This is a genomic window from Kiloniella antarctica (assembly GCF_042682825.1).
Classification (GTDB): Bacteria; Pseudomonadota; Alphaproteobacteria; order Kiloniellales; family Kiloniellaceae; genus Kiloniella; species Kiloniella antarctica.
The window spans coordinates 173,015-226,920 of the sequence record NZ_JBHUII010000007.1 but is presented as its reverse complement, the minus strand read 5'-3'; the positions used below and the strand labels follow the sequence as shown (position 1 = coordinate 226,920).

Annotated in this window: 48 protein-coding genes, 1 tRNA gene and 3 pseudogenes; 30 read left to right on the top strand and 22 right to left on the bottom strand. The window is 42.0% G+C overall.

The genetic code is table 11. The annotated features are described in order from the left end of the window. The first annotated feature begins 245 nt into the window (after positions 1-245). Positions 246-322: transfer RNA gene (locus ACFSKO_RS14680), tRNA-Met, on the top strand. Positions 323-463: 141 nt separating this feature from the next. On the opposite strand, the gene ACFSKO_RS14675 is transcribed toward ACFSKO_RS14680, so the two are convergent. Then, positions 464-1,180 (bottom strand): glycosyltransferase domain-containing protein, encoded by a 717-nt coding sequence (locus tag ACFSKO_RS14675; protein WP_380252931.1) that lies wholly within the window; start codon positions 1,178-1,180, stop codon positions 464-466. A 124-nt stretch (positions 1,181-1,304) separates the two neighbouring features. Between ACFSKO_RS14675 and asnB (ACFSKO_RS14670) the strand changes: the two genes are divergently transcribed. The 23 genes and pseudogenes from asnB (ACFSKO_RS14670) to ACFSKO_RS14560 all read left to right on the top strand — a co-directional run bounded on the left by asnB (ACFSKO_RS14670) (position 1,305) and on the right by ACFSKO_RS14560 (position 25,734). Next, entirely contained in the window at positions 1,305-3,245 is a 1,941-nt protein-coding gene (asnB, locus tag ACFSKO_RS14670) for an asparagine synthase (glutamine-hydrolyzing) (RefSeq protein WP_380252929.1), read from the top strand. Between the two features lie 102 nt (positions 3,246-3,347). Next, a pseudogene (locus ACFSKO_RS14665) lies at positions 3,348-3,440 on the top strand (transposase); the annotation flags it as partial. Continuing rightward, the gene (tnpA, locus tag ACFSKO_RS14660) at positions 3,403-3,621 is read left to right on the top strand and encodes an IS200/IS605 family transposase (RefSeq protein ID WP_465262318.1); all 219 of its coding nucleotides are present in this window, start codon (positions 3,403-3,405) and stop codon (positions 3,619-3,621) included. The pseudogene ACFSKO_RS14665 and the gene tnpA, both read left to right, overlap by 38 nt. Positions 3,622-4,173: 552 nt before the next feature. After that, positions 4,174-4,784: pseudogene (locus tag ACFSKO_RS14655) on the top strand (transposase). 733 nt (positions 4,785-5,517) lie between these two features. Then, positions 5,518-7,317 carry an ABC transporter ATP-binding protein gene (locus ACFSKO_RS14650; RefSeq protein ID WP_380252925.1) on the top strand — a complete coding sequence of 600 codons (1,800 nt, stop codon included), beginning with the start codon at positions 5,518-5,520 and terminating at the stop codon, positions 7,315-7,317. A gap of 25 nt (positions 7,318-7,342) precedes the next feature. Next, a complete protein-coding gene (locus ACFSKO_RS14645) occupies positions 7,343-8,224 on the top strand; it encodes an SDR family oxidoreductase (RefSeq protein ID WP_380252923.1) in 882 nt (293 codons plus the stop codon). A 41-nt stretch (positions 8,225-8,265) separates the two neighbouring features. Beyond that, positions 8,266-9,249 carry a UDP-N-acetylglucosamine 4,6-dehydratase (inverting) gene (gene pseB / locus ACFSKO_RS14640; protein WP_380252921.1) on the top strand — a complete coding sequence of 328 codons (984 nt, stop codon included), beginning with the start codon at positions 8,266-8,268 and terminating at the stop codon, positions 9,247-9,249. Between the two features lie 5 nt (positions 9,250-9,254). Then, positions 9,255-10,436: a UDP-4-amino-4,6-dideoxy-N-acetyl-beta-L-altrosamine transaminase gene (pseC, locus tag ACFSKO_RS14635; RefSeq protein ID WP_380252919.1), complete on the top strand. Its 1,182-nt coding sequence runs from the start codon at positions 9,255-9,257 to the stop codon at positions 10,434-10,436. A 155-nt stretch (positions 10,437-10,591) separates the two neighbouring features. Continuing rightward, complete coding sequence (locus ACFSKO_RS14630; RefSeq protein ID WP_380252917.1) at positions 10,592-11,548, top strand: class I SAM-dependent methyltransferase; 957 nt, start codon at positions 10,592-10,594, stop codon at positions 11,546-11,548. 162 nt (positions 11,549-11,710) lie between these two features. Further along, a complete protein-coding gene (locus ACFSKO_RS14625) occupies positions 11,711-11,926 on the top strand; it encodes a DegT/DnrJ/EryC1/StrS family aminotransferase (RefSeq protein ID WP_380252915.1) in 216 nt (71 codons plus the stop codon). 292 nt (positions 11,927-12,218) lie between these two features. Continuing rightward, positions 12,219-13,109 (top strand): class I SAM-dependent methyltransferase, encoded by an 891-nt coding sequence (locus ACFSKO_RS14620; RefSeq protein ID WP_380252913.1) that lies wholly within the window; start codon positions 12,219-12,221, stop codon positions 13,107-13,109. A gap of 23 nt (positions 13,110-13,132) precedes the next feature. Next, complete coding sequence (locus ACFSKO_RS14615) at positions 13,133-13,834, top strand: metallophosphoesterase family protein (protein ID WP_380252911.1); 702 nt, start codon at positions 13,133-13,135, stop codon at positions 13,832-13,834. Between the two features lie 3 nt (positions 13,835-13,837). Then, a complete protein-coding gene (locus ACFSKO_RS14610; RefSeq protein ID WP_380252909.1) occupies positions 13,838-14,773 on the top strand; it encodes an ATP-grasp domain-containing protein in 936 nt (311 codons plus the stop codon). Between the two features lie 22 nt (positions 14,774-14,795). Then, positions 14,796-15,488: a formyl transferase gene (locus ACFSKO_RS14605; RefSeq protein ID WP_380252907.1), complete on the top strand. Its 693-nt coding sequence runs from the start codon at positions 14,796-14,798 to the stop codon at positions 15,486-15,488. 18 nt (positions 15,489-15,506) lie between these two features. Next, positions 15,507-16,199, top strand: a complete 693-nt coding sequence (locus tag ACFSKO_RS14600; RefSeq protein ID WP_380252905.1) for a PIG-L deacetylase family protein — start codon at positions 15,507-15,509, stop codon at positions 16,197-16,199. After that, the gene (locus ACFSKO_RS14595; protein ID WP_380252903.1) at positions 16,183-17,160 is read left to right on the top strand and encodes a hypothetical protein; all 978 of its coding nucleotides are present in this window, start codon (positions 16,183-16,185) and stop codon (positions 17,158-17,160) included. Before ACFSKO_RS14600 ends, ACFSKO_RS14595 begins: the two co-directional genes overlap by 17 nt. Positions 17,161-17,193: 33 nt before the next feature. Then, the gene (gene pseI / locus ACFSKO_RS14590; protein WP_380252901.1) at positions 17,194-18,255 is read left to right on the top strand and encodes a pseudaminic acid synthase; all 1,062 of its coding nucleotides are present in this window, start codon (positions 17,194-17,196) and stop codon (positions 18,253-18,255) included. Continuing rightward, a complete protein-coding gene (locus tag ACFSKO_RS14585; protein WP_380252899.1) occupies positions 18,255-18,962 on the top strand; it encodes an acylneuraminate cytidylyltransferase family protein in 708 nt (235 codons plus the stop codon). Before pseI ends, ACFSKO_RS14585 begins: the two co-directional genes overlap by 1 nt. 29 nt (positions 18,963-18,991) lie before the next feature. Beyond that, the gene (locus ACFSKO_RS14580; protein ID WP_380252897.1) at positions 18,992-20,644 is read left to right on the top strand and encodes a polysaccharide biosynthesis PFTS motif protein; all 1,653 of its coding nucleotides are present in this window, start codon (positions 18,992-18,994) and stop codon (positions 20,642-20,644) included. A 7-nt stretch (positions 20,645-20,651) separates the two neighbouring features. Next, positions 20,652-21,662, top strand: a complete 1,011-nt coding sequence (locus tag ACFSKO_RS14575; protein WP_380252895.1) for a hypothetical protein — start codon at positions 20,652-20,654, stop codon at positions 21,660-21,662. Beyond that, a complete protein-coding gene (locus ACFSKO_RS14570; RefSeq protein WP_380252893.1) occupies positions 21,659-21,853 on the top strand; it encodes a hypothetical protein in 195 nt (64 codons plus the stop codon). Before ACFSKO_RS14575 ends, ACFSKO_RS14570 begins: the two co-directional genes overlap by 4 nt. A 43-nt stretch (positions 21,854-21,896) precedes the next feature. Further along, entirely contained in the window at positions 21,897-23,849 is a 1,953-nt protein-coding gene (locus ACFSKO_RS14565) for a hypothetical protein (RefSeq protein ID WP_380252891.1), read from the top strand. A 49-nt stretch (positions 23,850-23,898) separates the two neighbouring features. Continuing rightward, the gene (locus ACFSKO_RS14560; protein WP_380252889.1) at positions 23,899-25,734 is read left to right on the top strand and encodes a carbamoyltransferase family protein; all 1,836 of its coding nucleotides are present in this window, start codon (positions 23,899-23,901) and stop codon (positions 25,732-25,734) included. A gap of 453 nt (positions 25,735-26,187) precedes the next feature. Here the strand turns inward: ACFSKO_RS14560 and ACFSKO_RS14555 are convergent, their stop codons facing one another. The 6 genes from ACFSKO_RS14555 to ACFSKO_RS14530 form a co-directional block, all read right to left on the bottom strand. Further along, on the bottom strand, positions 26,188-27,327 hold the full coding sequence (locus ACFSKO_RS14555) for a glycosyltransferase family 4 protein (RefSeq protein WP_380252887.1): 1,140 nt from the start codon (positions 27,325-27,327) through the stop codon (positions 26,188-26,190). Beyond that, positions 27,320-29,272, bottom strand: coding sequence for an asparagine synthase (glutamine-hydrolyzing) (gene asnB, locus ACFSKO_RS14550; protein ID WP_380252885.1), 1,953 nt, complete (start codon positions 29,270-29,272; stop codon positions 27,320-27,322). The genes ACFSKO_RS14555 and asnB (ACFSKO_RS14550) overlap by 8 nt, the downstream gene beginning before the upstream one ends. Then, a complete protein-coding gene (locus ACFSKO_RS14545; protein WP_380252883.1) occupies positions 29,260-30,159 on the bottom strand; it encodes an NAD-dependent epimerase/dehydratase family protein in 900 nt (299 codons plus the stop codon). Before ACFSKO_RS14545 ends, asnB (ACFSKO_RS14550) begins: the two co-directional genes overlap by 13 nt. Next, positions 30,156-31,289, bottom strand: coding sequence for a glycosyltransferase family 4 protein (locus tag ACFSKO_RS14540; protein ID WP_380252881.1), 1,134 nt, complete (start codon positions 31,287-31,289; stop codon positions 30,156-30,158). Before ACFSKO_RS14540 ends, ACFSKO_RS14545 begins: the two co-directional genes overlap by 4 nt. A 102-nt stretch (positions 31,290-31,391) precedes the next feature. After that, complete coding sequence (locus ACFSKO_RS14535) at positions 31,392-32,318, bottom strand: glycosyltransferase family 2 protein (protein WP_380252879.1); 927 nt, start codon at positions 32,316-32,318, stop codon at positions 31,392-31,394. Beyond that, on the bottom strand, positions 32,315-33,283 hold the full coding sequence (locus ACFSKO_RS14530) for a phosphoglycerate dehydrogenase (protein ID WP_380252877.1): 969 nt from the start codon (positions 33,281-33,283) through the stop codon (positions 32,315-32,317). The genes ACFSKO_RS14535 and ACFSKO_RS14530 overlap by 4 nt, the downstream gene beginning before the upstream one ends. Before the next feature lie 77 nt (positions 33,284-33,360). Between ACFSKO_RS14530 and ACFSKO_RS14525 the strand changes: the two genes are divergently transcribed. Beyond that, positions 33,361-34,128 carry an inositol monophosphatase family protein gene (locus tag ACFSKO_RS14525; RefSeq protein ID WP_380252875.1) on the top strand — a complete coding sequence of 256 codons (768 nt, stop codon included), beginning with the start codon at positions 33,361-33,363 and terminating at the stop codon, positions 34,126-34,128. On the opposite strand, the gene ACFSKO_RS14520 is transcribed toward ACFSKO_RS14525, so the two are convergent. From ACFSKO_RS14520 to ACFSKO_RS14505, 4 genes are read right to left on the bottom strand one after another with little or no spacing between them, the layout of a single operon-like run. Continuing rightward, positions 34,118-34,723: an SIS domain-containing protein gene (locus ACFSKO_RS14520; protein ID WP_380252873.1), complete on the bottom strand. Its 606-nt coding sequence runs from the start codon at positions 34,721-34,723 to the stop codon at positions 34,118-34,120. The two genes, ACFSKO_RS14525 and ACFSKO_RS14520, sit on opposite strands and share 11 nt — an antisense overlap. Positions 34,724-34,744: 21 nt before the next feature. After that, a complete protein-coding gene (locus tag ACFSKO_RS14515; protein ID WP_380252871.1) occupies positions 34,745-35,806 on the bottom strand; it encodes a Gfo/Idh/MocA family protein in 1,062 nt (353 codons plus the stop codon). Positions 35,807-35,817: 11 nt separating this feature from the next. Further along, positions 35,818-36,588 (bottom strand): 3-deoxy-manno-octulosonate cytidylyltransferase, encoded by a 771-nt coding sequence (locus ACFSKO_RS14510; protein ID WP_380252869.1) that lies wholly within the window; start codon positions 36,586-36,588, stop codon positions 35,818-35,820. Between the two features lie 24 nt (positions 36,589-36,612). Then, the gene (locus ACFSKO_RS14505; protein ID WP_380252867.1) at positions 36,613-37,386 is read right to left on the bottom strand and encodes an HpcH/HpaI aldolase family protein; all 774 of its coding nucleotides are present in this window, start codon (positions 37,384-37,386) and stop codon (positions 36,613-36,615) included. Between the two features lie 118 nt (positions 37,387-37,504). Here ACFSKO_RS14505 and pgl point away from each other — a divergent pair, with 118 nt between their 5' ends. Then, positions 37,505-38,170, top strand: a complete 666-nt coding sequence (pgl, locus tag ACFSKO_RS14500) for a 6-phosphogluconolactonase (RefSeq protein WP_380252865.1) — start codon at positions 37,505-37,507, stop codon at positions 38,168-38,170. An 18-nt stretch (positions 38,171-38,188) separates the two neighbouring features. Here the strand turns inward: pgl and ACFSKO_RS14495 are convergent, their stop codons facing one another. Further along, positions 38,189-40,009: a glycosyltransferase family protein gene (locus tag ACFSKO_RS14495; RefSeq protein WP_380252863.1), complete on the bottom strand. Its 1,821-nt coding sequence runs from the start codon at positions 40,007-40,009 to the stop codon at positions 38,189-38,191. A 27-nt stretch (positions 40,010-40,036) separates the two neighbouring features. After that, positions 40,037-40,861 carry an FkbM family methyltransferase gene (locus tag ACFSKO_RS14490; protein ID WP_380252861.1) on the bottom strand — a complete coding sequence of 275 codons (825 nt, stop codon included), beginning with the start codon at positions 40,859-40,861 and terminating at the stop codon, positions 40,037-40,039. Positions 40,862-41,012: 151 nt separating this feature from the next. Here ACFSKO_RS14490 and ACFSKO_RS14485 point away from each other — a divergent pair. Then, positions 41,013-41,569 (top strand): annotated as a pseudogene (locus ACFSKO_RS14485) (transposase); the annotation flags it as partial. A gap of 254 nt (positions 41,570-41,823) precedes the next feature. Here ACFSKO_RS14485 and ACFSKO_RS14480 read toward each other — a convergent pair. The 5 genes from ACFSKO_RS14480 to ACFSKO_RS14460 form a co-directional block, all read right to left on the bottom strand. Then, positions 41,824-42,960 (bottom strand): DegT/DnrJ/EryC1/StrS family aminotransferase, encoded by a 1,137-nt coding sequence (locus ACFSKO_RS14480; protein ID WP_380252859.1) that lies wholly within the window; start codon positions 42,958-42,960, stop codon positions 41,824-41,826. Beyond that, complete coding sequence (locus ACFSKO_RS14475; RefSeq protein ID WP_380252857.1) at positions 42,957-43,547, bottom strand: acyltransferase; 591 nt, start codon at positions 43,545-43,547, stop codon at positions 42,957-42,959. The genes ACFSKO_RS14480 and ACFSKO_RS14475 overlap by 4 nt, the downstream gene beginning before the upstream one ends. Positions 43,548-43,553: 6 nt before the next feature. Next, the gene (locus tag ACFSKO_RS14470) at positions 43,554-44,495 is read right to left on the bottom strand and encodes a Gfo/Idh/MocA family oxidoreductase (RefSeq protein WP_380252855.1); all 942 of its coding nucleotides are present in this window, start codon (positions 44,493-44,495) and stop codon (positions 43,554-43,556) included. A gap of 118 nt (positions 44,496-44,613) precedes the next feature. After that, positions 44,614-45,105 carry a transcription termination/antitermination protein NusG gene (gene nusG / locus ACFSKO_RS14465; RefSeq protein WP_380252853.1) on the bottom strand — a complete coding sequence of 164 codons (492 nt, stop codon included), beginning with the start codon at positions 45,103-45,105 and terminating at the stop codon, positions 44,614-44,616. Then, the gene (locus ACFSKO_RS14460; protein WP_380252851.1) at positions 45,102-45,737 is read right to left on the bottom strand and encodes a hypothetical protein; all 636 of its coding nucleotides are present in this window, start codon (positions 45,735-45,737) and stop codon (positions 45,102-45,104) included. The genes nusG and ACFSKO_RS14460 overlap by 4 nt, the downstream gene beginning before the upstream one ends. Before the next feature lie 231 nt (positions 45,738-45,968). Here ACFSKO_RS14460 and ACFSKO_RS14455 point away from each other — a divergent pair, with 231 nt between their 5' ends. Continuing rightward, a complete protein-coding gene (locus tag ACFSKO_RS14455) occupies positions 45,969-46,994 on the top strand; it encodes an NAD-dependent epimerase (RefSeq protein ID WP_380252849.1) in 1,026 nt (341 codons plus the stop codon). 9 nt (positions 46,995-47,003) lie between these two features. On the opposite strand, the gene asnB (ACFSKO_RS14450) is transcribed toward ACFSKO_RS14455, so the two are convergent. Next, entirely contained in the window at positions 47,004-48,938 is a 1,935-nt protein-coding gene (gene asnB, locus ACFSKO_RS14450; RefSeq protein WP_380252847.1) for an asparagine synthase (glutamine-hydrolyzing), read from the bottom strand. 216 nt (positions 48,939-49,154) lie between these two features. Next, positions 49,155-49,946 (bottom strand): NAD(P)-binding domain-containing protein, encoded by a 792-nt coding sequence (locus tag ACFSKO_RS14445; RefSeq protein ID WP_380252845.1) that lies wholly within the window; start codon positions 49,944-49,946, stop codon positions 49,155-49,157. 308 nt (positions 49,947-50,254) lie between these two features. Here ACFSKO_RS14445 and ACFSKO_RS14440 point away from each other — a divergent pair, with 308 nt between their 5' ends. Next, complete coding sequence (locus ACFSKO_RS14440) at positions 50,255-51,643, top strand: dipeptidase (RefSeq protein WP_380252843.1); 1,389 nt, start codon at positions 50,255-50,257, stop codon at positions 51,641-51,643. A gap of 82 nt (positions 51,644-51,725) precedes the next feature. On the opposite strand, the gene ACFSKO_RS14435 is transcribed toward ACFSKO_RS14440, so the two are convergent. Both ACFSKO_RS14435 and ACFSKO_RS14430 read right to left on the bottom strand, forming a co-directional pair. Continuing rightward, the gene (locus ACFSKO_RS14435) at positions 51,726-52,733 is read right to left on the bottom strand and encodes a YeiH family protein (protein ID WP_380252841.1); all 1,008 of its coding nucleotides are present in this window, start codon (positions 52,731-52,733) and stop codon (positions 51,726-51,728) included. 167 nt (positions 52,734-52,900) lie between these two features. Next, positions 52,901-53,173: a DUF6356 family protein gene (locus tag ACFSKO_RS14430; RefSeq protein WP_380252839.1), complete on the bottom strand. Its 273-nt coding sequence runs from the start codon at positions 53,171-53,173 to the stop codon at positions 52,901-52,903. A gap of 131 nt (positions 53,174-53,304) precedes the next feature. Here ACFSKO_RS14430 and ACFSKO_RS14425 point away from each other — a divergent pair, with 131 nt between their 5' ends. Continuing rightward, entirely contained in the window at positions 53,305-53,769 is a 465-nt protein-coding gene (locus tag ACFSKO_RS14425; RefSeq protein WP_380252837.1) for an Lrp/AsnC family transcriptional regulator, read from the top strand. The last annotated feature ends 137 nt before the right edge of the window (positions 53,770-53,906 follow it).

The following is a 53,906-nucleotide window of genomic DNA, read 5'->3' as shown; positions in this document are numbered from 1 at the left end:
CCAATGGTACTGCATCTTAAGGTGTGGGAGAGTAGGTCGTTGCCAGGTCTTTTAAACACAGAGGCAACTCTGTCATTCATACATATACTTCGAACTTCGTTCTCGTTTCCTCACTACGTTCCGGACGCCTCAATGGCTTGCCTCTCATACGTTCGGTAGGCATCCTTAAAGCATTTCCAATTCGTACTGATAAACAAACCTAGATTAGCGCGTTCGTAAGGAATAATACCCTTACACCACCTTGACGCGGGGTGGAGCAGCCCGGTAGCTCGTCAGGCTCATAACCTGAAGGTCGTAGGTTCAAATCCTACCCCCGCAACCAATAAAATCAACGCCTCTCAGCTTGTGTAAGTTGAGGGGCGTTTTTTGTGCTCGGAAGTATAGTGGATAAGACAGGCGAAAAGATCTGGCCGTTAAAAAATGCTGAAGCCGTTACAACCTGTTTCCTTTAGCTTAAAGAACATTATTTAAAACGCTTTTTTATAGATCTTAAAAGTCTATGTATAAATGAACGATAGTGGGCTTTAGTCTGGAAGTATTTACGTTTTAATTCTTGGCTCATTAATAAAGGGGAAGTCTGATTTTTCCAACAGATGTAAGGTAAACAAAGTTGGTCGCGTTTACTTTGTATGCCGAGTTCTGCCCACCATTCTTCATGTATTTTTTGAACATTTTCAACGCGATGTCGGCGGAGAAGGAAGTTGTTTTCTATGAGCTGTGTTGGGTTTGGTAAGCCTTGATTAAGATAAAAGTTCTTCTGCTTTTCGAAGGTTTGGTGATCGTCCATACCGAGTAATGAGCACTCATCAAATTCGTCATAAACATTGTCACGAAATGGGTGGAATGCCGCAGAAAAATCGGGCCATTCAAGTGTTTCCAACAGATTATCGGGATTGGAAATCAAGCGCGCATTACCATCAATATAAATTGAGTAGTCATAGTCACCTAAGTATCGGTGTGGAAGTAATTTGGGCATTCTAGAGTAACGTGTGTTATCTAACCCGGGGTTTTCAAAAGAAACGACTTTCCAATTTGATAAGCCAATTTTCGTGCGCCAGCCCAAGTATTTGCGATCAGCAAAACAGACATAATCCCATCCAGGATAACGGGGCTGTTCTAACAGGGTGTCATAACCACCAACGATAGTGGTGTATATTACTTTTTTGTTAGACCGGCTCACAGGTTGTTTCCTTGTAAAATAGGTTATTCTCAAGTTGGTAGACTATATATCTACATTGCTCTGGACAAGTTTGGTTTGTTCTTTAAAGAATTAACTCGTTACTAATTCACAAGGCTAGAAAAACATGTGCGGATACGTCGGTATCATTCAACAAAAAATACGCCAGGGTCATGAAGAACTGTCGAAACGGCTAAACGTGAGTGCTGAAATGATTGGCCATCGAGGCCCTGATGATGCACATGAATGGGTTTCAAGAGATGCGAGCGTAGGCTTTGGTTTTCGCAGGCTGGCAATTCAAGACTTATCTGAGGCGGGTCGACAACCGATGGCTTCCAGATGTGGTCGTTTCACAATGGTATTTAATGGGGAAATCTATAACCACTTAGAAATTAGAAAGAAACTTGAAATAGTTTCTGCCCAATCGTGGTTGGGCCATTCTGACAGTGAAACTTTACTTTGTGCAATTTCATTATGGGGATTGGACACAACACTCGGGTTGTTAGACGGCATGTTTAGCATTGCTCTGTGGGACAATGTGGAAAAAAAGTTATTTTTGGTACGTGATCGTTTTGGAGAGAAGCCTTTATATTATTTGCGTGAAGACGGAACTCTATATTTCGCTTCGGAACTGAAAGCTCTTCCGGCTCTTGGGGCTACATTTGGTGATATTGATCAACAAGCATTGATCACATATTTTCGTCTGCGTTACATACCTGCGCCTGATACAATTTACAGTAATGTAAAGAAGGTCCTTCCTGGCGAAATTCTGATTTTTCCTATTGATCCTCATACACAAATTTCATCAAGGAAGTACTGGGATAGCCTTGTCGAAGCAGAGAAAGCTTCCGAAAAAGGCTATAATGGAAACCGGAAAGAGGCACTTGATGACATAGATGGTGTTTTAGGCAAGCTTGTAAAAACACGGTTGGCATCCGATACCCCGCTGGGGACTTTTCTTTCTGGCGGGATTGATTCTTCTTTGGTAACTGCTTTAGCACAAAATCAATCAAGTGACCGGATTAGTACCTATACCATTCGGTTTGAAGACAAACGTTTCAACGAGGCCGATGAAGCTTTAGCGGTTGCAAATCACATTAGTACAAATCATACGGAGATGGCGGTAACCGAGAGAGATGCCCTTGATCTGGTTACTAAGATACCAGAAGTATATGATGAACCTTTTGCTGATCCGTCGCAATTACCAACGATGTTGCTCTGTCAACTTGCCCGTCAACATGTAACGGTCTCCTTGTCAGGGGATGGTGGAGATGAGTTCTTCGGAGGATATTCACGTTATTTACAGGTTATGAATGATTGGAAAAAAAGGGGGCAATCAAAATTTTCCTCTTCTATAGCAAGATCTTTAGCGGATTTACCATGGCCGTTGCTCGACAAGGGAGCTAGTTTATTTCGTAAGCGCCCGAGCCGTAATGGAGTGAAGATAACGAAGGCCTTGAGAAAGTCTTGCGCAAACTCATTAGGAGAAATATCTCAACATTATACAAGCTTTTGGCGTGATGGTATTCCGGTTCTAGGCGTATCAAAAAAAGAAGATTGGCGATTTGATAGAGCTTGGCCGATCAACTCTGATCAAGGTAATAACCTCGGTGTTCTCAAGTCATTAATGGTTGCTGATAGTATGGTATATCTACCGGATGATTTAATGGTAAAGGTCGACAGGGCCAGTATGGCAGCTTCTCTAGAAGTTCGAACGCCATTTTTGAATCAGGATCTTGCTCGACTTTGCTGGTCTCTTCCGCAGGAATGGCATGCAGGCCAAGAGCAGGGTTTGAAGTGCCTATTGCGCGAGACTCTATATAAATACGTGCCACAGAATTTAGTGGATCGGCCTAAAAAGGGCTTTAATGTACCTTTACGCGATTGGTTAAGGCGAGATCTTAAAGCTTGGGGAGATGATCTTATTAACACCAAAGATGCCGAAGTTCATGAGATGCTAGATATGGGGATTATTAGTAAAAGCTGGGAGGAGCATCAAAAGGGCGCGAACCGTGAAGGTGATCTCTGGCCTGCTTTGATGTTTCTTGCATGGAAGGCGTCAAATTAATAGGCTTTGTTTAATTTCCAAAATTTGGGTTTAAATCCACCGGCTTTGAGCCGGTTAGCTTCAGCTTGACATACAGGTAGTCATACCACTTTTTACCACCGTTTTCACGTTGTTTGGGTTACCAAGTATCGCTTCAAGGTTTTACGTAGAGAAATGCGTGAGCGCCTACGCGAATATTATACGGCAAAGCTGTGAGGAAATGGGAGTGAGCATAGTCAAAGGCGTTCTCTCTACGGATCATGTCCATATGTTTTTGTCGACCCCGCCACATCTATCTCTTTCAAATGTTATGCAGCGGATTAAGGGGCGCTCTTCACGCAAAATCCAGATGGAGTACCCCGAACTTGGAAAACGATATTGGGGACGACGGTTTTGAGCTCGGGGGTACTTCTCAACTACAAGCGGCAATGTACCCGATGATGTGATCCTGCAATACCTGAAGTTACACTCCTCACGTAAACTTACCGACATCCGTCGGTAAGTGGTTTAGTTCCAATGCCAAAACTCTTCGACGTATCTTCGATGAAGCTGGAATTAGATATCCTGAACTGCAGATTGACTCAGCTGAAGCGCTTTATCACAGACTAGGTATTAAGGAATATATAAATGCATTGATTAGATAGATTTACATGGCGCATTAGATTGTGACCGCAATTTTGATTTGAAAAGTACCTATGGGTTTGAAGATTAATTTGCTCTTATTCTCAATTTTGGTACTACAGAGCATTTTTTACCAATATGCTTGCTTTAAATCGATTCATGAAATGTGTCGTGAAGATGGGCTGACGTTACAATCCGTCCCATCTAGCGGTTTCGCGAACCGTGATTCTTTCCTATATCATCCACGCTTCTTTGTTGATTTGTCTGCCGCTAATGTTTCTGAATTTGGGTCATGACTAGCTGAGGACTTATGATATGGTCTAATGCTATGAAACGACAGAAGAATTGTTATATAAAAAGTTCACAACTTTCAGAAGCTAAATTTCGTGAGCTTATAAAATATTTCACAGCCGATTTAACGGCGACTCAAATTGCCCAGTTGAGTAACATTCATCGTAATACTATCAATCGGCATTTACGGTTATTACGAGAAAGAATTGTTGAGCAAAATGAAGATCAACGTTCATCTTTTGGTGTTGTTGAAGTTGATGAAAGCTGGTTTGGAGCAAGGCGTGTTAAGGGAAAACGAGGCCGTGGAGCTTTCGGCAAAACAACTGTTTTTGGTATCTACGAACGACAGGGCCAAGTTTGCACCAAGATTGTTCCAAACTGTTCAAAGTCAACACTCAAGAGATGTATTTGCTCTTAGTCCTGTTCATATTAATGGAATTGAAGGCTTTTGGGGGATATGCAAAAGTACGCTTGGCAAAATTCAGGGGAGTGCATCAACAAACATTCCTCCTTCATTTGAAAGAAACTGAGTTCAGGTATAATATGAGGAACAAAAATATAGGCAGATATTTGCTGAAAATTTGCAGAGAACCCATAAGTCATTTCGTAAATATGGTAGTCGGGATCTACATATATACCGTACTGTAAAAGAAAAATTTTGGCGAATTTGTAACGCCTTTTGATGGTGCTTATCAGGAAAAAACGAACTTGGTGATTATAGTTTAAACAATACGGATCATACGGGCACTTTATTTGAGCAGTACTTATATACAGGTGATTGGCGGAACATTCTTGTTGACGATACTCTTGCTAGGCGGGGCAGAAGAATTATCCGACGCATCAAAAGTCATACAGCTCATATCATCCGTCAATTCTAACTGATTTGGCATGGCGACTTCTATCGAGGGGGGATTTATATGATAAATGATCTCCCGTTTTTTCCAACTTGAGGTTCACATTAACACCATTCAATGATGACAAATGAACAAGTGTGGGTTGCTTATGAAGGAGTAAACCTTAATTCTTGTTGACTGTCGAAAGGTTGAATTGTTATAGTTAAGTCACTGTTAATAAAAGTGATTCATGGAGATATTTTCGAGTGTGGTGTTGTTGCTGTTAATAGCGATCTTCTTGCCGAGTTGACTGGAATTAATAAGAGTATTGACGTTCACAGTATGAACGTCATATATTTTATTTCGAATTTTTCTGTCATAGTTCTAAGTTGTGAAAAAAACTAATACACTAATACTTTAGTGCTCTGTAAAAAGTTCGTGTGCCTAGGAGCGATTCACCTAGAATGCGGTAGCTTGACCTCGGACTTAAAATTTGAACTTTGTCATTTGTGCTTATCATCGTGTGCACAGTACTTTACAGATATTGAATGTATATGATTTCTGAATTTCGTAATTTATACAATCTACTGGATTTGTCTACGCGCAGGCGATTACCTGTCTCGGCATTTTTTGGTGTTTTGATTTCCATTTTTGAGATGCTTGGTCTTTCTATGGTTATGCCTTTTTTGGTTATTGTTGCGGAGCCTGATAATTCGGAACGCTTTGGCTGGCTTATCGCAATAGTATCTCCTTTCGGGGCGGAGACGAAAGAAGAAGTATTGCTGTATATCGGCGTTGGAATGGCTGGTATGTTTATGTTGAAAAATGTACTCGTGATTTTCGTTAGCTGGTGGCAAACTAGGTTCTTGGCCGAAGGTGAGAGTAAGCTATCCATAAATCTAGTTCGACGTTATACCGAACTTCCCTATTTAGATGTTACGGCGCGAAATTCATCGGAATTAATTCGAAATGCGGTCAACAATGTTCAAATGGCAATATCTTCTTTTTTATTGGCTACTTTGTCATTGGTAACAGAGTTACTGATTGTTTGTGGGGTTGCTTTAGTTATCTTTTTAGCCAACGCCAAACTGGCACTGGGTCTTGTTGTCTTTTTTAGTATAGTCGTTGTGGTTTTTTATGCGCCACTAAGAAATAGATTCAGTATATTGGGCGAAGGATTGATGAGGAATAATTTCCTCATATTAAAAGCCCTTAAAGAAGGCATTGGTGCTATCAAGGAGGTGCGAATTCTCAATAGAGAAAAATATTTTCTTGATACTTTTTCTGCCCACCGTACAACACTGGGCCAACTCAGGGCTCAACATAGTTTTTTGACGAGCATAGGACGTCCGTATCTTGAAATTATGATGCTTTTGGGAATTGGTATTGCTGCCACCACAATATTGTCAGGGCTGGAAATTGGAGAAATTATTGGGGTTATCGGTCTAGTCGGGGCAGCTGGTTTGAGAGTGATGCCATCGGTTAATCGCATACTTACTTTGTTGCAGCAAATTCGGGTGGCTTTACCTTCGGTTCGCATAACCATAAAAGAATTTAAAATGACCGAGGGCGAAAAAAGGTCCGGGTACGAGTCAGATATTATCAATACAAAGTTACAAAAAGGTATTGAGGTTTGCGATTTGCATTTCTCTTACCCTGAGCGAGACGTACCTGCATTGAAAGGACTAAGTTTGATAATACCTACGGGACGTTCTGTTGGTATTGTGGGGGCGTCAGGTTCTGGTAAATCTACGTTGGTTAATGTCATGCTTGGGTTGATAGATCCTGGAAAGGGGAATGTCTTAATCGATGGCGTTGACATCCGTAAGGACCTTAGCGAATGGCGTCAACGTGTTGGATATGTTCCTCAAAGTGTTTATTTAACTGATGCTACGGTCAGGGGGAATGTGGCGTTTGGCGTGCCGGATGGGGAAATTAAGGAAGAGTTGCTTAGTAGGGCGCTACGACTGGCTCATTTTGATGAGGTCCTTGCCGATTTACCCATGGGGCTTGACACCGTAATTGGTGAGGAGGGCGTAAGACTTTCAGGTGGTCAGCGTCAACGGATTGGAATTGCTAGGGCTCTTTATAATAATCCGGATGTCCTGATATTCGATGAAGCAACTTCTGCCCTTGATAACATGACGGAGTCAAAAATTTCCCGGATGATTCATGACTTGAGCGGTACTAAGACAATAATAATTATTGCGCATCGCCTAAGTACGATTCAAAATTGTAATAATGTCGTTATGTTAAGGGATGGGAAGAAAATATCAGAGGGCAGTTTTGATAATTTGGCCGAGGAGTGTGATGACTTCAAAGTTCTTCTGGAATCTGGCGGTTTGTAATGTTTAGAATGATGGGTGTCTCTTGGTGAAGACTTGGTTAATAAGTGGTGCAAGCGGTCTTTTGGGGCATGCCTTATGTCGTCATTTGCGAGATAATGGCAGTCGAGTGATCGGCCTAAAGAATAGTCATGCTATCGACCTGAAGGGGATTGAAACCATTGAGGTTGACTTGGTCCAGTCACTTGAGAATCTTGAGGCTATAATTTGTAATGTTTCTCCCGATGTGGTGGTGCATGCTGCGGGGCTAACAAGCGTTGACGGTTGTGAAAGTCATGAAAATATTGCTTCAATATTACATGCTGATGTTTCAGCAAGTATGGCACGCGCCGCCTTAAAGTGTTCTGCAAAGATGGTGTATATATCAACGGATCATTTGTGGCGTGGGCAAGACGCTTTCGTAACCGAGCAGCAGAAGCCTGAACCCGTGAACGCTTATGCGCGCACAAAATTAGCCGGAGAACTCCAGACACTCGCGGTCAATCCAAATAACCTTGTTGTGCGAACAAACTTTTTTGGGAAAGGTCTTGCTTGGCGGCAGTCCTTTTCTGATTGGGTCCTAACGGCATTGTCTTCTGGCCAGGAAATTACGGCTTTTACAGATGCTTATTTTACGCCAATTAGTTTGTACTATTTGAGTTCCTACCTAGAAAAAATGGTAGAAGGGGATGCTTGTGATGTATACAATGTTGCTGGGAGCGAACGTGTTTCAAAGTTTGATTTTGCAGTTCGAATTGCGAAAGTCTCTAGCTTAGATGAGAGTCTGATTAAGGCTGGGCAATTGAGTGATGCCAATTTAAAAGCATTAAGGCCTTTAGATATGTCACTTTCTGTCGAGAAGGTTGAGCAGTTCTTGGGGCAGAAAATGCCCGATCTTGCTTTATGCTTTGACAGTCTAAATGCAAAATAATGCGAATATTTATAATTTTATGAAAACGTGGTAGTAGATAAATGGTTGAGATTAACGGTAGCTCCATTCTTGTGACTGGAGGAACAGGTTCTTTTGGGCAGAAATTTGTAAAGCTCCTTCTCGAAAAGTATTCACCAAGACGTGTTGTCGTCTTCTCGAGAGACGAGCTTAAACAATATGAAATGGCGCAAAAAATAAATCATCCTAATTTGCGTTATTTTATTGGAGACGTTCGTGATGAAGCTCGATTGCGTCGCGCACTGAATGGAATTGATATAGTTATTCATGCTGCCGCCCTGAAACAGGTGCCTGCTGCAGAATACAATCCAATGGAGTGCATCAAGACGAATGTGCTCGGGGCGGAAAATATCATTAATGCTTGTATTGATACAGGTGTTAAAAAAGTCCTGGCCCTTTCAACGGATAAAGCCGTTAATCCAATGAACCTATACGGGGCAACAAAGTTGTGTTCTGACAAATTATTCGTCGCTGGAAACAATCTATCTCCTCAGGGCGGGACAATTTTCTCTGTTGTCCGCTATGGAAACGTAGTTGGATCCAGAGGGAGTGTTATTCCTTTTTATAAAGAAGTAATGAAAACCGGGAAACTACCTATTACCGATGTCAGAATGACTCGTTTCTGGCTCACTCTTGAAGAAGGCGCTGCCTTCGTTGAGAAATCTATTGAACTTATGCGTGGTGGAGAAGTTTTTATCCCTAAGATTCCATCCATGAAAATTACGGATCTGGCCACCGCAATTGCACCGGAATGCGAACATGAAATCATAGGTATTCGCCCGGGTGAAAAGCTGCATGAAATCATGGTACCAAGTGATGAAGCACGAAATACTCGAGAGTACGACAACTTTTATATTATTCAGCCTGCCAATCACAATTGGGGAGCGGAAAATGCAAACAGCTATGCCGGCGAAGATGGAAAACCGGTAGCTGAAGATTTTGCTTATACCAGTGATAACAACACAGAATGGTACGACGCAGAGCAATTAAGAAGAGTAATAGATTAATTCCGATGAGAAGTTTGAACTACGGACGCCATTTGATTGAAGAGGACGACATTGATTTTGTCGTTTCAGTTCTGCGTGGTGACTTGATTACCCAGGGACCCGTTGTTGAAAAATTCGAAGCGACCTTGGCGGAAAAAGTTGGGGCGAAGTTTGCCATTGCGGTAACCAGTGGAACTGCCGCCTTACATGTTGCCTGTCTTGCTGCGGGGATGAAGCCTGGTGATATCGGTATTACCTCGGCACTAACCTTTGTGGCTTCTGCGAACGCGATGCTTTATTGTGGAGCTCGTGCCGAAGTCTGCGATATTAGTGCAGATACCTTGTGCATGAACCCGACGGCTTTAAAAGAAGCTCTTAGGGAGAATTCAAAAGCTTCAGTTATAATCCCTGTTCATTTCGGAGGGCTTGCGGCCCATTCTAGAGAAATCCGGGAAATAGCTGGTGATCGTATTATCATTGAAGATGCCTCTCACTCTTTAGGGGCGTCATATGAATGTGGCCAACCTGTTGGGTGTGGTTCTTATGCCGATATGACGGTATTCTCTTTTCATCCTGTTAAACCCATAACGACGGGTGAAGGTGGTGCTGTTGTTACCAATGACCCCGAACTTGCTCGTCTTCTGCGATTGTATCGTTCGCATGGGATCGAACGAGATGATGATCGGATGGAAAATCCGGATGGTCTGTTGGAAGAAGGGGAGCGACGTCCTTGGTATTATGAACAACAGCTCCTTGGCTATAACTACAGATTGACTGATATACAGGCCGCCCTCGGCCTGAGTCAGTTAGGAAAGCTAGGGCATTTTATCAATTTGAGGCGAGAGATCGTTCAACAGTATGATGCGGCCTTTGGTGATCTACCAAATATAACCATCCCTCAGGAATCAAAATCTTATAGATTTAGATCTGGCCAACATTTATATATTGTTGAGTTTGATTTCGACAAAATCGGTTGTTCACGGCTTGATGTGATGAAGAAATTACGGGAGTATAATGTTGGCACTCAAGTCCATTATATACCGGTTTATCGGCAACCATTCCATTCTGGGAGAATGAAATCGGGTCATGAAAATTATCCAAATACGGAAATATACTATCGGGGATGTTTATCTTTACCTCTTTTCCCGGGTATTACGGAATTGGAAGTTGAGCGAGTTATTACGGCTATTCGAAATATTGTATTATAAATAGCCCTCCACGTCTTTTGTGAATCGGCGATGTCGAAGTATAGTCGTGTAAATAACTCCCCCAGATATAAATCAGATGTGAAGAATATAATTAAGTAGCTATATTGCTATTCTTTTGGTGTGCAATTTAATTTAGAGAATGGATATGACTTTTTATGTCTAATAAAAAATTACCTACTAATATATCTTCTAAGTATTTTGATATTTTGAGTGCAAAAAATAAATACGCAGAAGGTCATAATGTATCTGAGTTATTACGCGCTCAAAAAAATATTGATTTTAATACTGCAGAGATTATTGAGATTACATACGACTTACAAGCTGGTACATACGTTGAAATTGCGGAGAAAAATATAGAATCGGTAAGTTTGTACACAGGAGAACTAGCCAATATCATAACCAACTATATTAAGTCATCGGATACTCTGCTAGATATTGGCACAGGTGAGATCACAACGTTAAGTCTGTTGGTAAGGGATCTCGTTATTAAGCCAAACCATATTTTCGCATTTGATGTTAGTTGGTCTCGTCTATATAAAGGCATGCAATTTGCGTGTAAAAATATGGGTAAGTGTTTTGATCGATTTTCACCATTTGTTGCTGATATTAACGAAATTCCATTCCTTGATAAATCTATAAATATAACGACGTCAAGTCATGCATTAGAACCTAATGGGGCTAAGTTGCCTGAGTTAATGGCGGAGCTTTTTCGAGTAACAAAAGACAAAGTTATCCTTTTCGAACCTTGTTATGAAATAAATACAGAAGAAGGTAAGAAGAGGATGGATCAATTAGGCTATATCAAAGGGATTGATACTATTGTTCAAAACCTTGGCGGTAACGTCATAGAAAAAATAAAAATTAAAAATATTTCAAACCCTCTAAATCCTACGGTTTGTTTTGTGATTGATCCTCCCCAGCTAGATTCATCCTTGAAATTAAATAATTGTCTAATTAAGACCTTTACTGTGCCTGGGTCTAATCACCCACTCCAGAGAGTCGATGATTTTTATTTCTCGGAAGTAACGGGATTGTGTTTCCCGATTTTAAAAACTATACCGATCTTGAGATCGGGTGCAGCAATACTTGCTTCAGCCTTACAAATTAATTAATTGTATCAAAAGAGGGTGTAGGGATAGATAGAGGTTGGTGAAGGATTTTAAATTTATCGATCCTTAAAGTCTAAGTGCGATAGGATGGAATAAAGGCTTTCAGGCTTGTCAGTGCTGTGGTTATTAGCAAATAATGTTTAGTCATGACTAGCTGATAGGGCTTTGTCTGCAACTTTTGCCGACCTACCAAAGATATCCATTCCTAAGGAAGCAAGATCTTATAGATTTCGATCTGGCCAACACTTGTATATTATTGAGTTTGATCTGGAGGGGCTTGGTTACACCCGGCTTGATGTGATTGAAAAGTTACGTGAGCATAATGTTAGTACTCAGTTCCATTATATACCTGTTTATCGACAACCATTTCATTCCGGGTGAATGAAATCGGATCATACGAACTTTCCAAATACGGGATACTATTATCGGGGTTGCTTATCATTACTGCTCTTTCCTGGTGTTCCGGATTCGGAAATTGACGCGTTATTGAAGCTGTTCGGAGTCTGGTCCAATAGTGTATACGTACTCAAAGCTTGGTATTGGTACTGTTCCGTTCGGTGGAGGGTATGATGTAATTAATGCCCGCCTCAACTCATAAGAACAAAAGGTTAGAGAGATATAAAGTAGAGTGGCTGTAGGATCTAGCGGTCAAAATAACAAATAGGAGCTATAAATGAAGACCGATGAGTATAAGCAGATTACAAATAGTACGGGATATGTTTCTGCATGCCCATTGCCGAGTCCAGAAATGTTGGCGCGATTTTATTCTGAAATTTATTATCAGGAGTCAGCGACTAAGACATATCAAGCCACTTATTCGAATGAAGAGTTGGATCAAAAGCGCTTGCGGGCTAAATTATTACTACATGCAGTCAAAGCAGCGCAGACTGAAAAAAAATGTAATGACTTTTTAGAAGTGGGGTGCGGTGAAGGCTTTGTATTGCAAGCCGCTAAAGAGATTGGTTTCAATGTAGCTGGAATTGATTTTTCCAGTTTTGGCATACAAAGCTTTCATCCTCATTTAGAGGAATATCTCAGTACGGGTGATGCTTTTGAGTTATTAGATAATCGCTATGATAGTGGTACTAAAGTTGATGTGTGTATTTTACAAAACATCTTGGAACACGTGATCGACCCTGAAGGGTTGATGCAAAGAATCAAAGCAGTATTGACCCCTGGCGGGGTGGCGGCCATTAATGTACCTAATGATTTCAGCAGAATGCAGGAAAAGTTGAAGGATCTTGACTATGTAAATCAGGACTATTGGTTTCTTCCTCCTCAACACCTACACTATTTTAATGTAGATAATATTAGGCCATTTATGGCAAAGTTAGGCTTTGAAATTGTCGATATGTTCGGTGATTTCCCAATTGAGATGTTCTTATTCCACCCAGGAAGCAACTACGCTTCTAAACCCGAGAATGGACCAGCAGCACATGATGCACGTCTTATTGTCGACTTATTATTAGCAGAACGTGGAATTGAGAACTATTATCGGTTTTGCCAAGCTATGTCTGCCTGTGGTATCGGGCGCAATGTATGTGTTATTGTCCGGCCTAAATAAACTTCTAAACGGTTAGGCAAAATATGAAAATCGCTTTACTTGCTGATATTCATGGGAATGCGTATGCCCTCAGCGCAGTATTAGAGGCTGCTGAGCGAGCTGGGGCTGTACGGTTATTAATTGCAGGCGATTTGACTGGTTACTATCCAGATGTCGTGAGCGTTTTAGCGATGCTTGATGCTTGGGACTGGGTAAGTGTTGGTGGAAATCACGAAGCGATGTTAAAGGATTGGCGTAATGGTTTAAACCGTGATGTAATTCTTAACAAATACGGTTCAGCATTAAAGACTGCCTTTGAAGAGCTTAGCGATCAACAAATCGAAATGTTAGTGAGTTTACCTTCGATATTTGATGTTGAAATCAAGGGGCGGCGTGTCCGTATTTGTCATGGGACACCTTGGAATCGCGATGAATATGCTTACCCTGATGCTAAGCATGAGGTAAAAGAACATTTTGCTGAAGATCTATCCGATTTAGTCATTTTTGGACACACTCACTATCCTACCCAATGGCAAGTTGGTGAAACACTTATTGTTAACCCAGGATCTACTGGGCAGCCTCGTGATCGTAAGCCGGGTGCATGCTGGGCTCTGTGGAATGTTGAAACTAATGTCGTAGAGTTTCACCGTGAAGCCTATGATATGGAGAAGCTGATAGCACGGTGTAAGGTATCTGATCCGAATACGCCGTTTTTATGGAATGTGTTGACGAGGGATTGTGTGTAGAAAATGAGTGTAAAGCGTTTTCTGGTTACGGGTGCTAATGGAGATATAGGCGATGCTGTGGGGAGAATCCTTCAGGATGTTTACCCTGATGCATTAACCTTAGGTGCAGATTGCGAGGGGGATTGGCCGGGGAAAGATGTTTTCCATGATGTTTATCAACTTCCTCGATCATCACATCCTGATTATATATTGGCTTTAGGAAAGTTAATTAAGGAAAAAGAAGTCAACCTTGTTATTCCAACAAGTGAGCCTGAAATTTTGCGCTTATCTTTAGACAGGGAGAAAGCCTCAAAACTTCCTTTACTAATTAATAACCCTTCGATTATCGAAATTTTCTCGGATAAATTAAATACTGCAGATTGGCTAAGGGAAAATGACATTTTTGGACCGAATACCATGCCATTGGAGGATGTTGATTCAACGAGCATCCCCTTCCTTATCAAGCCTAAACGAGGAGCTGGTGGATACGGTATTCGTCTTGTAGATAGTCCTGAAGAATTCGCTGCAGTCACCAGTAAGAAGCTTGTTGACTACGTAGCACAGGAGTTCCTACCAGATACTGACGCAGAGTATACGTGCGCAGTAATTCGATCTAAGGGTGAAATCAGAACATTTACTATGAAACGAAAGTTGGATGGAAGTAAAACAATTAGTTTTGTTGTCCAGAAACATGCTGGCATAACGAAGCTTTTAGAACGTATAGCAACAAAATTATCACACGATGGAGTAATAAATGTTCAATTACGTTTGGTTGATGATATCCCTATGGTTTTTGAAATAAACCCAAGGTTTTCAAGTACAGTGATGATGCGCCATATTGTGGGTTTCTCTGACCTTAAGTGGGCTATTGAGGCACTAGATGGCCTAATGTTGCCTGATTTTAAGTGCCCTGTTGGATCGAAAGTATATCGTATGTCCAGAGAAGTCCTGGCCTGCTGAGGGAAGAGGAGAAATACCCCAAGTGGTTTCGGAAAAAACTTATATTCTAGCAACTATTAAAGACTGGAATCTTGATGCTTTTTTTAAAATACAGCATCAATTGCCAGGAAAATGGCTTGTAATAACGGAGCAACAAGCACTTAGGTTTAATGAAGTTAAAAAGCACAATCCGCGATATATATTTTTCCCTCACTGGTCATGGAAAATTCCAAAAGAAATAATTGATGCTTATGACTGTGTGTGTTTTCACATGACAGATTTACCTTACGGCCGGGGCGGAAGTCCGTTACAGAATTTGATCGAAAATGGACATTCTAAAACAAAAATTTCTGCACTCAAAATGACGTCCGAGTTCGATGCTGGTAACATATTTTTGAAGAGATCCCTTTCCTTACATGGCAGCGCGCAAGAGATTTTCGTTAGGTGTGCACATGAAGTAGTTGAAATGATTATAGAAATTGTGAAATCGGAGCCTATACCACTCCCGCAAATAGGGGAGCCAACTTATTTCAAAAGACGAACACCGGAGCAAAGTGCATTGATTGGTGATATGGACACTGAAGTACTCTACAATCATATAAGAATGTTAGATGCTGATACATATCCTCATGCGTTTATAGAGTTTGGAAATTATCGGATGCTGTTTTCAAATGCGAATATCGGTGATGGTGAAGTTACAGCTCATGTGAGATTTGTTCTTTTAGATGATAAATGACCAAACGGAATTCAAAAGATGATAAACAGGATTTTAGTTGTAGCAGCACACCCTGATGATGAAATTCTAGGATGTGGAGGGACCTTAGCTCGTCATGTTAAAGGTGGTGATACCGTTGATATTGTATTTCTTTCTGATGGAGTTACTTCAAGAGACCGAGAAAACTCTGTAGACGAAATTGAGCGACGGAAATGTTCTGCCTTTAAAGCTGCCGAAATTATTGGCGCCCGAAAACCTGTCTTTGGTGATTTTAAAGATCAGATGCTTGATAGTTATTCCTTGATAGAAATTGTAAAATTTATCGAGACTATTCTTAAACAGGTCGGTCCAAATATCATTTATACTCATGATTTTAGCGATTTAAATGTTGATCACTTGATCACGCATAGAGCCGTTATGACAGCGTGTCGACCTTTGCCTGAAAACCAGATTAAATCTATTTACGCGTTTGAGTGTGTTTCAAGTACTGAGTGGAGCGTTGAAGTTGGTGGAGGAACTTTTGTTCCAAATTATTTTGTTGATATTTCGTCTACAATTAATATGAAAATGGCGGCATTAAGAGCTTATGAATTTGAAATGCGCCCTTCGCCTCATTCTCGTTCCTTTGAAAATGTACAGAGCTTGGCAACATTCAGAGGGCATAGTGTTGGTGTTCTTTATGCTGAAGCTTTTCGGTTGATACGGGGACTTCGTTTTGACACCTTGTTGTAAGTTACATCCCGTCGCACTATTCTTGGTTGAGTGTGGCCAGAAAAATGGCCTTGGACATTTACGTCGGTGCCAGGTTCTCGCACATGCAATGCAGGCCGAGGGTTGGGAGTGTTCCTTTGGAATTTCTGATGTAGCGATGATAGATATTGTCTGTTCAGAGGGGTTTAAGGCAGCACTGTGGGTTGGTGATGGTCTCGATCTGGGGCCAGCCGATGTCCTACTTGTTGATGGATATCATTATAACACTCGTATATTTTCCCGTTGGAAAAAATATACGAGAGTAAGTTTGGCGGTCGATGATTTGGCTGAAAGACCAGTTTCGGCACATGTGATCTTAAACCATAATCTTTATGGAACCGAGTTGGATTATTCCAATTATGGGGCCGAAATAGTTATTGGAGGAGGGGATTATTCTCTGGTTGATAAGAAATTCTTTGCGGTGGCCAATAGCAAGCGACCTTCCCCTCTACATGTTCTCGTGAGCTTTGGCGGAATGGATGATGGTTGTTATTCTGTGCCTGTTGCGAAACGTATTTTAATGGAAAGTCCATCTGCAGTTCTGGAAATTGTGATTCCTAAAATACAAACACCATCTGAAGGTATTCAGGATTTACAGCGACAATACGGTTCGCGCGTGATCTTGCATCATGGTGTGGATATGGCTGAGGCCATGGGACGTTGCTCTGTGTTAGCAGGAGCAGCTGGTGTTACCGTTTTGGAGGCTTTAGCTTCAGGGCTAAAACTGTCGGTATGTGCCAGTGCGGATAATCAGCGAATTAACACAGTTGCATTACGTAAGTTAGGTTATACGTCGTTCGATGGATTTGACCCTGAAGCAGTTGCAAAATCTGCGCTTACCTTTTTGAAAGATGGGGATCTCAGTGTTTGTTCCGTTTTAGACGGCAAGGGGCCAGAGAGAGTTATCTCCACTCTAGTGAAACTTCTTAATAAGTACCGGTAAAATACAAATATAATAAAAGGTAAGGTATAGTTAATGTCAGATTTTATGTATATTGATGGCCAAGCCATAGGGCCCGGATATGCGCCATATGTAATTGCCGAATTATCTGGTAACCACAATGGAGAAATTGAACGTGCTTTCAAAATTATGGAAGCTGCGAAAAAATCAGGTGCAAATGCCATCAAGTTGCAAACTTATACATCTGATACAATGACGATTGACCATGATGGTCCGGGTTTTGTTGTTGACCTACCATTGTGGAAAGGTCGTACTCTTTATGATCTATATCAGGAAGCTCACACTCCTTGGGATTGGCATGAGGCCCTATTTTCACATGCGAAGAAAATAGGGATTACCATTTTCTCCAGCCCCTTCGACGCTACTGCAGTTGACTTACTTGAAAAACTAGGTGCGCCTGCGTATAAGGTCGCGTCATTTGAAAATATTGATATCCCACTCATCAAAAAAATTTCTAATACGAAAAAACCACTAATTATCTCAACTGGAATGGCTTCTCTAGAAGAAATTGAAGACGCGGTTCAAGCCGCACGCGATGGGGGGTGTGAGGAATTATGCTTATTACACTGCGTGAGTTCGTATCCAGCATCAATTGAAGAAACTAACTTGGCTAATATTAGCAGGTTACGTGAGAAATTTGGGGTGATCGTAGGACTTTCTGATCACTCTTTAGGAACAGTTGTCCCGATTGCAGCTAGTGCTGTTGGAGCGAGTGTTATCGAAAAGCATTTTACACTATCCCGGGATGATGGTGGTGTAGATAGTACTTTCTCTCTGGAACCTGATGAGATGAGAGAATTGGTAGATCGAAGTCGTGAAGCGGCGGTAGCGGTTGGGCAAGTCAAGTTTGGGCCGAAGCCAGGGGAGTTAGAAAGTTTGAATTATCGGCGCTCTTTATATGTCGTTGAGGATGTTAAAGCAGGGGAAATATTTACACCGAAGAATATTCGCTCAATTCGTCCTGCGCATGGATTAGAGCCGAAATATTACGAAGCAATCCTCTGTAAGAAAGCCAGTTGTGATATTAAGCGAGGAGAGCCGATGACATGGAACTTTGTTGATAGGAGTGAATTGTAATGCGGCGGTTAGCTATTATTCCTGCTCGTGGTGGCTCTAAGCGAATACCTAAAAAAAATATACGTGATTTTTGTGGCAAGCCAATGATTGGACACATCTTAGAAACAGCCCAAGATTCAGGGTTGTTTAATGTAATTCATGTATCGACCGACTGTGAAGAGGTTAACGCGGTGGCCAGTGAACTTGGGTTTAAGCCCGATTTTTCTCGCCCATCTGAGTTAGCTGACGATTATACACCTTTAATACCTGTCTTGAGATTTGTGGTAAATGCTTATCAAAAGCGAGGGCAAGAATTTGATCAAGTATGGATGTTTTTTCCATGTGCGCCTTTGATTTCGATTCAAGATCTACGTGGCATTCAAAGGTTGTTTGATGCTCATGGAGGACGCTGTTCAGTAATAACCGTTGGAGCTTATGCCGCACCTATAGAAAGAGGTTACAAACGTAGCGACGATGGAGCGTTAACTCCCTTAAATCCCGAAAAATTTACTGTTCGCACTCAGGATTTATCTGAAACGTATTTTGAAGCAGGGGCATGTGCAGTTTTTTCAGCTACACGAATTCTTGGTAGCGAAGGGTATGGTTCGAACTTAGATTATGTTGGTTATATTTTACCAAAAAGCAAGGCTATAGATATTGATGACGATGATGATTGGAAAGTTGCTGAAGCTATTTTCTTAGGTATGCACAAAGCAGGTAAGAGTTGATAATTTAACACATTTACGGTTTTTATACATTGTATTTTCCCTCCATTTACCAATTAAAAAATAAAATTGCCCGGCGCGTGTTTATTCGCCGCTTAAAACAGGCACGTGCCCACAGGCGTCTCGATACAGATAGTGTAGTCAGGAAGCGTTATTACGATTTTATTCGATTTCTTTCTGCCGTAAGTATACGTCCACTAGGTATTCCTGTTTCAGCTGCTGCAGGGATAGTACCTAGGTCGTATCGGGCTAATTTGGACTTGTTGATACGTCAGCGGTTACTTCACCGAAATTTATACGTACATTTTTTTCCACAGATTATGGCAAGCGCTGCTGATCAAAATCATCCCGCGATTATTCCTTTTCCTCATGAGTGGCGGAGCTGTCTGCAGCAAAAAGGAATGAACGTTCAAGCTTTACAATCTACACTATATTTTATTTGGGGACAGGTTTTAGAGTGGATTTCAGGTGTTCGCTGTACCTTGCGATTACTTCTCGATAGCTGGAGACAACCTGAAGTTCCGGAAGGCAATTACTCTTTGTTGGTTGATTTTCCTTCTGCAGCAGTTTGCAATGAGAAGTCTGCAGCAGCGGGGATGAAATGCTTTAGCACATGGTATAGAAATAATAGCGTTCGTGGAGAAAGTACTAATACTGTCTGGATCCAAGTCACGGATTCTCACCCAACCTCTCTGGGCGATGATCAGCTAGTTGTCCATAACTATTTTCCGCGCCTTAAAAATTGGGGCGATCGCATGATTTTTCTTGGAAAAGCCCTCGGTATAATAATATTGACGACAGGACGTTGGTTAAAAGGAAGCTGGTGGGCACCATATATTTTAACCGATGCTGTAAGGTTAGCGTATTGCCGAACTTTGGGTAGGCAAGGTATGGCTTCAAAGTATGTGTTTAATAATTCTGGTTGGTTTATTCGACCGTTATGGACGCATTTTTCAGAAGATCTTGGCGCAGATATTGTTATATTTTTCTACTCTGCAAATGTGCATCCACTTGAATATATAGATGAAGAATCTGCTCCTGTGATGCCTGGTTATCAACTTATGAATTGGCCCCAATATTTAGTATGGGGCCAACCTCAAGCCCAATTTATTTCAAACAATTGTTATAACCAAAATTCGATCGTGAAAATTGTTGGCCCGGTTCCATTTACAGATATTGATACGGTGATTCCAGTACTTCCTGACAACGCTATAGCAGTATTTGATGTAACGGCACAACGTACTGTTTCTTTGTCAGATCGCGGTATAATTGCTGATTATTATGGCGAAGATTTAGTAATAGCCTTTGTTGAACAGGCATATGAGGCTATCAAAGCGAGTGGAGGCACAATGGTATTTAAGCAAAAAAGGGATTTACCATCAATATCGAGTAAAAAGTATCTTATTTTTCTCGAATGGCTATCAGGTTTGCCTGATGTGATAATGATTAATCCTAATGTGTCAGCATTTCGAATAATTGAACATGTGACTTCTGTTATTTCGATACCTTTTACTAGCACAGGTTTGATCGCGAGAAGTAATATGAAATTCAGTGCATACTTTGATCCAACCATGAATTTGAAAAAGGATAATCCTGGAGCAGATAATGTTCCTGTTTTGTCGGGGCAAGAAGAGCTTATTTCATGGCTAGATAGCATTTCATCTAAAGATAAAAAGGCAACATAAAAGTATTATGATTAGTCAGTTAATATCACTGTATACCGAAAAATTCATTAGGGCCGGGAAAGTTAGTAAAACTTTATACCGTTTTGATGCTGTTATTGGTTTCTGGGGTGCTCCGAATATTGAAAGGAATCTGTTGCTACCTGAATACAGTCCTGATGAAAAAGTGGTCAAGCACAATGATGATGGAAACAGAGATATCCCCTTTCAATTAAAAGGAGGGGAGCAAAGTGTTGTCTGTATAGGTGGTTCGCACACTTGGGGAGGTGGAGTTAACGCCGAGCAACGATATTCTGATATACTGCGAGAAAAAACGGGTCGAAATGTTGTCAATCTGGGTCATGCCAGCTTGGGAATTGATCAAGTATGTCTGGCAATTTTGGAGAAATCTAAAAAATTTAATCCGAGGGTTATTGTTATTGAACAGTACCCCTGGGCTGTCATTCGTATTTTGAACAACTATGTGAATGGATACCTCAAGCCGGTTTTTTCTTTGGATCAATCGGGGAGCCTTAAGCTCAAAAAGGTCCCTAATTACGCACGCTTTAAATTATTTCGTCAAATGCTTGGTTCTTTCTATTCCTATAAGAAAGAACTAAATGAATTCCGGGGCGGTATTGAAATTGTCAATAATTATGATCCTATGACAGATCCAATTTTTCTCTATTGGAAGTGCGGACATTATGACTATCTGTACGCACTATTAGAGAAAATACTTATTGTGATACGGGATCACTGCCTGCAAAATAACATTCAATTAATTTTTGCTCTTGGGGCTATTTACCAGCAGTTTCAGAAAGCAAGCCCTTCAGATCTTGTCGATTACGACTTGCCGCGAAAACGCTTGATGGCCATCTTGGATGAAATTGGTGTGGCTTATGTGGACATGACAGATCCAATGTTAAACGAACACAGTGACGAGAGCCCAGTCATTTTCAAAGACGGTCATATTAATGAAAAAGGCAACAAGGTTTTTGCCGAGATCCTTCAAGGCAAGATGAAGGAAAGAGGGTGGTTATGAGCTCTAGTCTCAAAGAAAATATGATGAAGATGGCCATGTCGAAAAATACATGGCGCTTGAGGCTTGTGTATCTTTTAAAGGCAATGGTGTATTACCCATTTCTCATTATTGAAGAAAAAAAGAAGAAAGCCATGAGTGGTATGTCTTCTTCAGTTAGTACAGAGGGTGATGACGTTTATCCGTTGTTTTAATTTCATGACAAAATCAATAATTATACTTGGTGATTCAACCAGCATGAGCATTGGTGCTGAAAGCATGATGTATCCTTTCAAATTGGCGTCCAAACAAGTTTGGGCGAAAGGGGCTAAAATAATAAACTGCTCCCTTCCTGGATTTACCTCTACTGATGCTTGTCGGTTTTTTTTCGAGCAAAAAAACACGTTTGGCACTATTGGAGCCGTTGTAATTTATCTAGGTAATTGTGATACAATGGCGTCTGAATTACCTAAGTTAAAGCATTCACTCTTCCGTTCGTTAGTGCTTCGTATTAAGAAATGCATGGGAAGCGGCATAAAAAAAATTAAACTTAAAAATAGATTTCTATATTTCGAATGGAATTCTGACTTTGATCAGGATATTGAAAGCCCGGTTTCGTTGGATATTTTCGAAGAAAACATTGCTCGAATATTGAATTACTGCCATAAAAAGAGAATTCGTACCGTGTTGGTCAGGCCTGAAGCACACATTATGTTTCCGTCAGGCTCAGGTAAGGGCAATTATGTATTTTATAATTACTTGGGTTTGAACCCCGTTTTATCCAAATTAATGGTCGCCGATGATCCGCGCTTAATTGATGCAGCCAGAATGTATGAAGATTGTGATTTTAATAAAGCAGCTGAAATTTATGAAAATATGCTTTTGAAACCTCATCCTGAGAAAAAAAGCTTGGAATATCAGAGCCTATTGGTAAATAATTATGCTACTTGTCAAGCTAACTTAGGTAATTTGGGAGAGGCGGATTTTCTTCTTTCTCTCTTGCTGAAAGAGAGAGATGTTCGGCAGGAAATAATACGCTTTAATTTATCGATGGTATACAAAATGCAGGGTGATGAAAGCGAGTTTTCATTGCTTTTAAATAAAGCTTATGAGTCTGATAGTTCTATGTATCGAGTTCGAGAGCCGTATAAAATTGTGATAGATCGCCTTGCTGAGCGATATAAAGACACAAAAATTTTTGATCTACGGAATGTCGTTAATGATGATGATTTTATCGATCATTGCCATCCTTTACCTGACGCACAAATCAAGATTTCTGATGGAATTTATAAACTGTTGGATATTCCTGAATTGCGTGGGAAGGAGTCGATGGAAATTGATAATCGCTTATATAACCCTGAGTATTCTCTCGGTAATGACAGTGAGTTTTATCAATATTTTAAAACATATTCGAAGATGACAAAGAGGGATATCCAGTCAGAATTAAGTGAATTAAGGAATAAACTGAGTACAAGTAGCGAAAAAGAAGCGTGGCCAGCAGAGTTAATTGACGAACTTTCAAGTGACCTTTCAAAGGCTCTGACTTATTATCAACGGCATCCAATGTATCCTTACTTAATTGATGCAATAGAGGCCGAACCTCATCAATCAATTGACATTGGTCGTTTTCCAGAGTTTTTCTTATGTCGCAAAATGGTGCCTTTTTTGAAATATATGGAAGCGCAACCTGAAATTTGTAACTTATTTTCGGAAAAATTAAACATTTTACGACGGTCAAATCAGTTGCTTTCTATACTCCCGCCTGGGATTGAAAAAACAAATGGCACAGATTTATCTGAACTGAGTGTTACAAAAATTGTTGCATGGAGAGAGCGTATATTAATAGCTGTGCGCGAGGGCCTTTTTGTGCACCTTAGCAAAGGTAATCAAATTGAATTTCGACTTAAAACAACCATTTTTTGGTATTTTCGAGAAAGTTTACGTTTTGGCTCTCACTCACGAATTTCAATGCGTTATGATAGGGTAACCCTTGAATTTATAGCAGAAGCCCTTGCTGTTGTTCTTGTGTTGGGTCATCTTGCAGCAGTAACCAAAGGTGAAGTTGAGGAAGTTAAAGAGTTAATTAAGCTACTAGAAAATACTGTAATTACCCATGAAAAATTTTGCGATGAATACAAGCCTGAAGATTGTTCGAAAGATTTATTTGTTAGGTACGATACTGCGTTATCAGAACTTACAAATAAATTTTAAACGCATTAATTTTTCCCATGGGAATAGAGCATAGGATTTTTTACTTTTGTTGATTTTGGGTATATCCGCTTTTTATCACGATAGCGCAGCTTGTTTAATCCGTGACGGCAAGGTTGTTGCGGCCATGCAAGAAGAACGATTTTCGCGTGTTAAGCATGATGCTAGATTTCCGAAACAAGCCGTAGAGGCTTGCCTTAAAATTGCAGGGGTTACTATCTCGGAAGTAGATTTTGTTAGTTATTATGAAAAATCGTCGCTTAAATTTGACAGGTTGTTTAAAACATATTTAATGCACGCCCCGCAAGGTCTGGGGACATTTATCAAGGCTATGCCGATTTGGTTAAAAGAGAAGTTATGGCTTGATAAGGCTATTCGTAAAGAACTTGGATTTAAAGGAAAAATAATTTCTCCAGAACACCATGAATCCCATGCAGCCAGTTCATTCTACCCTTCTCCGTTCGAGAGCGCAGCTTTTTTGACTATGGATGGTGTTGGGGAGTGGAAAACTTTAAGTTTTGGGGTTGGCAGCGCCAATCGTATTGAAATTCAAAGTTCCTTAAATTTCCCGCACTCATTAGGGTTATTATATTCTGCATTTACATATTATTGCGGATTTAAAGTGAACTCTGGTGAATACAAATTAATGGGTTTAGCTCCTTATGGGAAGCCTAAGTATGTAAATACGATTCTTGATCATTTGATTGATTTAAAAGAAGATGGATCGTTTCGTCTTAGTATGGATTGTTTTAATTTTGCCGTGGGTAACACCATGACTAGTGATAGCTTTCATAGTCTGTTTGGTCGTGTCCCACGCAAGCCAGAAACACCTATTACTGAGTTGGACATGGACCTTGCAGCTTCAATTCAGGCCGTAACCGAAGAAATTATCTTACGAATTGCGAGGCACATTCATACCTCGACTGGTGAAAAAAATCTCTGCCTTTCTGGTGGCGTTGCTCTCAATTGTGTGGCAAATGGTCGACTGTATCGAGAAGGGCCTTTTGATAAAATTTGGGTTCAGCCTGCCTCAGGTGATGCCGGGAGTGCTCTTGGAGCCGCAATGTGGCTTTGGTATCAGTATCTTGATAAACCTCGAAAATTGACTGAAACATTAGACGACCAAAATAGTTCATATTTAGGAACTGAGTATTCATCCGTAGATATAAATCACTATCTTAAAAGCCGAAATTTTCCGTTTGAAAAATTGGAAATTGAAGAGCTCGTAGAACGGGTTGCAGGATATATTGCAAACGGTAAAGTTATTGGCTGGTTTGATGGCCGGATGGAGTTTGGGCCACGGGCTCTAGGGGCGCGAAGCATTCTAGGGGACCCCCGTTCGGAAAATATGCAATCAATAATGAATTTAAAAATTAAATACAGGGAAAGTTTTCGACCATTTGCACCCATTGTACTTTCAGAGGACGTCCGAGACTGGTTTCAAGTTGATGGAGATAAAACTCCTGACCCTAGTTTTTCTTCACCTTATATGCTGATGGTTGGCCATATCGTAAAGGCACGTAGAAAAAAAGAAACAGGGGGTCTTCCTGGTAATCGCTTAGAAAAAGTGAATGAAGTCCGATCAGATATTCCTGCGGTCACTCACGTTGATTTTTCAGCCCGTATGCAGACCGTTCATAAGGAACGAAGCCCGAAATTACACCGGTTAATTAGTGCATTCAAAAAAATAACGGGTTGCTCAGTGTTAATTAATACCTCCTTTAATGTCCGAGGTGAGCCGATAGTTGAGAGTCCTGAAGACGCTTATCGGTGTTTCATGAGGACTGAAATGGACTATCTTATTCTTGGATCACACATACTAAAGAAAACCGAACAACCAGTGTATGTCGAAGATCAAAATTGGCGAAATATATTTGAGTTGGATTGACTTGTAATGGATATTATTTTTAAAGCGATTCTTATTATTGTATTTTATGTTGTTCTAACTCCTATCGGACTTGTCATGAGAGCTCTGAGAATCGACTATATGAACCGCAAATTGGATGATAAGAGCGTTAGCTATTGGCGTGATGAGCCTAGATCGGTGTCCAAAGATTCATAATTACGTGGAAGTTGTTATAGTATTCTACTAAAATACTATCTCTATATTTTTATGAGATATTGCTTAGCATGGGTAAGTGCAGGATAGCCTAAGCTACCAGATATTTCGTCTCACTGGTCCACGGGTACTTTTTTTAACAGCTTTGTTTCTTGGAATCGAAACAGCAAATAGTTCTCTTAATTCAAGTATGATTGATATCAGGGTCAAATTGGTTTATAATAAGTTCGCTGTCTGAGGAAAAGGACAGACCAAGTACAGTGTTAAAATTTATTGATAGAATCAAAACAATCTTTCCAATATCCCGCCAGTACGCTCAGCCAATTGTTTCCAACTATAGAGCTTTTCTGCAATTTTCCGACCGTTTTGGCCATATGTTGTTGATAGATTTTTATCATCATAGATATTTTTAACGGCTTTACAAAGTACTTCGGGGGACGCATCTGTGAGCACAATGCCACACGTATTATCTGCTACGACGTCGGCTTGTCCGGGGAGTTGGGTTGTTATAACAGGCACACCTGCTGCCATGGCTTCGAAAAGTTTCAAGGGGTAGAGACCAAATTGTCCGCGTCCGTCGGTATCTTGGGTAATAACGAAGGACAATTGAGAGGCCGCAACAAAATAAGGCATGTCTTGGTAATCAAGGCGTTCCAGATAAATAATATGTTCGTGTTGTCGCGCAGCTTCTTCTACGAGAGATCTCATGGCTCCGTCACCGGCTAGGCGAAGCTCAAGACTCTTGGGCCAGAAGGGGGATGTCGCGGCAGCGAGAAGTTTATCTAGGCCTTGCCACGGTGCAAAGGTGCCATAGAAAGCAGCATAAGGTTGCCCTTTCGTTTCTAGGATGGGGATGTTTCGAGAGGGAAGCTGGTCAATAGGCTTAAATATACTCGTGTTTGCTCCATTTGTGACGACTTCATACAGTGGTTGAGTTTTGTATTTAGAAAGCTTTTCTTGTGAGTATTTCTTAAGTCCGGGCGTTACCGAAATAATGATGGAGGCCATGTGCATTTGGCCACACATAAGCGCATCGAATAGAAATCGTAATTTCCGTACGGAAGGCCAGGCTATGTATAGGTCGTCAAAGGGGCCGTTAACTTCAACCACACTTGGGATGCGCTTTAGTTTTCCAATTAGGGAGACAATAAATCCTGCAAAATGCATTCTTGCATAAAGAACATCTGTTCTTACTGAGAACAGGACGCGAAACCAAATCCTTGTGAAGGTCATAAGTCTGGCTATAACACCTGGAAGATTTTTGGAATTATACTCAGGAGCAATAAGGTTAACCGCCCATCCTTGATCCTTAAGTCCATCAATGATTTCGATGACATGAGTGTAGGAAGCATGCCCTTGCCTAAGTGGTTCAAAAGATACGTAGGTTATTGAAAGCGGACTGCCAGTTGAGACTTTACTCATCGAATTTAAGTTCGTTCATTTCGGCCCATTTGGCAAGGTTTACCCATCGCCAAATTGCTCTTGGAAACTCAATTTTACCTTGTTCAAACAAGCTCCAGTTCATAATCGCTTTCTCTGTTGTAATAAAAGGCATCCGCTGGAAACTATCACTTGTTAATACTTGATTTATCCAAGGAGAGAGCTCTTTAAACCAATTAGTTTCAGGTGTTTGAAACCCAATTTTATCTTTGCGATCAAGTATTTCATCAGGAACTAGGGCGCGTAAGGCTGCTCGCAATACTGCCTTGTCACAACCATTTCTATCAATGAGGTACTCAGGTGGAAGGGAGGATGAAAAGTCGACAATTGTTGGTGTTAAGAAAGGTACCCTACTTTCCAGTGAATGGGCCATGCTGTTGCGATCTTCGTAGCGAAGAAGGCCCGGTAGATTAAAGTTGGACAAGTCACCTTCAAGTGCCTCCTCCAGGCTTTTTGAGGTTCCAGGCAGGTTGGCGTATCCCCCTGCAACGCCATGGTCTGTGAACCATTGCCAGTTTACAGCAGAATTTATTCCGTTTTCAGCATAGCGCCGGTGGATTTCTCTACCGACTGCAGCAGGGCATAGCCGGGCAATAACTCGGAAGAGAAAATTGGCCAGTGATATCTTTCCCTGATTTGAAAGTGCTCGGACGAGGTGGATGGCGTGAATTAATCGACCAGATTTTACCATGCCAGCTACGGCTGCAGTGTAATATGATCTGTAGCCAGCAAGAATCTCATCGGCACCCTGCCCACCCAAGATGACCTTTATGCCGGATTTCCGGGCTACTTGGAAAACTTTGTACTGTGCGTAAATACTGGTGCTGCCAAAAGGTTCATCTTGAGTTTGTAGTACTGAGTTTATGTCTGAGAGAAGATCTTTGTGATGTAAAACAATTTTGTGTGAGATTGTACTCGCGCTTTGTATCATTATATCGGCGTATGACTCTTCGTCGAAGGTAGTGTTTTTTGTACTGTAGGTAAATGTTTGTAGATCTTGATCTTTACCACTTATGGACCGCATTGCCGCAATGATTGCGCTTGAATCTACGCCGCCAGATAGAGCAGCACCATAGGGTACATCGCTTCGCATATGTAGTTTAACGCTCTCGATAAAGAGCTCCCTCAAATGGTCGGCAGCCTCTTGGAAGGAAATGTCTTTTGTTGTTAACCGTGTTGTGGACCGTTTGTAGTACTGATGTATTTGAAAATCGTGGGGATTGTTGAACTTCAATTTCAGATAGTGGCCTGGCTCAATCGAGTTTATCGAAGCATAAAAACTTTCCTGATTATGATTTACAAGTCCAAGGGAGAGATAATCCCTGACTGTTGACAGGTTTGGTTTATTGTCGATCCCAGGAAAAGTCAGTAGCGCCTTAATTTCTGAGCCAAAAACCAAAGCATCACTCGTTCTTGCATAGAAGAGTGGCTTAATGCCAAAAAAATCTCGTGCAAGTATGATTTCGTTCTTCAGGGTATCAAGAATTGCGATGGCAAACATACCAACGAAACGGTTAAAGGCTCCACAATTCCATTGCATGAAACTTTTTAATAGGACTTCTGTGTCCGACTCTGTTTGGAAATTGTGTCCGAGCTTTTTGAGTTCTTCTCTAAGCTCAATATAGTTATAAATTTCGCCATTTTGGATAAGAAGGTACCGGCCATCCGCACTCTTTATGGGTTGGTTGCCGTTTTCGCTTGTGTCGATAATGGATAGGCGCCTGTGAACGAAAGCAAGATCCGGGGATGTTGTTGAGAAATTAGCCGGTGTTTGGTGGTTAATTTCTACTTCTTTCCCCTTACCCCATACGCCAAAACCGGCAGCATCGGGCCCTCTATGTTGAATGCTCTGGGATAGGTTATGCAGAATCTGCACTGTATCTAACCGGGCAGATGAGGTTTTTATAAAGCCCGCTATTCCACACATGCACGATGCTCCGACACTAACCGCTTTAGTCCTTTTGAAAGACTTGTTTCAGGTTCCCAATTAGTCAATCTTGTGATTTTGCCAATATCGGCAACACGGTAATAGACCTCAAGATTCTGGCGCTCAGCTGGAATGGGGAGATGGATGATCTTAGAAGAGGATTGGCTCTGAGCGATAATTTCACTCGCCAGGTCCTTGATGGTTTCTCCCTGTCCAGATCCTATGTTAAAGATCTGATACTTACCCTCCCCTTCGGCGGCCGCAATAGTAGCTTTGGCTAGGTCTTCGATGTAAATGAAATCTCGAATTTGCTCACCATCACCATAGATCTCGATATCTTGTCCAGTTATTGCTTTTTCGATCATATTTGGGACGGCCATCTTTGCAAATTGATGGGGGCCATAGGGGTTGAAATACCGCAAGATGGTCACATTCATTTCAGAAGTGTCGCTGAGTGTTTTTAGGCTTTGCTCCCCGAGCAATTTTCCTCTGGCATAAGGTGAGGCTGGTGCACCATCTACGCTCTCATCAACAGTCTGATCCATTGCATTCTGGCCATAAACCGCACAGGTTGAAGCATAAACAATACGTTTAGCGTTACACTGTTTAGCTAAAGCAATGACATTATCCAACATTTTAGCTTCGTGAGTTTCATCGCCCCAGATTTGCCCCGCTAGATGGTAAATAGTCTCAATCGTTGTTGGTAGATCGGGAAGATCAGTTATATCAAGCAATTCCATAGTAATGCTTGGAAGGGCTGTGTGAGCTTGGCCCGAGTGGATAATTTGCAGAAGAGGGGGTGTTTGAGTAGCGAGTTCCTGGACCACATGGCGACCGATAAAACCGTTTGCACCGGTTACCAATATTTTAGGGTCAGGGAAATTCATAGAAGATCACTATTTATGTCAATTAAACGATAGGAACTTTCTTCTAATAAACGTGACTGAGAATGTAAATCAGCTTTTTCTTTTATCAAGGTCATGCCTTTGATTTTCAAGGTTTCATAACGTGGTTGATCATTGAGTAGCTCCAAAATGGCCGAAACCACATGTGAAGCTTCAATTTTTGTAAACCACCCTGTTTCCTTGTGCACAAAAAATTCCTTATAACGTTCGAGGTCAGCCATAATTACGGGCGTACCGCAAGCCATAGCCTCCATCACAGACACAGGAGTTCCATCTGAGGGCGACAGGCTAATAACAAGGTCAGCACCATTATAAGCGAGCATCATTTCCTGCTGGTTCATAGGTGGGGCGTAGCGTACATGGTCTTCTAGCTCTAGTTCTTTGGTTCTGGCTTCCAATTCTTTCCGATAGTCAGCATCTTGATTATAGGTTGCAAAGACTAGTACGGATTTTGGAGATTGCAGCACAACCTCTTTCAAGGCATCCAGCATCATTATTTGGTTATAGAAAGGCTTTAACATACGTGGGCTGAAGATTACTTGGGCATCTTCTGTGACCCCCCAAAGAGAGCGGGCAGTTTTATTTTGGGACAGGGGTCGAAAAATCTCATGATTTACGCCCCAAATCACGCGTTGGATTTTTGACTGGTGGACCCCAAACTTTTCGACGGCTTTCCCAAGGTGATTAGAGACAACTGTGACGTGGTCGCATTTTTTTAAAGCGCGCTTGGTAATCCAACGTCCAATGGGGCCAAGGGTACCCTGTTCATCAAAAAGGACATCGCCACCGAGACAGCTGATCATAAAAGGTTTTTTACCAACAAACCAAGCCATCCAAGTGGTAAGCTCGGCTGCATAGTGTGCGTGATAAACATCGGCCTCTACAGATTTGACGCCATTATAAATGGTCTTTAACCAACGTAGTTTTCCAATGATACCCTGATGAGATGTTACAGAGCAGGGGACATGCCTTACACCATCCGGGCACTTGCCGTCGTCAGGCGACACCAAGGTCACATGGTGTCCAAAATCACGTAATATTCCGCATTGTAAATATGTATGGCTACTACTGGCCGCTGCTAAAACGCATATCTTTAAAGGTTTCTGGTTCATTTTCCTCTAACGTCTCTTGAGCAATACAGAAACATAAAAATGTTTAGCGGCTGCATTTTTGATTTTGTACCTTTGTACATTTCCCCGGGTTATTTCTCCAGTTTATTTCCAGTGACCTGCGAAAGATTTTTTGCCATCTATAAGGGCTTCCCATATCCCTCTCAGGTTCCCTTTTAAACGATCCCGGGTCGGCCGCCCTGGATTTTTTACGAGGGCTAGAAAGTTCATAAACACAAGGCCGGAGATGCTCCATGCAAACAAAAGTGAGGAAAAGTCGCCCATCTTTCGGAACATATAGAAACGGTTGTAGGTCTGTTGCCGGCCAAGGATATACATTTTTTCATCTGCCATAGGCCGCTCATGATGATATGTTCGTGAGCCTGCTAAGACAAATAATTTGTAATCACGTCCAACTCGATAACTATACTCAAAATCTTCGCCAAAACCGTGACCTACAAACCATTCGTCATACTCAAACTTGGCAATCACATTCCGGTGCCATAATGTAGCTCCGCCGTATAGCCATTTTGTTTCAATGGTTTCGGTGACGGTTGGAATTGCGCTGTGAAAGCCGGAGCCTGTCACACTTCCTGCTGGATCACCGTACATCAAAAAGAATTTTAGCCAGTTTTTGCGGTAGGGAGCTGATTGATTGATGATCGACATGGATACGCCCCCAATTTGATCATCGGCTTGCATCCAAAAATCAACCATCTTCTGAGTTGCATCAGCCTCAAGTTCAAGGTCATCATCCAAATAACCTGCAACCGTTATTGAATCGTCCAAAGCAGCCATACCTGCATTACGCTGCTTTGCCAAAGAAGGGGGAAAGCAGCGCACGTATGAAATATCTAAATCAGGGTATTCATGACAGATAGGTTCGATGGGCGGGTCACTCCCGTCTACAATGATGATTTGATCTGGTTGCCGCGTTTGCTTTTGCAAGCTTGTAAACAATATCCTTAAGTCATCTGGGCGATCTTTGGTTGGAACGACATAAGCGATGTTAACTTTGTTTGGCAAACTCATTGAGGGAAGACACCTTTTTCCGGCAGCTGATTCTGCGCCAAGCCTTTTATCGCTGCTCGCCCCATGGAGAGGATAGCTTCGGCAGCGCTTCCCCCAATATGCGGAGTACTCATGAAATTATTCAATTTTAGTAAGTTGGAACTCACAGGAGGCTCGATAGCAAAAGCATCAAAAGCAGCCCCGGATAATTTTCCTGAAATTAGTGCCGTACTTAAGGCTTCTTCGTCAACAAGGCCACCGCGTGCGGTGTTTATCAAAATTGCCCCATCTTTCATAAGCGCAATACGTTCAGCAGAGATAATGTTGGTTGTTGTTTTATTGAGCGGTACGTGAAGGGTAATCACATCTGACTGAGATAAGAGTTCTTTCATGCTGACCGGCGTAACGCTGTGCTCTTGATAGAACTCACTGTAATCTCGGATATCATGAACGAGAACTTTACACCCCAGAGTCTTGAGTATGGGGATCAGATCTTTTCCGATATGGCCACACCCGATTACTCCTATAGTATGATTACTTAACTGCTTCCCAGGCAGGATCATCCACTTACCCGCTCTAACATCTCTGGAACTTTGATCAATATTTCTTATCAAAGATATCATCATACAAAGCGCAAGTTCAGTAACAGATCTTTTGTTTACTCCGCCGGTCCACCCCAAGTGAATATCCCGATTTATAAGGGCAGCAATATCAATTTTATCGAAACCAACCCCGAACTTGCTGATTGTTTTTAAGCTTGGCAGCTGTGATAATACCGCTTCTGTTACAGGTTCTAAAGCAAGAACGGCAGCATCCATGCCTTTAAGAAAGGTCACGAGACTTTCATCCTTCAAGCTTAATCCTTCATCGTTAAAAATGGCTTTAGGATAGAGGGAAAGTAGTTCCTCTCGAAGCATGGGATGGCGGGAAAAGCTGCGTGATGCAACGGCAATATTCCAAGAAGAGTCTGCTTTATGTTTGGTCATTGTTATCTTATATTGATGTCGATTATGAAATGTTGCTTCAATTGAAGTATTTCCTGAGTTTATAACTGAATATTGATATGGCACAAGCAAACAACACATCCTGTTCCCCTTCGTTGCAATTGGCAAAACAGTTAGCTTTAAAAGCTGGAGAAGCCTTGCGTGTGAACGCAAGTGAATGGCGTGATGCTGTTGCTTTGCCGGACAGAGATATTAAAGTTAAGGGAGATAAATTCGCAGAAAAACTAATTATCTCTGGTTTAAAGGATGGATCGGATTATCCTATTTTTTCTGAGGAAAGCGGCTGGGCGGATGCTTCGGATGATAATCGAAAAATTATATGGGTTGTTGACCCTTTAGATGGGACATTCAATTATTCCCGAGGTTTTCCATCGTGCTGCACCAGTATTGCTTTGGTACGAGAAGGGAAACCCATTCTGGGTGTCATTTATGATTTCAGCCGTGATGAGTTGTTCTGGGCGGAAGAAGGCTTTGGGGCTTGGCTAAATGGTAAGGAGATCAAAGTATCTTCAGTAGGCTTTCCCAATGAGAGTGCGCTTATGACCGGCTTTCCCGTTAATAGAAATTTTTCAACGGAGGCTTTAACTCGTACAGCACTTGAGCTCGGTCGTTGGAAAAAAGTTCGAATGATAGGCTCGGCGGCTCTTTCCCTTGCTCAAGTGGCATGTGGCCGTGCAGATGCCTACCACGAAGAAAGTATTATGTTCTGGGATGTCGCCGCTGGCTTAGCCCTGGTTGAAGCTGCTGGTGGTCGTGTTGAGATGTCTGCGGTCAATACTGAGGCGCCGAGAACAGTATGGGCCACCAATTCGTCGCTTAAACTTTAACCGCTCTCATAAGATAAGTCCCAACTATATGATCAAGTATCATGTGCAGATCTTCAACGGGGCCATACTCTCCTTTGGCCGTTTCAATTAATATGGACAGATCAGAGATTTTACCACTTATACCACCATCAAAACCACATAAGGATACTGTCTTAGCCCCGACTTCTTTTGAATATTCCAAAGCTTTGACAATATTCGGAGAATTGCCCGAAGCTGAAATAGTTATGACCAGATCTTTAGGGCGAAGAAGATTTTTCAACTGGAGAACAAAGAGGTTTTCATAACCATCATCATTAGCAATCGCAGTCATAACAGCATTGTTGTCTGTTAAGCTTTGTACTCGAAATGGTTTGCCGGGGGCACGTGTCCCTAAACCAATATCATTTGCGAAGTGCGAAGCCGTTGCTGCGCTCCCCCCATTGCCAATAAAGAAAATTGACTTGTCATCTTCCCGAGCTTCCAAAAGCAGCTTTATGAACTCTTCGACTTTCTGGTAATCCAGATTTTTGAGTAGTTCGCACAGGTAAAGAGAGTATTCGCGGGCGTATTCCGCCGGAGAAGATATGTCTGCGAACATTGTGTCGAGTTTGTTCATAACTGAGCCGTTTTCTGTAACTTAATCAATTGAAATATCATACTTGCTCTGCCACTCATGATCAGAACAGTAGATGCGGTAAACTAACTCCATCGTTTTAAGGGCGTCAAGGCTTGTTCCCACAGATACTGGTTTGTCGTTCGAGATACTGTCAGCAAATTCTGCTATTTCACGTTCCCACGAGTTATCGTATATGTAACTTGTGGTTGTTTCCCTTGGATTTCCACCATTTTCTTCTTCGCGATAGGCAATAGTAAGTACTTCTTGCCCATATGAGCGTGTGCTTGAAAGAATTCCTGAAAGCGTTAAAGCTCCTTTTTCAAACATCATCTCTAGAGAAAATTTATGACGCCATTGTGTGGCGCTGGATTGAATAAAGGCAACAACCCCTTCATCTGTACGCATAAGAGCATAGGCGTTGTCTTCAACATCTTTATTCCAGAAATCATTTGTGACGAAGCTTTTAATTTCCGTGAACTCGCCAGCATAACAGCGAATTAAGTCTAGCATATGTATGCCCTGGTCCAGAAGGATACCACCGCCAGCGATTTCTCTTTGCGCGCGCCAATAAACTGGGTCATTAGGATCAGTGATACCTTTGATTTTTGGAGTGAGGACTGATTTTCCATAAACTCCGCGTATGTTTACGATTTTGCCAAGTGTCTTCTCTTTAACGATCTTAAGCGCATCTAGAACTGAATCGTGATATCTATGATTAAAGCCATATTTTAGTTTTAAATTGGGGTGAAGTTTTTCAACTTCAATTACTCTGCGGATATCTTGAACATTGCGTCCTGGAGGCTTTTCACAAAAAACGTGGCTGTTTTTTTTCAATCCCATAATCGTTGCATCGGCAGCGACATGATTAGGTAAGCAAACAAAAAGAACATCGAGTTCTTCCTGTTCAATCATTTGGCGATAATCACCGTAGTAGCAGAGATTACTCCGCTCTTCTTTTTCAGAGCTGTAAGTTTGATCACTGACCGCAGTTACACAAAAGAGCGGATGCATATCAATGAAGTTATGCCGCCGCTTGCCGACAAGTCCATGTCCCGCGATGCCAACTTTTAATTTTTTTGCCATTTTACCAACAGTTATTTGATATTCAGGTATCGCGAAGTCGTCGTATCTTTTTCTAAAAACAGCTCTGCTCGCTTGCGATCATTTTCTGTGTCGACACCAATGGTTTCTACTTCACTTTTGACAGAAAACAACGGGATGCCATTTTCAATAAGACGCAGCATATCGATTGATTCTGTAATTTCGAGAGGTGTTTGGGGAATTTCTGCATACTCGGTTAAAAAGGATGAGGAATATGCGATAATTCCGGTTTGTTGATACATTGCAATCGTTGCACTTCTCGAGCGGCTAGGAATTGGACTCCGTGAGAGGAATATTATCCGATCCTCTAAGTCTGTAACGATTTTCACTACGTTAGGATCATCATGCTCTTCAGTGTTATAGAGCCGACTAACCAGATTTATAGCGGGAGCTTTCTTCTTTTTATAGAGGCGGACCATGTCATCTAGAAGCTCTGGATTGACCATAACTTCATCCCCTTGAACCATGAGAACAAGATCATCATCCTGGAGGTTGAAATTACCGTTATCGATTGCTTCAGCAACACGGTCAGTACAGCGTTCATGAGTGTCTGAGGTCATTATGGCTGAACCACCAGCATTAACGATACAATCGTAGATTTCCTGATCGCAAGTGGCTACGACGACACGGTCGATTTCTTTCGCTAATTGGCAGCGTTCCCATACATGTTGAATTAAGGGCATGCCCAAAAGTTGTTTCATTGGTTTTCCCGGGAACCGGGAAGAGGCCATTCTGGCAGGTATAACGCAAATTGACTGTGTCATGGATTAAGTGGCTCTGATTTAGTATTAATTTTTGACGACTTCGAGGTCAATTGTTACCTCGGAGAGTTTTTCGGCCAAGAAAATCATATCTGTACCGTAAGCAATGAAACGGAAACCCTGTTCAATGTTGCTGGCAAGAGAAGTCTTGTCTGTGTGCACTACATGTATGCCGCCAGCTTTGTCTGATGTTTGGCAAAAGCGCTTAGCTTTGTCCAAGGATGCCGCAACTTCAGGAGCTGTGAAATCGCCAGGCTTTCCAAACGAGCCAGAGAGGTCGTAGGGACCTATCATAAAAGCATCTACGCCGGGAACAGAAATAATTTCATCCAGCTGGTCAACGGCATCCTTATGCTCAATCTGGACGATAACGACGATTTCCGGTGCTACATTTTCTTTGTAATCTTCAAAGGTTGTGCCATATCCTTGAGCTCGAAATAAGCCAACCCCACGTTTGCCAATTGGCGGATAATAAACGGAGTCTACTACCTGTTGCGCCTCAACGGGTGAACAAACTTGAGGAACGATAATTCCTTTTGCCCCACAGTCTAGAGCACGTTTGATCTGCAATGGGTCATTAGCGCCCACTCTAACAAATGGTGATACACCCGCGAGATCAATCACCTGAATCATCTGTGCCATGGTCTCAGTTGAGATGCTGGTATGCTCCATGTCGATTACGAGCCACTCAAATGTTCCCAGACGTGCCATCATTTCTACGGTATGGACATTAGGGAGACTGATCCATGAGCCGATTGTGGTCTCATCATTTGCCAGTTTTTGTTTAATTTTTGCAGACATTGATCGGATTATACTCCTGAGTACAGGGGGCTCGCTATGGTAATTTCTTAAAGGTATAGTATTAATGAGATAACTTATAAAGCCTATTATATTTACGTAACTATCAAGTGTTGAAGCAATGAAAATAGTAACGGCGAAAACAGAAAATGAACTCTATCTCGAAGTTGTGGATAGGGCCGTTGATTTGTTGAAACAAGAGATTGAAAACTGTGGCCGGGCATCTTTGATATTATCGGGGGGAAATACACCTCAAAAGTATCTTCCTGAACTGTTTTCAAGGCCTTTGGATTGGGAAAAAATTATCATTACTTTGTCTGATGAACGATGGGTTCCCCTAGATCATGACGATTCTAACGAAGGCATGATCCGTAAATGTATTGAGAGAGTTCCTGAGGCTCATAAGGCTAAATTTATTTCCTTCTACAATGAAGACGAGACCGCTTTGGCCAGCGTGAACCGTTTAGAGAGTAATTTGATTGCAGAAGTAATGCCTTTCTCTGTCGCCCTTCTAGGCATGGGGACAGATGGTCACATCTGTTCTTTATTCCCCAATGCAATTAATGTTGAAGGCCCCAATGGAATCTGCTCCCTAAATATTGATGCTCCACTGCATCCAAGGATTTCTCTATTTTATAAAGCATTGACTAAGATCAAGTTCCCAATTTTAATTTTGACGGGAACGGAGAAAAGGAAGGTCTTTGATCTCGCGACCTCAGGGGTGATGGCTTATCCTGTTTCTGAATTACTTAAACATGAAAACCTACTTATTATTCAAATCGTTTGAGCAGGAGGAGCTCCATTATTAAATTTTCTCAGTGAAGAATGGTGACATCGCCTCTTCACTAACAGGGTGGAGATATTCTCGAACATAGCGTTGAGCAGTTGTTTTTTCACGCTCATAGGTCTTTTGGGACCACGAATTAATAATATTAATTGAGTTTTTAATTGGTACACCGACATCTGTGCAAAGTTTAAATTTATCCAATTCTGCAAGTGGATCGTAATTAAAAACTCCCCCCTTACTGAAATGAATAAGAGGCTTTCCATAGAGGATAGCTTCTAGAGCCACTGTTGTACTCCAGTAGAAAACAACATCACAATCTGCCAAATCCTGTGCGACGGGGCTTTTTGCATTAGTCCTGATATTGGAGGGAAGAGCTTCTTCGTATCCTAAGTGGTTTAGAATTTCATCTAATGGAAGAACTGGATGGCTACGAACAACAAATGTCATATCTGGATTTAAGGGGGCCTCTCTGATTAGGTAGGCCACCATGTCGGATACTTCTAATAAGCCTTCGAGAGCAACAAGGACAGTTTTGACGGAGCCTTGTCGTGGCGTTTCTAAATTATTACGGAAGAGATATTCGTACCGCAGGGCACAGGCGGGGTAGACCCGCCCTCTATTGCCTTCTCCGTAGCGTTCGAGAATGTTTGCTGGCACAGAGCCTGTTGTAAGTATGCGATCAGGAGCTGGTCGAAGTTCTTGCTCCTCTTTACTTGTAAACATGCCCAGGGCTGCAGGTGGAACTACCGAATGTTGATATCCGAGAATAGTGAAATGTGTAGGGTTACTTCTGAGCCCCTTGGTAAGCATTATTTCCCAGGGGTTTGCTTCGCAAGTGGTTACAAAACTCCTAATGTTAAAGCTGGCTGCTATACGCTTTCCTGCCGCTTCGGCCATCAATTGGGGTAATTGTATTGTCCAGAGGGCCTGTTCAAGAGCCGCTTGCGCTAAGGGAGCCCAGTTGATCTCTGCTAAGTACTTTGTTGTATCAGACAATTGGTTCTGATCAAGGTAAAGGTTCTTAGGGCATTTTAGTGGTTTAAATATCGCGGTAAAAAAAATTCGTGCAAGTTGAAAAAAAGGATCCAAAATCATCTGAAATATTTCAAAAGGAATTATTTTGGCCTTCTGCTTAGGTGAGATCAGGGAATAACACTGAAGTCGATCTGAAAATCCCTGAATGATGGTTACAGGGTTTCTACCTAAGTCTTTTAAGTGATCAGAAAGTGAGCCGAAAAATGGATCCCTGTAAATGTCATCATTGATAAACGCAGTTTGATATGTAAAACTTCTGATCAGGTCTGTGGGTGTTTTAGTTGGTTTATGGGTGCCATAAAGTCGCTTGGTTTTAAGGATCCAGTTTGCAGAACGAAGGGCTTCTTTTGACAGCTTTTTTAACTGCTTCAAGCGTGTGTGAAGCGAAGGAGTTGGCTTGTAGTTGGCTTGAATGTCCAATGATATGGCTAGGATATATGTTGCTCGAGCTAATAGCGAGGGAGTATTAGGTGTAATAATAATATTTAACCCATTTTTCTTAACAAAAGCCATGATCTGAGAGATGGTAATCCAGTTATCTGCTTCAGTGACGGTCAGGGCGTTGACTCGATTTCGTGATGCAATATCGGTCGCCCACCATAAGGGATGAGTATGGTTAAGTTTTGAAAGCTCACCCATCATCCCTACAAAGGCTTCGATCGGGCTTTCAGCTGGAGACTTGAATTTCGTTAAGTCAAATTTCCGTTTGTCCTCTCCTGATATTGGGTTGGTATTGTTAGTTATCTTCAGCCAGGAGATAGGGGTATTATAAAGGTGGAATTCAGGTTTAAGGTAAGGTGCCATATTGTCTATTTATTTGGAATTCTGGTGTCAGAGTTTTTCAAAGATACAGTTGAAAATATTGGGTGCTTGCTGAACTCTCTCTTTTAAAGTGAATCCTGCGCCCTCAAGGATTTCTAAAATTTCTTTGTTGGTGTGTTGTTCTGTTTCAACAAGGATATGTCGTAGATTTGCCAACTTGAGGGTTTGTATCGATCCTTTGATAATCTCGAGTTCTGGCCCATCAACATCAATTTTTAGATGAGTTGGAGAGGCAAAAACATCCTGATGTTTTTGGATTAGATAGTCCAAAGGCATGACGACAGCACCTTGCACAAGAGCTGGATTTTTATCCTTGTGGTGCACGTCGCCATGAAGGGCAGACCCAGGGGCCATATCTGAAAGTGGAAAATCTATAACACCAATTTTATCACTTAATGCCATTGGGAAAGGACGTATGCTTTCACCAAAGCCATTGTCATTGATGTTTCTACAAAGGTTCCTGAAATTGGTTCCTGCTGGCTCAAAACAATACACCTTAATTGAACCCTGTGATCGTTGTGCGGCATAAAGACTGTAGATGCCTACATTTGCACCCACGTCATAAAAAACGCTGGTCGGAGTAACCGTTTTATCAATCCAACGTAATGTTTCAGGCTCTTTGGTGAAAAAACTTTCAACACGATAGCATTCAATCTCAGAGTTAGTTCTAAGGGTAAAGGGGCCGTGCTTAGTTGATATTGTCGCTCTGCAATCTTCCGAGGCGATCATATGGGCTATCAGGCGGCGTAAACGATCGTTACAATTTGTGCCGGATTTTGTGATGAGTGAGAAAAAACTAGTGAGGTTTTTTTTTATAAAAGTAGTTAAATGCATGTGATCACTTTATTTACAATATAAGATTAAGGGCTACTAAAGAATATAAGTCAGACTGTTTGAGAGTTTGAGACTACAGAGCGTAAGAGGGCTTTAATATATAATTTGGTGTTGTACCAGATAATACCAAATAGGTGTTATTATGGTGAGTATGAGAAAGAGTCGTTTAAGCCAAACGAAACAAGACCGGTTACTCGAACATTTTGTTGCCGGAACAACGGCAAGATGTGCGGCTTCATTGGTGGGGGTAAACTTTAATACCTCAGCTTATTATTATTGGCGTTTACGTGAATTGATTGCTCTTGAACTAGTCCTTGAAAGCAATGAAATCTTTGGCGGTAAGCGTAAAGGCCGTCGAGCTGGAGGTGGAATTCCCGTGTTTGGCTTCTTAAACGGGGTGTCGAGGTTTACACAAAGGTTATACCTGATGCCTCATCGGCAACGTTATACCCCATAATTGAACACAAAGCTATTCCTGACAGCATTGTTTATTCGGATTACTGGCGTGATTATAATGTGCTGGATGTTTCTGACTTTAAGCACTTCAGAATTAATCACTCCAAGCTCTTTGGCGACAAGAAAAATCATATCAATGGGATTGAGAACTTCTGAAACCCCTTGTCCGGCAGAGCATGCTTGTATGAGAGGAGAGCCAAAAGACATATACGTAAATTCAATGGTGTTCCAAAAGAGAATTTTGGGTTATTTTAAAGGGAATGTGAGTGGCGATTTAATAACAGTGATCTTGCTTGCTAATTAAAGAAGTCAAAACAAATTGTTAAACTAAAAATGGCTAGTTATCTGGTACAGCCCCTATAATTTTTATTTTTGTTCATACGAATTCATCGTTGGTGCCGTTCTCATTAAAGAAGTCTTCAAGTGAAATAGGAAGGGGAAATAAACCTATTGATGGTCGTCTAGCTGGCCTAGTTAAGACAAGCTGTATCAATTTAAATGCTCCCCTATCGAACGAGAACAGTCACTTCTAAGCTGCTAATAACCCTGTTCTGATCTTCTCCAGTCAAATAGGGGCTCATTGGGAGGCTAAATACCTCGGAGGCTAGTTTTTCGGAAGCGACAAGACCATTGGGGTCATTTGGGTACTGTTTATAAGCCTGCAACTTATTCAGAGAGGTTGGGTAGTATACTGCTGTTGGAATTCCAAGCTCTTTTAGGCCGTCACACAACTGGTTGCGGTTTGAGGTTCGTGTTGTGAACTGCGCCCAAGCTGAAGTGACTGTTTTATGCACGGCTTGTCGAAGGAAATTCTTTGGTAGGGACTGGATGTAAAAGTTCGCTACTTTTTGGCGTGCTGTTATTTCCTCAGGCAATATACGTAACTTTTCCAACAATATCGCAGCTTGGATTGTATCGAGACGGCTGTTCATGCCGATCACGACATTGTCGTATTTGTCGCGGCCTTTGCCATGAACTCTAAGAGATTTGATTTTATCTGCAATTTCGCTGTTATTCGTGAGAACGGCGCCACCGTCGCCATAAGCTCCCAAGGGTTTACTGGGGAAGAAGCTGGTTGTTGTGATATCCGCTAACACGCCAACTTGTTTGTTGCCCCGTGAGCCACCGATACTTTGGGCTGCATCTGCAATGACAAAAAGGTCTTTTTCTTTCGCGAGCAGATTGAGTTCTTGGTAATCAGGGATTGAGCCAAAGAGGTCCACTGCAATAATGCCTCTGATCGGCAGGCCTTGTTTTTCTGCGTCAAGAATTGACCGCTTCAGGCTTTCATAGCTGATAAGGAATGTAGCCTCATCAACGTCTACGAAATAGGGGATAGCACCAAGAAGCGCCACAGCCTCTGCCGTGGCGGCAAAGGTAAAGGCTGGTACAAAAACGACTTCACCTGGTTGGATGTCGAGTGCCATGAGGGCCAGAGAAATTGCATCAGTTCCATTGGCGCAACTGATAACGTTTTTAGCGCCAGTATATTTCTCGAGGGCTTTTTCGAACTCTCTGACTTCTGGGCCCATTATAAATTGCCCGTGTTCTATGACTTTTTGCACTGAAGCTTCAATTGCGCCACTAAGCCGTAGTCGCTGAGACTTGAGGTCAATAAAGGGAATCTTAGTTTTATCGTTCATGTGTTTTGACTGTGTACAAGGGTCAAATGGCCGTCTTTGGTTTCTCTGTATTGGCTTTTATCTTCGGGGCAAATCAAATCACTATCCAGTTTACATCCAGCTTTACTCATCCATCCAATTTGCCGCGCAGGGACACCGGCCATTAGCGCGTAGGGTTTTACGTTTCCAGTCACGACGGCACCTGCGGCGATGAAACAATACTCACCAAGTTTGTACCCACAAACAATCGTTGCGTTTGCTCCGATTGTGGTTCCTTTGCATATAATTGTTTCTAGAAATTCGGACTTACGTTCAATCTCTGCTCTAGGATTGTTCACATTTGTAAAAACACAGGATGGCCCACAAAAAACATCGTCCTCAAGGGTTATTCCTTTGTAAATACTAACATTATTTTGGATTTTACAGTTGTTTCCTATGGTAACCGCTGGGCCAACCATTACATTTTGGCCAAAAGTACAGTTCGAGCCAATCGTTACTTGATTTAGGATGTGACTGAAGTGCCAGACCTTTGTTCCGTTACCGATGGAGACATCATTGTCCACATAGGCACTTTCGTGAATAAAGTAATTCGAGGGTGTATCTGTCATGAAATACTAAAGGTGCTTATCAGCAAAGGGATGACGTTCGCCAAGGTGAGGCGTGATCTTTAAGTTACGGATCGTAGATACGAGCTCGATTGAAGTTTGAGCGTCATCCAGATCAAACCCGCCACCTTCGAGTATGTGTTTATAGCTATCTGTATGAAGATCTGTAAATCCACCAGAAAATTCTATTTCATCTCCATCAACTGTAATCGATCTGTAGGTGGGTTGTTTGCCTTTGACTTGCTCCGGGAGATCCGATTGATCAACTGACAGGAACCACCTTACGCGGGCTTGTTTGAACTCTAAATACCCGGCGGCACGCTCGCCAGTTCGGATATGCATTTGATTCTTTTGTAGTGGGCCAAATATGAAGCTGAGCATGTCGTAGAAATGGACGCCAATGTTTGTTGCGATGCCGCCTGATTTGTCATCAGCACCTTTCCAGGAAACATGGTACCACTTGCCCCTTGAGGTAATATAGCTAAGGTCAACGTCGAAAATTTTATTCGGGTTTGCCGCGATTTTTTCTTTCAAAGCAATAATCGAGGGGTGCAGGCGTAATTGTAAAATCGAATAAATTTTGCGACCGGTTTGGCTCTCGATTTCTCTTAAGCCATCAATGTTCCACGGGTTCAAGACAAGGGGTTTTTCACATATGGCATGGGCATCTGATCTTAGAGCAAAGCGGCAATGTGCGTCGTGGAGATAATTAGGCGAGCAGATACTGACAAAATCAATACGATCTCCGCGCCTTCTTAATTTATCAATGTGGCGATCAAAGCGCTCGAACTCGGTGAAAAAACGAGCCTGGGGGAAATAGCTGTCAATTATGCCGACACTATCATTGGGATCGAGTGCGGCAATTAAATGATTACCGGTTTCTTTTATGGCCTTCATGTGTCGCGGCGCGATGTATCCCGCAGCACCAATAAGAGCAAATGTATTTGTCATTAGAGAGATGTATTTCTTAGATGTTAAATTATTTAACGAGTTTTCCCCACGCTACCGCACTTTGGGTGAAATCGACTCCAACCATTAGTATAAAGTAATGTACATATACTTTGTTCAGCTATGCGACAGAAACCACATCAAAACGAGAAACGGTAGTTTTGACTTCTCTGCCGAGTAAGCTGAGTAAGACAGTGATACGCTCTTTGTCAATCATATGAGAAAGGGAGCCGATAATATTTACAAAAGGACCTGTTAAAAATTTTACTTTCTCACCAGGTTTAAGATTTGGGTCACAACTTTCACTTTGATGACTGTTTTCTTTAAGTTCACTAACAAAGTTATTAGGAAGGCTGGGAAGTCTATTCCCGTAGGATATCAATCCTCGAACACCAAAAGTATTGTTAATAGTATTCCAGTTATCTTTTGCTGTATCTAATTCGACGAAAAGGTAACCGGGAAAAAGGGCTTTTTTCACAATGTCGACTTTTCGAGCGTGCTTTCTGGGTTTCAAGAAATATGGCAAAAATACTTGATAGCCTTGACGGGTAAGATTTATTTCAGCTCTGATTTCTTGATTAGAATGAGTACTGACGACATACCATTTTTTCATGAGCCAGCCTCACGTCTATTTTCGGAGGCATCAGATCCGTGAATACGGAGGAACTTTGGAACGAATAAGTTGGTGTGGCCCTTAAGGTGGCTTACTCTCTCGAAAGTTGTTTGCGGGGCGTCAGAATCTGTCAGGACCAATGCGTCGTATTGGGTGATTTCTTCCAGTGATTTTAGTACGGAAACGTTACCAATTTTTTCGCGAGAGGTCTGAGCATCTACGATAGCAAGGATTTCTATTTTTGCATCCCAAGCAGCCATAACGGCTATCTCTGCCAATTCCCCGGCGCCAAGTAAAACGAGTTGGTTATGTCCCTTGGCGTGGGCAAGTTCGAATAATTCTGCATATTGATTTCGAGCATTTTTGAAGAAATCTAATGACGTGTCGAGATACTCAACAACAAGGCGGCTTTTTTCGCTAAAGCCTCTTGGAGTGAGATAGTAAGCATATCGTTTGTATGGAGCAGATTTTGCCTTCACATAGCCTTTGTGAATGGCTCTTTTAAGCAAGGCATTCGTAAAGCCGATCGAAACACCAATTCGCTTGGACAGTGTCATCTGTGACATAACTTCGCCTTCTTCAAGGGATTGAAGGAATTTTATGTCTGTTTTTATGTCTGTTTTCGATGGCACGTTGGTTGTTTTCCCATGCAAATATTCAGCTTAATTTACAGATATACGGCGAGATGGTCAACAGTCATTCACAGTGTGAGTTTCACGAGATGAATGTTATGGAGGTGTTTAAATGGTTTAAACTAATGGGAGCGTTCATTTCTTACAGGTTGTTCGGCTGTTTACTTTGATGGTAAGAACAGGAAAATGGACATGCTTTAGCTCAACCCCATCTGGGATATTTTTTCTTTTATGGCAAAAAAAACTTATGTAATCACTGGGACCGCGGGATTTATCGGGTATCACCTTGCTGATCTTCTTTTAACACAAGGGCATCAAGTCGTTGGTATTGATATCGTCAGTGATTATTATGAGGTCTCTCTTAAAGAAGCACGTCTTGCCAATTTGAAGAAATTTGATGGCTTTGTTGAAAAGCGTATCGATTTGGCGGATTGGGATGCTGTTGAAGCGGTTTTCAAAGAACACAATCCGGAAATATGTGTTAATTTGGCGGCGCAAGCTGGCGTGCGATACAGCTTGGAAAATCCACGTGCTTACCTGCGTTCGAACGTGGATGGTTTCTTGAATATCCTAGAGGCTTGCCGGCATTATCCTGTTGAACATCTTGTCTACGCATCAACCAGCTCTGCCTATGGTGCGAATACATCTATGCCTTTCAAAGTTTCTGAAAGCGCCGAGCACCCCCTTACGCTTTATGCGACAACAAAGAAATCCAATGAGTTGATGGCGCATACTTATTCTCATCTTTTTAGATTCCCGAGTACCGGTATGCGTTTTTTCACGGTTTATGGACCTTGGGGGCGACCAGATATGGCGCTCTTTATGTTTACTAAGGATATTCTCGCTGGTAGACCGATCAACGTTTTCAATAATGGCGATATGAAGCGTGATTTCACTTATGTGAAAGACATCGTTCAAGGTATCAGCAAGTTAGCAGATGTGCCTCCAAGCATTGATACGGATTGGGATGCGACTAATCCTAATCCGAACACGAGTGGGGTTGCTCCGTATCGCGTTGTGAATATTGGTAATTCACGTTGTGAAAAACTTATGCGCTACATTGAAATCCTCGAAGAAAAGCTAGGTATAAAGGCTGACTATAACATGCTTCCAATGCAGGATGGAGATGTGCCGGCGACTTGGGCTGATGTGAGTGAACTCACTGAAATTACAGGATACGCGCCTTCTATTACTATTGAAGAAGGTATTGGCCACTTTGTCGACTGGTATAAGAGTTATTACAAGATTAATTCTTGAAATTATTTTCTAGTTACTTTCCAGCCATGATTGCAACATCAATACGTTCCATAATTGGTGCTGCCAATTATGGCTGCCAGCCATGTGTTCTTTAAGTTTTTGCTGAATACTTTCGGGCTCAAATAGGCCTTGTTCTTTAAAGGTACTTGGAGAAAGAAGGTCGCTCGCCCATCCATTTAAAGGGCCACGTAGCCAGCTGTCGATAGGTACGCCAAAACCCATTTTTGGCCTATCTGTTAAGTGTTTAGGGACGTGTTTATCTAAAATCTTCCTCAAAATCCATTTCCCTTGTCCATCACGTATTTTCATATGTTGAGGCAAAGACCACGATAATTCGACAATACGATGATCCAGAATGGGAACTCGAGCTTCAAGAGAAGCAGCCATGGATGCGCGATCCACTTTAGTGAGAATGTCATCTGGCAAGTAAGTAAGTGTGTCGAGATATTGCATCCGATCAACAGCGTTTGGGATAGATTTCTTGAGTTCAGAGTTCCAAATCAATCCCTTGTGCTCTCGGCCTTTCAGCAGCAGATTACCGGGGTTTTGCCAGTTACTCACAAGTGTCAGGTAGTAGGCATCTGAATTTTCTCCTAACACGCTTGCCAATTTATATAGAGTATCACCAGGGTGACTCGGTCTGTGCGAGGCAGGGATGATTTGAAAAAGCTTGTTCCAGGTTTGTGGAGATAGGCTTCTAATTACGCAGGAGCTTAAATTACGAAGAGCATTAGGGATATTATTAATGCGATCCCCATATTGATGTGCTGTTATATGGCGCCTGTAACCGCCAAAAAGCTCATCGCCTCCGTCGCCGGAGAGGGCAACGGTTACGTGTTTACGAGTTAATTGTGAGACGAGATATGTTGGTATCTGTGATGAGTCCGCAAAAGGTTCGTCGTAAATATCCGGAAGATGTGGGATGACTTCTCTGGCTTCTGTTGGCGTCACATAGAGCTCTGTGTGATTGGTACCGAGGTGCCTGGAGACTTCAGCGGCATGTTGTGCTTCGTTATAATCCTGATCCTCAAAGCCAATAGAAAAGGTGTTTATTGGCGAAGATGATTGTTTTTGCATCAAAGCAGCGACTGTACTGGAATCGATACCGCCAGAGAGGAAGGCGCCTAAAGGGACATCGGATATCATCCGTTTGCCAACAGCATCCTCAAGTAAATTCTCTAGGGTATTTATTGCGTCCTCGTCGGAACCTGAAAAAAGTGTTTGTTGGCCTCTGGATACGACGTCTTCTAGGTTCCAGTATGTCGAGAGGTGTGGTGTTCTATCACCTTCCAAATCAAAAGTTAGTAATTGTCCAGGAAGAAGCTTATTTACGCCTTTGTAAATTGATTGTGGCGCTGGAATGTAGTTGAAGCGTAGATAAGAAGCGACAGAATCATGGTCAATTTGATTTGGGCAATTTGGGTGAATTTTTAGGGCCTTGAGGATCGATCCAAAAATTAAAGACCCGTTGTTGTAACTCCAATAAAGGGGCTTTATACCCAGGCGATCACGGCAGAGAATAAGCCTTTTTTCCCGTTTGTCCCATAATGCGAAAACGAACATACCAATGAGCTGTTCCAGAGTATCTTCCAGGCCCCATGTGGCGATAGCTTCTAAGAGAACTTCTGTGTCGGAATGCCCTTTAAAATTTGTGCCTTTTTGCGCGATAATCTTGGGCCGAATGTCTGCTGCGTTATAAATTTCACCGTTATAAACCAGCACAAAGCGACCACAGGATGAGGTCATTGGCTGTTGTCCTGCGCTCGACAAATCAATTATAGATAGTCTTCGATGTGAAAAAGCGACACCATGATCAGGTGACATCCAGATATCACCACCATCTGGACCGCGCCTGTACATTGCCTTCCCCATGGAGTGGGCGATACTTTCCCGTTTTTGGATGTCGCTTGCCTTGCAGTCAATAAAACCTGCGATGCCACACATAAAGGGTCCTGTCTTTGAAATATCTCGCTGAGCTTCATCTATAAACAGTTGAGAAGAAAAATGCACGACTGTTTATAATGTCGAGGGCGACTTGTATGTCTTAATTTGATACGGAATATTTTTTCTGTTTTTTAGCAACGTCTAGTAAAACAAAATCCATTCAGCCTTTCGAGATCACATCCGATTCAGATATTTGTGATCTTCAAATATCAGTTTTTAATTGTCTCTTATTAAGTTTGCATGGACTTCGTCGAGTGCTTTATCCCAGGCGATTATTCCTTGGTGTTTTCGCAATACTTCCAATCCCTTCAACGTGAAGGTGCCTTCTGTCGCAATATCGTTTGTAATAGAGGTGAGGTCTTCGTTTTCTTTTAAGAGGGCGTAACCCGTAGCTCCGCGCACATTGTGAAGCACGAGGGTGCGAGCAGTTTCTGAAGGCAACCCTTTGTTCTCGAGCCACTGGGTCATGCTGCCAAAGAATTCATAAAGCCAACCGTTCATACAAGATGCCGCAAGGGAGAGATCAAACTCTTCTTCGGTATTAAAGGTGACGGGTGCACCAGTAAAACGCGCGAGATCTTCAACTATTTTATGAGCTGGGTATATCGGAACAACACCTTCTCCTGCTTCGATGCAGCATACAGGTATCATACGTATAAGTGTTTGGGGTAAGGGGCCTGTTTTATGATGATTTTCAACAGAGATACCCGCAACAGCAGAGACAACAATCTGATCATCTTTAAAACTTAGACCGGTGAGAAGTTCCTGCAAGTGTTCGGGTTTGACCGAGACTACAACAAGGTCAGTATGATCGATGACATCTTGGTTCGTTACGGCTATGGAGCAATTATGAGTTTGCGCAAGTTTGTTTGCCGTTTGCGCATTCCTTGGCGATAAAAGTATTTGCCCCTTAAAACCACCTTTGCGGAGGCCGGCTATGAAATATGAGGCAAAATATCCAACGCCAAGAATACCGATGGTCATAGAAGAAAGTGGTTTATCAGTCATGGAAATCTCGATGTTTATGAGCCGGTGAAAATCATGTGTTCGAGAAGCATTAAGAGCATAAAAAATCACTGATAAAAAGTTTAGAGAGAAGAGCTCTGTTAATTATCTTTTTGAGTTTACTGGAAATTAGGTAAACAAAACTTGCCTAGCTGAGTTAGGGTCTGATAGCGTGATTACGTAATTTCATCCCGTTGATTTTGTATTGTTCTCATAGGAATTCCTCTCAGGTATCTGTTTGAGAGGTATATCAACGCTTTGCATTGCAAAGACATAATAAAAATAACAATAAACACACGAGGAGCATAAGCATGAGCGCTCTGGAACAGGTACTGTCCCACGTTGATGACCATCTAGAAGAAAGTATCGAACGATTATTTGATCTTGTTCGTATCGAAAGTATTTCAACTGACCCCGCCTATAAAGCGGAGTGTCAAAAAGCGGCTGAATGGCTTGAACGGGAACTGGTCGCGTTAAAGTTTGATGCGTCGGTTCGATCTACGCCGGGTCACCCTATGGTTGTTGCACATACTCCTGACCAAGCAGAGGGACCGCACGTTCTGTTTTATGGCCATTATGATGTTCAGCCTGTTGATCCTCTCGAGCTTTGGGAGAAGCCGCCATTTGAACCTTCTATTACAGAGATGTCGGATGGATCAAAGCAACTTGTCGGCCGGGGAACTTCCGACGATAAGGGGCAGCTTCTTACCTTTCTTGAAGCCTGTCGTGCTTGGAGATCTGTTACTGGGAAGTTGCCTTTAAATACGTCGATTATTTTTGAAGGTGAAGAGGAAACAGGTAGCCCAAGCCTTGATGCTTTCCTTGCTGAAAATAAAGACGAACTTAAAGCTGATTTGGCGCTGGTTTGTGATACGACGATGTGGGATCGGGAAACACCTGCAATTACGGTTCAATTGCGTGGTATGATGAAAGAGAATCTCGTGATCAAAGCCGCGGATCGGGATTTGCATTCTGGTGCTTATGGGTCTGCTGCGCGTAATCCGTTACATGTGATCTCGTCGATTATTGCTGATCTTCGTGATGCTCAGGGGCGGGTTCAAATTCCTGGCTTCTATGATGGTGTAGAGGAGCTGCCTGCTGCCATAAAAAAACAATGGGATAGTCTCGGGTTCGATGGCGCGACCTACCTTCGGGACGTTGGTCTTTCAATTTCAGCTGGAGAAGAGGGGTATTCTGTTCTTGAGCAGATTACCTCGCGGCCTACTTGTGAGGTAAATGGTGTCTGGGGTGGCTATAATGGACTGGGATCAAAAACGGTTATTCCTGCAGAAGCCAACGCCAAACTCACTTTTCGATTGGTAGGTAAACAAGAGCCAGACAAGATCAGAGAAGCTTTCCGAAAGTTTGTTAATTCCAGATTGCCTGATGATTGTACGGTTGAATATGAAAGTGTCGGTGGGGAGTTTGGGCCTTTAACGGTTGATACGAACATGCCGGAAACACAAAAGGTGATTAAAGCTCTGTCTGATGAGTGGAACAAAGAAGCGGCATTGATGGGGTCTGGCGGCTCTATTCCAATCACGACCGAATTTCGTCGTGTGCTGGGAATGGAAACGCTTCTGGTGGGTTTTGCCCTTGAAGATGACCGTATCCATAGTCCAAATGAAAAGTACGATCTCAAGAGTTTCCATAAGGGGATACGTTCTTGGGTGAGAATTATAGCAGCACTGGCGGCATAATTTCTCCACTATAGATGAACGAACAAAGGCGGTCCATTCGTGAGGCCGCCTTTGTTGTTTATTGAGACATTTCTTCGACAACTTACCGCATCAAGAAAATACTCGCGATGATAATGCCTGCGATGATCAGTGTTTCCACGACCACAAGAATAAGGGCTTGGTGACCTACTTGGAGAACATCCCGAAGAGATGTTTTAAGACCGACAGCTGCAATGGCAGTTACGAGACACCATCTTGATAGTTCTGAGAGTTGAGAAATAATCTGATCAGATAACAAACCCGCAGAGCGCAACCCGGTGAAAGCGATAAAACCAATAAGAAAGAGCGGCGGCAGATAGGCCTTTACTTTGTTTTGGCTGGTTTGTTTGAATATTGTGGTGACAAACAGGGTTATGGGAACCAATAAAGCCACACGGAATAGCTTAGCAACAGTGGCTGAATCTCCAGCTTCTGGGGATATGGAGTACCCCGCTCCAACGACCTGCGCGACATCATGGATTGTGCCGCCGATAAAGAAACCTGATTCTTCCGGACTTAGATTTAACCAGAGTGCAAACGGTGGGTATAGGATCATGGCCAGTGTGCTAAGGGTCGTTACGGCAACAACAGCAAAAAGTGTCGTGCGTTCACGGTTTTCTGAGGGGGGCATCGCAGCAGATATAGCAAGAGCAGCGGATGCACCGCAAATTGCGGTTGATCCTCCCGTTAAAAGACCAAAGCGTTTATCAAAGCCAAATAGGCGCGCAAGCAAGACACCAGCGATAATGGTGGTTATAACTGCAAAGATAAGTACAAGGGTCGAATTGAGGCCCAGTTGCGAGATTTGATCGAGGCCTATTCTCGCGCCGAGTAAGGCAACGCCAATGCGGAGAATTGACCGCCCTGTGAACTCAATCCCAGGTTTGGCAGAGGACCCTTCGATAAGGGAATTCAGGCTCATTCCAAACAAAAGAGCATAGAGTAGTGTCGGACCACCATGATGGTCAGAGATAAAGGTCGCAGCAAAAGCTAGGACTACGGAAAGAATTATTCCGGGCATCAGAGTTCTGAATTGAGAATATTTTTCTGTACCGTAAATAAGTATAGGCATGTAGTACTCGGCTCGACATTCATAAGGATGGGGTTTGCATTAACATTGATCATAGAAATTACCTATGATCAATTGGTACGAATGTCTGATCTTAAGAAAATCTAATAAGGAACTTTCTTTTAGTGAAAGAAGAAACCTTTTGTAATAAAAGAGTTTTTTAAATTAGGTTAAGACGTGCGGTTAATTTCTGCGTGTTCCAAACTAACATCTTGTTTTGTTTGGTGCCGCATCCGATTTTGAACCATGCGGTCATAAAGCTTTGTGACCAGCTTGCTGCCAGTTTTTTCAAAAGCACCTGGAATAAAGGCGTGGCAAAGGCAAACGAAGAACCCAACCCCCATGTTAAATGAAAAGTAGAGAGCTTGGCCCATGTGTTCAAAATACGTCTCGTTGACCGATTGAGGGTGATCGGTAAAGAGGCTGTCCAATAGTTTTTTCATTAAATTCACCAATTTTTTTTAGTTTATTTGTTGTATCTCTCTATAATATATATTGATAAGGGTGGTTATTTTTCTCATTATTTCTATTATTCTGCATAAATATTGAGGAATTTTCACAAGAAAGAGAAAAAATGAAGTTGGACGAGGTTGATTTACGAATTTTGAAAGAGTTACAACGTGACGCAAGCCGACCGGCTTCTGAAATCGCTGAGATCGTCAACCTTTCTACAAATGCCTGTTGGCGTAGAATTAAGCTTCTTCAAGAGAGTGGTGTTATCAAAAAACAGGTGGCTCTTGTCGATCCGGCGATGGTTGGTAAGGGGCTCACAGTTTTTGTTGAGATTAGGACTGCTCAACATGGGGATGGTTGGTTGGAAAAATTTTCTGAAGGAGTAAGTAAAATAGATGAAGTTGTCGAATTCCATCGTCTTAATGGAAATGTGGACTATCTGTTGAAAATCCTTGTTACCAGTATTGAGGATTATGACCGGGTATATAAGAAAATTATTCGAACGGCTCCCTTACACGATGTAACATCTTATTTTTCAATGGAAAAAATTAAAGAAACGACTGAAATTCCATTGGACAAGCGGTAAGTTTTTGTATTGTTTTTAGGAAGGTAAATAAAAATACATCGTCTTATCTCCTCATACTTTCTATTCGTTAAAAGCCATGGCAGCATACGTATGCAATATGATCAATACGTGTTTTATATAATTTCCTCATGATGAGA

Coding starts and splice junctions, on each gene's coding strand:
- ACFSKO_RS14510 (WP_380252869.1), bottom strand. CDS start 36,588: ATGACACAGTCAATTTGCGTTATACCTGCCAGAATGGCCTCTTCCCGG.
- ACFSKO_RS14480 (WP_380252859.1), bottom strand. CDS start 42,960: ATGAACGATAAAACTAAGATTCCCTTTATTGACCTCAAGTCTCAGCGA.
- ACFSKO_RS14535 (WP_380252879.1), bottom strand. CDS start 32,318: ATGAGTTTGCCAAACAAAGTTAACATCGCTTATGTCGTTCCAACCAAA.
- ACFSKO_RS14630 (WP_380252917.1), top strand. CDS start 10,592: ATGTCTAATAAAAAATTACCTACTAATATATCTTCTAAGTATTTTGAT.
- ACFSKO_RS14445 (WP_380252845.1), bottom strand. CDS start 49,946: ATGACTGATAAACCACTTTCTTCTATGACCATCGGTATTCTTGGCGTT.
- asnB (WP_380252885.1), bottom strand. CDS start 29,272: ATGTGTGGAATAGCGGGCTTTATAAAAACCTCATCTGCCCGGTTAGAT.
- ACFSKO_RS14475 (WP_380252857.1), bottom strand. CDS start 43,547: ATGACAGATACACCCTCGAATTACTTTATTCACGAAAGTGCCTATGTG.
- ACFSKO_RS14565 (WP_380252891.1), top strand. CDS start 21,897: ATGAGCATTGGTGCTGAAAGCATGATGTATCCTTTCAAATTGGCGTCC.
- ACFSKO_RS14495 (WP_380252863.1), bottom strand. CDS start 40,009: ATGGCACCTTACCTTAAACCTGAATTCCACCTTTATAATACCCCTATC.
- asnB (WP_380252929.1), top strand. CDS start 1,305: ATGTGCGGATACGTCGGTATCATTCAACAAAAAATACGCCAGGGTCAT.
- ACFSKO_RS14555 (WP_380252887.1), bottom strand. CDS start 27,327: ATGAGTAAAGTCTCAACTGGCAGTCCGCTTTCAATAACCTACGTATCT.
- ACFSKO_RS14540 (WP_380252881.1), bottom strand. CDS start 31,289: ATGAACCAGAAACCTTTAAAGATATGCGTTTTAGCAGCGGCCAGTAGT.
- ACFSKO_RS14575 (WP_380252895.1), top strand. CDS start 20,652: ATGATTAGTCAGTTAATATCACTGTATACCGAAAAATTCATTAGGGCC.
- ACFSKO_RS14425 (WP_380252837.1), top strand. CDS start 53,305: ATGAAGTTGGACGAGGTTGATTTACGAATTTTGAAAGAGTTACAACGT.
- pgl (WP_380252865.1), top strand. CDS start 37,505: ATGAAAATAGTAACGGCGAAAACAGAAAATGAACTCTATCTCGAAGTT.
- ACFSKO_RS14505 (WP_380252867.1), bottom strand. CDS start 37,386: ATGTCTGCAAAAATTAAACAAAAACTGGCAAATGATGAGACCACAATC.
- ACFSKO_RS14440 (WP_380252843.1), top strand. CDS start 50,255: ATGAGCGCTCTGGAACAGGTACTGTCCCACGTTGATGACCATCTAGAA.
- ACFSKO_RS14585 (WP_380252899.1), top strand. CDS start 18,255: ATGCGGCGGTTAGCTATTATTCCTGCTCGTGGTGGCTCTAAGCGAATA.
- ACFSKO_RS14530 (WP_380252877.1), bottom strand. CDS start 33,283: ATGACCAAACATAAAGCAGACTCTTCTTGGAATATTGCCGTTGCATCA.
- ACFSKO_RS14520 (WP_380252873.1), bottom strand. CDS start 34,723: ATGAACAAACTCGACACAATGTTCGCAGACATATCTTCTCCGGCGGAA.
- ACFSKO_RS14490 (WP_380252861.1), bottom strand. CDS start 40,861: ATGCATTTAACTACTTTTATAAAAAAAAACCTCACTAGTTTTTTCTCA.
- nusG (WP_380252853.1), bottom strand. CDS start 45,105: ATGAAAAAATGGTATGTCGTCAGTACTCATTCTAATCAAGAAATCAGA.
- ACFSKO_RS14650 (WP_380252925.1), top strand. CDS start 5,518: ATGTATATGATTTCTGAATTTCGTAATTTATACAATCTACTGGATTTG.
- asnB (WP_380252847.1), bottom strand. CDS start 48,938: ATGTGTGGCATCGCAGGTTTTATTGACTGCAAGGCAAGCGACATCCAA.
- pseI (WP_380252901.1), top strand. CDS start 17,194: ATGTCAGATTTTATGTATATTGATGGCCAAGCCATAGGGCCCGGATAT.
- pseB (WP_380252921.1), top strand. CDS start 8,266: ATGGTTGAGATTAACGGTAGCTCCATTCTTGTGACTGGAGGAACAGGT.
- ACFSKO_RS14615 (WP_380252911.1), top strand. CDS start 13,133: ATGAAAATCGCTTTACTTGCTGATATTCATGGGAATGCGTATGCCCTC.
- ACFSKO_RS14435 (WP_380252841.1), bottom strand. CDS start 52,733: ATGCCTATACTTATTTACGGTACAGAAAAATATTCTCAATTCAGAACT.
- ACFSKO_RS14545 (WP_380252883.1), bottom strand. CDS start 30,159: ATGAATTTCCCTGACCCTAAAATATTGGTAACCGGTGCAAACGGTTTT.
- ACFSKO_RS14470 (WP_380252855.1), bottom strand. CDS start 44,495: ATGACAAATACATTTGCTCTTATTGGTGCTGCGGGATACATCGCGCCG.
- ACFSKO_RS14620 (WP_380252913.1), top strand. CDS start 12,219: ATGAAGACCGATGAGTATAAGCAGATTACAAATAGTACGGGATATGTT.
- ACFSKO_RS14610 (WP_380252909.1), top strand. CDS start 13,838: ATGAGTGTAAAGCGTTTTCTGGTTACGGGTGCTAATGGAGATATAGGC.
- ACFSKO_RS14515 (WP_380252871.1), bottom strand. CDS start 35,806: ATGGCAAAAAAATTAAAAGTTGGCATCGCGGGACATGGACTTGTCGGC.
- ACFSKO_RS14600 (WP_380252905.1), top strand. CDS start 15,507: ATGATAAACAGGATTTTAGTTGTAGCAGCACACCCTGATGATGAAATT.
- ACFSKO_RS14455 (WP_380252849.1), top strand. CDS start 45,969: ATGGCAAAAAAAACTTATGTAATCACTGGGACCGCGGGATTTATCGGG.
- ACFSKO_RS14570 (WP_380252893.1), top strand. CDS start 21,659: ATGAGCTCTAGTCTCAAAGAAAATATGATGAAGATGGCCATGTCGAAA.
- pseC (WP_380252919.1), top strand. CDS start 9,255: ATGAGAAGTTTGAACTACGGACGCCATTTGATTGAAGAGGACGACATT.
- ACFSKO_RS14430 (WP_380252839.1), bottom strand. CDS start 53,173: ATGAAAAAACTATTGGACAGCCTCTTTACCGATCACCCTCAATCGGTC.
- ACFSKO_RS14525 (WP_380252875.1), top strand. CDS start 33,361: ATGGCACAAGCAAACAACACATCCTGTTCCCCTTCGTTGCAATTGGCA.